Source organism: Paraburkholderia sp. BR14312 (genome assembly GCF_040948675.1).
In the GTDB taxonomy this organism is placed as follows: domain Bacteria; phylum Pseudomonadota; class Gammaproteobacteria; order Burkholderiales; family Burkholderiaceae; genus Paraburkholderia; species Paraburkholderia nodosa_A.
This window is the reverse complement of record NZ_JBFPKI010000012.1, coordinates 1-56450: the sequence shown is the minus strand read 5'-3', so window position 1 is coordinate 56450 and position 56450 is coordinate 1. Positions and strand designations below refer to the sequence as shown.

Below are 56450 nucleotides of genomic sequence, written 5' to 3'. Positions count from 1 at the left end.
CGTGCCATCCTGAAGGATGCGCATGCGAAAACGCACCTCGGGTCGGCCCGGTTTCTGCGCCTGGGCGGGCGCGGGAGCGTCTGCGCGCGGTTGATCGTTGGGGGACTTGGTCATGCGCGCAAGCATACACGATGCGTGCTACGCGCCGTTCCCCTCTGCATGGCTAACGCCCGGCGGGAAAGCAGAAGCCGAAGTCCTCGCAGCCGGGGCAACCGGGCGCAGGGCCTGGCGTGGCGCCCAACGCCAGCGCGAGTTCACGCGCCAGCAGCTTCTTCCAGCGCAAGCCTTCCACGTTGCGCGCCACGACCTCGCGAAAGAAGCGCTCCAGCATGCCTGTCACGTCATCGCGGCCGCGCAGGCCGAGATCGCGCCACAGATGATCGGGACGCAGGCACGCGTGGGCAATGATCGCGGCGAGGCAACGCACGTCGTCGGGGTCGGCTTGCGGCGCGGCAAGCGCAACGAGAAAGTCATGCATTGCGGTGGCGAATGCAGCATGCGACGCATCGGCCATCACGTGCGTGTGCGGCGCATCACTCGTCACCGCACACACGAAGTGCCGCGCACCGAGCGCGTCGAACTGCGCGCGCGTTAGACCGAGCAACGGCAATTCGCCGCGCACCTCGCGCGCCGCAACGAGCCGCGCGAAGAGCCAGGCGTCGGGCGTGCGCGGCGCCTCCGGCGCCCCCGTCAGGGCATCGCAGCGCGCGGCGGCCAGCGCATCGACATCGCGCGGCGGCGCGCCGGAGTCCTGACTACCGTGTGTCATGGCATTCACGCGAGTTTGGAGCGCATCAACCGTCTACGCCGACGATCACGCTCGATGCCTTGAAGAGCGCCGCAGCCTGCTTGCCCGCCGCGAGGCCGAGACGATCGACGCTGTCGTTCGTTACGATGGCCGCGATCTGCGCACCGCCCGGGGCCGCGAGCACGACTTCCGCGTTCACCGCGCCCTTCGTGACCGACGAAACCGTGCCCGCCACCACATTGCGCGTGGACACCTTGCTCGCATCGCCGCCGACCATGAGGATCACCGACGATGCCTTCACAAGCGCGAAGGCCGGCTTGCCAGCGGCGAGACCCAGCGAAGCGGCGCTGCCATGCGTAATGATCGCAACGATCTCGAGGCCGCCGTCGGCGCGCAGCGTGACTTCGTCGTTGACAGCGCCGGCCTTGACCGCGCTGATCTGGCCGGAGAAATGGTTGCGGGCGCTGGTACGCATAAGGACCTCCACAATTGAACAGAACAATGAAACGGCAAAGAACCGGAGCCTCAGTTTAGCCGTGTCACTGTGACGCGCACAGGCATGGATCGCCAAAATAGCGAATGTCGCAAGCACATGAATACAGCAGTCCATCGTAATATATGGGCCTTTATAACGAACGGGGTGTCGAACATGTTTATCCGCAAGCTGGCGGCCTCAGTCGTCGTGATGAGCGGTGTGATGGGCGCGATGGGTGCGAGCGCCAACGCATTCGCCGACGAATCCGATGTCAACGTGCTCTATGCAGGCTCGCTCGTGAACCTCATGGAAAAGAGCGTGGGCCCCGCGTTCGAAAAGGAAACGGGCCTGCATTTCAAGGGCTACGCAGCCGGCTCGAACAAGATCGCCAATGAGATCAAGGGCAAGCTGCGCCGCGGCGATGTGTTCATCAGCGCGAGCCCGAAGGTCAACACGAGCCTCATGGGCGAGGCCAGCGGCAATCACGTCACGTGGTACGTGAATTTCGCCGAATCGCCGCTCCTGATCGGCTATAACCCGAAGAGCCGTTTCGCCGCCGACTTCAAAACGAAGCAGTGGGATCAGGTCCTGCAGGAACCGGGCATCCGCCTCGGCCGCACTGATCCGAAGCTCGACCCGAAGGGCGCGTTCACCGTCGAACTCATGACGAAGGCCGCGCAGGCGTACAACCAGCCTGATCTCGTGCAGAAAACACTTGGCACGCCGGAGAATCCCGAGCAGGTGCTGCCGGAAGAAACGCTCGTTGGCCGTCTGCAATCGGGTCAGCTCGACGCTGGCTTCTTCTACTCGACCGAAACGTCCGACCTGAAGATTCCGGCGATCCACCCCGCGCCCGAACTGAAGATCAAGGCGAACTACACGCTCACGATTCTCAACGACGCCCCCAACAGCGCCGGCGCCGCGCGCTTCGTGAACTTCCTGCTTTCGGCGGAAGGCCGCAAGCTGCTCGCCGAGCACGGCGTGGATGTGACCAGGCCTGCCGTCAACGGTCAGATCCAGGCGATCCCGCCGTCGGTGCAAGCCGTAATCGACGCCGCACAGCAATGACACAAGCCGCGCAACGTGCCGAACAGGTTGCCGTGAAACGCTCCCAGCCGCTCTGGTGGCTCGGCGCGCTGCTCGCGGTCTACCTGTGCGCGCCGTTCGTTGCGAGCATTCCGCAGATCGGGCAGGCGGACTGGGCCGGCGTCGACTGGCACGCCACCTGGTCGGCGGTCGGCGTGTCGGTCGCGAGCGCGAGCGTGGCCGCACTCGTCATCCTGGTGGGCGGCGTGCCGCTCGGCTATTGGCTCGCGCGTTCGCGCGCGCGCGGCATTGCCTTGCTCGGCTTCGTCGTGCAGTTGCCGCTCGCGTTGCCGCCGCTCACGAGCGGTGTGCTGCTGCTGTTTCTCATCGGGCCGTATAGCGGCATTGGCCAGCTCTTCGGCGGCTCGCTCACCGACTCTTTCACGGGCATCGTGCTCGCCGAGACCTTCGTGGCGGCGCCCTTCCTGATCGTCGCGGCACGCTCGGCGTTCAGCGCCGTCGATCCCGTCTACGACGACGTTGCCGCCACGCTCGGCCATCACGCCGCCAGCCGTTTCTTTCGCGTCACGCTGCCCATTGCGTGGCCCGCTATCCGCGCGGGGCTCGCGCTCGCCTGGCTGCGCGCGTTCGGCGAATTCGGCGCGACCGTGATGGTCGCGTATCACCCGTATTCGCTGCCTGTGTATACCTACGTCGTGTTCGGCGGCCAGGGCTTGCCCGCGATGATGCCGCTCCTGCTGCCCACGCTCGGCATTGCGATCATCTGCGCGGTGCTCTCCGTCTATAGCCGCGGCGCACGCCCGACGCCGGCGGTGAGCCTGGACAACGGCGACGAACTCACCAGTATCACGCCGGCCGCCACCGCGGCAGAAAACGCCGGCCTGCGTCTTGCCTTCGCGGCGCGCCGGCATCTCGGCGCGTTCACGCTCGATGTGGCGTGGCAGCCGCAAACGCGCCGGCTCGCGATCATCGGCCCTTCGGGCTCGGGCAAGTCGCTCGCGCTGCGCATCATCGCCGGGCTCGAGCGCAACGACGCGGGCTCTGTCACGCTCGGGGCAACCGACCTCGGCGCGCTGCCGCCCGAGCGCCGCCAGATCGGCTACATGCCGCAGGATTACGGGCTCTTCCCGCACATGACAGTGGCGCAGCAACTCGCGTTTCCTGTCGATGCCGACGCGGCCAGCGCCCGCTACTGGCTCGCGCACCTCGGCCTCGACACGCTCACCGAACGCCTGCCTCGGCAGCTCTCGTTCGGCCAGCGCCAGCGCGTGGCGCTCGCGCGCGCGCTCACGCGGCACACGCAACTGCTGCTGTTCGACGAACCGTTCGCCGCGCTCGACACGCCGCGCCGCCGCCGTCTACAGCAGTCGTTGCGGGCGCTGCAACGCGAAGTAGGCGCAGTGACGGTGATCGTCACGCACGACCCCGACGAGGCGGCGCTGCTCGCCGACGAAGTGCTCGTGATCGAACAGGGCTGCGTGCTGCAGGCGGGCGCCGTGGCCGACGTGTTCCGGCGGCCCGCCACGCTGCGCGTGGCCGAACTGCTCGGCCTGCACAACGTCGGCGAGGGAATCGTGCGTGCCGGTGGCGCGATCGAAACGCCGGCGGGACTGCGCCTGCCCTGCGCCGATCCATCGCTTGCGGTGGGCACGCGCGTGATGTGGCGGGTCTCGCCGCGCGCGCTCGTCGCGACGCAGGAAGGCGCGTGGCAAGGGCGTATTGCCGGCACGTCGCTGCGTCACGGAGACCGCTACGTTACCGTCGAGATCGCCGGAGAAACCTTCGATATCGCCGCAGAAGATGCGCCGGCATCGCATGCCGGCGAGCTGCGCTTCTCGATCGACGCGAACGGCGTGCTCGCCTGGCCGGCGTCGCAGGGCGCCTGATTCACCACTCCTGAAAACGCTCACCTTTCGCGGCGACATACCCAGCAGCGGTGTCGCCGCTGATGACAAAATAGCCCCTGTTAAAGGGGCTTTTTGCATAAGCGGTTAGCGATCCGATGCGCCATTTCGCACCGTTGCTCACGGTTCCCGAAAACGCTCACCTTTCGGCGTCTCGCGCTCGGACACGCAAGGTTTCGACTGCCAACACCTGGTAGTCGGCAATATTCGCATCCCTTAACCTGGGACTACCAGGAAAATCTTGCGCGCCGGAACCAGGTTCTCCTGTCCATCGGGATCACGAAACTTCCGCAGCCGATCACGCGCGACGGTGATTTCGGCACGCTTCGTTCACGAACCGTCGCAATGCCACGCGCGCGGCTCCCGGATCTTCTCACCTATGACCGCGACGCCACGCTCAGATCATGAAGCGGCTGTCTTCCACGAGCACACGCGGCAACGGTTGCAGGTCGGTGCGCGCGAAGCGCACCAGAGAGAAGGCGCGCAGACCTTGCGGGCTCGACGGCAGCCGCGCGAGCGGGAACGTGATCGAGGCGCTGTTGCCCGGGCCGCCGTTCGCGAGCAGCACATTCATCGGACTCAGGCAGATCTCGCGCATTTCGACGTTCGTGTATTGCGCGGGATTCGCGAGCACCCTGCAGATTACCGTGAGCTGGTGTTCGAGCGCTTCGCTCTTGAGGCCGAGTGCGGCAATCTCGCTCTCGTTCTGCGCAATCTGCGCCTCGACCTTCGCCACTTCGGCGACGTTTGGCACGGCGTGCTCGCCGAGCATGCGTTGCGTCCCCGCGCCGTGGCGCGTGAGCAGTTGCAGGCGCGTCCTGAGCAGCGCACGCTCCTGTTCCAGCACGTCGCGGCGCGACTCGTCGGCGCCGATCTGCTCGAGGCCTTCCAGGGCGATCTGCTCGACCACGCGCTGCACGATCTGCTCGCGAAGGTCGCTCTCGGTTTCGCCGCATACACGCACCTGATGGTCGTCGAAGCTCAGCGTCGTCTGCATGACATCGGTGTGCACCTCGTCGCCATGCTGTTCGGCACCGAAGGCATGCCGCTCGTTCAGGGCCATGCCGAGCACCGCGTAAGTCTCGCGCGCAAGTGGATGAGCCTCGAACCAGGCATGCAGTTCAGGCGAGCGGCTCAGCACATGGCCGACCTCGTCGGGCGCAGCGAAAAACGCGTGGATATAGGGGTCGCTCGACCAGGTGGCGGCGTTCGCTTCGCGCGCGGGTGGCATGCGGTCCACCACCTCGCGCACGTACGCGACCGATTGCGCGAGCGCGGGGGCGAGCCGCTCGCGCCACTCGGGCACGAGCTTGAGCGTAGGGCTGAGCACGAGCAGACGCTCGATCAGCGTCTGGATTTGCGGCGATTGCGGCGCCTGCTTCGCGCGGGCGCGCGGCCAAAGCCTTTCCAGGATACCCATCGATAACTCCGTTGCAGACCGCTCGGACGCGGCGGCGGTGAAGCGCAGGGCGCACAACGAGGCCTCTTGTCGCGAATGACTATACCGCGAATCACGACCCGGCCGCGGCGATACTGCCGCAACGCAGCAACGCCTCACGTTGCGTTCATGCTCCCGGAAACACTCACCTTTGAGTTGCGTGACGTGCGCCACATAGACCTGAACCTGGCCTCCGATATGCGCAACGGTGCAACGAAAACCCGTGCGGCGCACACCGCAGTGAACTTGCGCTCCCGCACACGCTCACCTTTGGTTTTCTTTGGAGCGCCCACCTTGCTACGCAGGTTTGTGCAGTGCTTCATCCCGGCCGTTCCCGTATGCACTCACCGTCGAGCATGGCGGCGCGATGACGGCTCCCGAATATCCTCACCATCAGACAGCACGCGCTGTCTTGATCTGCAATCCGAATCAATTGCCTCGCTAACGTGATCCCATCCTCAGCTTTCCTCTGCCTTTCAGGGACCGTCGCGGACGCAACGAATCGCGATGACATGTCAACGAGGCGTTTCAGGCATGCCAATTGCGCAGGGGCGCACGGCGCGTGCACGACGGCCTCGGGAAAAACCCCGCTTGCTGGGTGCGCAAACCGCGAAGCATCAAGCAAGAGCGACCTCGTCACGCGTTTTAGACGGTTCGTTCAATTGACAGTGGCCAATGTCATGATCCAATCTTCTGCGCATAAATACGACACAGGGAGGCAGACAAATCATGGAGAGCATTGTCCGCAGCAGCTTGATGCTGGCCGCGGCCGCGACCCCTTTGCTGGTCGCCTGCGGCGGAGGTACCGCCAGCAATCCGGCACCCATCACCCCGGCGCAATGCTCGGGTTCGTCATGCGCGAACCAGGGTCCGCCCAGCAGCGCACCGACCGCCACGGCGTTGTGTCCCGCCGCGGCGGACATCGCGGCGAACACGTATCTGGGCGGTGCAGGCAGTGGCGAGGTCGTGAGCCTGAACATCGACCCGACGAAGATGACGTACAAGCTCACGTTCCTCGCCTCGCCCATTCCCGTGGCCGCGAGTTCGGTGCAGAACACGCGTGCGGGTCTCACCATCACGGGCGCCGTGCAGCATCCGCCCGCGGGCTCGCTGCCGACCGCCGCGCAGATCACGTGTGCGTTCCAGCTTCAGGCGGGCACGGGCACGATCAACGGCAGCACCTACACGACGGCGTACAACGCCAACAATCCGCCCACGATCTATGTTGGCTTTGGCGTGGCGGGCGGCGGCATTCCGGGCGCGACCGTGAACATCGACGGCGACACCACTGCAAATCTGCTCTTCAGCGGGGTGGCGCCGCGCACGTTCGACTTCTATCCGTTCATCGGCTTTTCGTCGGTCAGCACGAGCCTCGCCGATCTCAAAGGCTCGTATAACGCGCTGCTCTATCACATCCTGCCTTCCAGCAGTTTCGCGCCGGCGGCGAAGGTGACGCAGGAGCAGTACGACGCAAGCGGCAATTGCAGCGTGCCGGCTGGCGCGACCAACACGAGTTGCGCAACCGCTGCCAACGCATGGACGGCGAGCACGAGCGGCAGCTATTTCGACAGTACCGACGCACCGCAGATCGAGACGCCCACACCGTTGCCGTTCCCCTTGAACCTCGGCAACAACGTCATCGTCAGCCGCCAGGGCGGCGCCGGGCACCTCATCCTCGGCAAGCTCAATGGGGCCATCGTGCCCGTGGTCGTACGCACCGGCTACGTGAACGAAACCATCAGCCTGAGCAATCAGATCGCCGTGGACGACGAGTCCGGCATCGCCCTGCTCGCGCCCGCGACGACGCTCACGTCGGGCGCGTTCGACGGCAGCTACATTGGCGCGGACTCGAATTTCGCCTACACGGCAACGCTCATCAACGGCCAGCAAGCCGGCTTCCTCAAGCCCTCGACGATGACGACGCAGAGCCAGTTCACGCTCGATTACACGCAGACGCACCCCGGCCTGATCGGCGTAACCGATACCCAGGGCAAAGCGGGCAATCTGATTGCGGTGGGCGGCCTTTACGGCATCTTCATCAACGGCGAAGAGAACGGCGGCGTCACGGCCAGTTCGGCGAACAGCGCCACGCCCAATCAGCCTTACTTCGGTGTCGGTGCACTGATCCAGCCACAGTAGTTCATCAGGCGGTCGCGGCATCCTGATCGTTGACGACCGCCTTAATTTCGCACTGCGAATGACTGTCAGTCGCTCTCGCCAACAACAAGACTCTGGAGACGCGGTATGAAATGGAAACTTTTTGCGGCGCTCTCGATTGCCGCACCGATGATCGCAGCGCTCAGCGCATGCGGTGGCGGCAACGGCAGCAGCAGTAGCCCTCCGCTCGTGGAAGCAGCGCTTTGCCCCACCTCGCTCGACTACAACACGGTATATACCGGCGGCGGCGGCGACGGCGAACTCGTCAAGCTGCAGCTCGACACGGCCAAAATGACCTGGCAGATCACTTATGTCGAGTCGCCGATCCCGCAGACCACCGGCACCGTGACGCCCACGCGCAAAGGCCAGGTCGCCACCGGCACGCTGACGGCGGAAACCGGGCTCCCCACGGCGAAGCTCAACCAGTGCGCGTTCCGCCTGAATGGCGCGAGTCTCGACCCCAACCGCCCGGCGCGCGTCTTCATCGGCGAAGGCGTGGCCGGCGGCACGATTCCGGGCGCCGAGATCGCGTACAAGGGCTCCGGCGGTATTGGCGTCGTGCCGGACACGACGTTCCCGTACTACCCGTTCATCGGCTTCTCCGCGATCGAAACGAATCTCGCGAATGTCGCCGGCACGTACAGCCAGCTCGGCTATCACCAGGTGCCTTCGCAGAATTTCCAGCCCGCAGCGGTCGACGCAAAGATCACGATCAACGCCAACGGCACCTGGACCGAATGCGACAACACGGGCGTGAACGCCGGCAAATGCCAGCAGCCCGGCACGAATTTCGCGCAGTCGGCCGATGGCAGCGGCGCGTTCGAAACCGATCACTTCCAGGGGCAGGTGAAGCCGACGCTCGTCACCACGGAGCCGGCCGGCAAGGGCTTCATGATCGTCGGCAAGTTGCGCGGCCAGCTCGTGCCCGTGCTCGTCCGCACCGGCGTGGCGTATCCGCAGGTTGGCGTCGATCCGCAAAGCGGCGCCACGGGCCCGGTGGCCGACGACGAATCGGGCATCTCCGTGCTCGCGCCGCAAACGGCTATCGCGCAGGGCTCGCAGAACGGCGAATACATCGGCGTGGACAGCCAGTTCGACTATCGCACGCTCGCGCTGGAAGGCACGCAGGCCACGCTGCTCGATCCGTTCAACGCCTCGCAGGCCGCGCTCGCCACTGCCCTCGATCTGAACTTCACCCAGACCGTACCGGGCACGGTGACGACCACGCATGTGGGCGCCTCCACCGGCTCGACACCCACCGGCAAGATGATCTTCACGGGCGGCGTGTTCGGCTACCTCGACATGACGACGCCGTCGGACCCGTACTTCACGGCTGGTGCGTTCGTTCAGTAAGGATGACGAAGCAACGTATCGAACAATAACCGGCGCGGCAAACCGCGCCATTCACGAGGTGGCCACTCCCGGCCGTCGCGCAACGCGGCGGCGGCCGGGCCACAAAGGCGCGCGCAGCAAAGGCGGACGACGCATGCCGGACATCCCGAAGCATGCATCGAGCCGTCCCGCGCGCGGGTAAGGCGCACCCGTTCCTGGGAGGGACATGATGAAACGCATTGCAGTGGCGGCGCTGACCGCCGGGCTGACGGCGAGTGCGTATGCACAGCACGCCGGCGACAACGTCGTCGCACTCGGCTGGTTTCACGTCACGACGCAGCATTCGAGCACGCCGCTCACCACGGACGTCGCGCCCGTGCCGATCAACACGCCGCTGCGGCTGCCCAGTTCGTTCACTTCGGCGGGCACGGGGCTTTCGGCATCGAATGCGGATACGGTCGGCCTCGTCATCAGCCACTTCTTCACGGACCATATCGCGCTCACCTCGGTGGCGGGCGTGCCGCCCACGTTCAAGCTCTATGGTCACGGCACGATCAAGCCGCCAGGCCCGGCGGGCGCGCTCGGTAGCCAGAATCTCAGCGATCCGGCAACGAACCCCATTGTCGGCAGCGTGCGCCAATGGAGCCCGGCGCTGATCTTCCAGTATTACTTTCGCGACGCCGATGCGAAATTCCGCCCGTTCCTCGGCATCGGCGTGTCGTACAACTGGTTCTCGGACATCCAGCTCAATCCGAACTTCGTGAAGGCCACCCAGGACGATCTCGGCTCCGTGCTCGCAGCGGGCGCCGGCAAGTCGGGGCAAACGCAGATCAGCGCGAAGGCGTCGTCGTCGTGGTCGCCGGTTTTCAATCTCGGGGCCACCTACAACGTCACGAAGCATCTGGGGATCGTTGCGTCGGTCACCTATATTCCGCTGAAAACGACGTCCTCGGTGATCGTCAAGGCAGCGGACGGCAGCGAGCTCGGCGTGAGCCGGGCCGACCTCAAGGCCGATCCGATCATCTCGTTCCTCGCGCTTTCTTACCGCTTCTAAGGGCGCGTCGTGCCGGCGCAACGGCGAGGAGGCGCATGCGCGTAAGGGCGAGAACGCCCGCGTCAAAGCATGCACCCTCCCGTGCGCTCGCGTGGGCCGGGCCGCTCGCGCTAAAATCGCGGCATGCCGAAAACGCCCAAAGCCCCCGTGACCGATTCTGCGCCCGAGCGTGTCACCGACAGCGAATACACCGTCGACGAACTCGCTCGCGTGGCGGGCACGACGGTGCGCAACGTGCGCGCCTATCAGGACCGCGACCTGCTCATGCCGCCCGAGAAGCGCGGGCGTGTCGGCATTTACAACGATTCGCACGTCGCGCGGCTCAAGCTCATCAACCACCTGCTGGCGCGCGGCTACACGCTCGCCAACATTCAGGATCTCATCCTGGCGATCGACGACGGCGGCGACCTGCGCTCGATCCTCGGCCTGGAGAATGCGATCGGCGGTCCCTGGTCGCATACGCGGCCGAAAACGTATTCGCTGCCGCAGCTCATCAAGCTGTTCGGGCCGCAAGCGCCGAGCAGCCTTTCGCGTCTCGCGGACCTCGGGCTGCTCGAACGCCAGGGACTGTCGTTCGTCTCGCGCAATCCGGGCATGCTCGACGCCGCGGCCGCCACCGTGCGCGAGGGCATTCCCGCACGCGAGCTGCTCGACGTGCTCGAAGAAACGCGTCCGCATTTCGACGCCATTGCGCGCGTGCTGGTGGAAATGGTCGTGCGCCATCTGGATCGCTACGATCAGGGCGCGCTGCCGCCCGCCACGGACATGCCCGCGCTCGTCGACGCGATCTGGCGGCTGCGCCCGCTTTCCACGGTGTTCGTCGAGCACGAGATCCTGCGCGCGCTCGAAGCGCAGTCGAGCGACTACCTCGGCGGCCGGGTCGCGACGATCCTCGACAAGACGCTCGGCCGCGAGCGTGCAAGCGAGGCCGCGCCTTCGCCCGCTTCCGCGCCTGCCAGCGCCGCGAAGCAGCGCGCGCCCAAAGCCGCGCCTCGCAAGAGCGCCGCGCGCGCGCCGGCTGCCGCAAAACCGGCTCGCCCCGCGAAGAAAACCGCGCTCAAGAAGCGTTAAACGCGCGCGTCGTCTCTCCTCGTTTCTGCTTCCCCGAGCGCGTGAAAGGCCCCGCCAGGCGGCCTTTCACGCGCTGGCCTCCCCTTGCGCCCCTACTGCTGTTGATGTGTTAGAGCGCTGAATCTAGCCCCTTGCGCATTGGCGTCGATCGCACTATGTTTACATCCATCAATGTCACAGTCATAGATGGATGGACAACAGGGAGACGCTCCGGATGAATGCACCCGCCCGTACCGGCGACGCGATCGGCATCGCCATCATCGGCACTGGTTTTGCCGGTCTGGGCATGGCGATCCGCCTGCTGCAAAGCGGCAACCAGGACTTCGCGGTGTTCGAGAAGGCTGACTCCGTGGGCGGCACCTGGCGCGACAACCATTACCCCGGTTGCGCCTGCGACGTGCAATCGCATGTGTACTCGTTTTCGTTCGCACCCAATCCGCGCTGGACCCGTATGTTCGCGCCGCAGCCCGAGATTCGCGCCTATCTGAATCGCTGCGTCGATCGCTTCCGGCTTTTCCCGTGGCTCAACTTCGGGCACGAACTCACGAACGCGACATGGGACGAAGCCGCGCACTGCTGGCGCCTTGCGTTCGCCAATGGCCGGCGCCTCACCGCGCGCGTGCTGATTTCGGGCATGGGCGGCCTTTCGCGCCCCGCGTTGCCGGCGATTGCGGGACTCGACACCTTCGAAGGCAAGGCCTTCCACTCGCAGCACTGGGACCACGACTATGCGCTCGAAGGCAAGCGCGTCGCCGTGATCGGCACGGGGGCAAGCGCTATTCAGTTCGTGCCGCAGATCGCGCCGCGCGTGGCGCAACTCTCGCTCTTCCAGCGCACGCCGCCGTGGATCATGCCCAAGCCCGACCGCGCCATTTCGGGCTTCGAACAATGGCTGTTCCGCACGCTGCCCATCACGCAGGCGCTCGCTCGCGCGGGCCTTTACTGGATGCTCGAAACGCGCGTGCTCGGCTTCGCGGTGCATCCCGCGCTCATGAAGAACGTGCAGAAGCTGGCGTTGCGCCATATCCGCCACCAGGTGCCCGATCCTGAACTGCGCGCGGCCGTGACGCCCGACTACACGATCGGCTGCAAGCGCGTGCTCATATCGAACGACTACTATCCGGCGCTCTCACGCGAGAACGTGCAGGTGGTGACGAACGCAATCGAGCGCGTGGACCGCACTGGCGTCGTGACCGCCGACGGCGTGCATCACGAAGTCGATTGCCTGATCTACGGCACCGGCTTTCAGGTGGCCGATCCATTCCCGCCGGGCACGATCGTGGGCCGCGGCGGCATCGATATCGTCGAGACCTGGCGCAACGGCGCACATGCCTACCTCGGCACGAGTCTGCCTGGTTATCCGAACTTTTTCATGCTGGTCGGCCCGAACACCGGCCTCGGCCACAACTCGATGGTGTTCATGATCGAATCGCAGATCGAGTATGTGCTTGGCGCGCTCGCCGCCATGAAGCGCGACGGCGCCGATTCGATCGATGTGCGGCCCTATGTGGAAGCGCGCTACAACGAGCGCATCCAGAACAAGCTTGGCCGCGCGATCTGGTCGGTGGGCGGCTGCAAGAGCTGGTACCTCGACCCGCGCAACGGCAGGAACACGACACTGTGGCCCGGTTTCACCTGGCGCTTTCGCCGCGCCACCGCGCACTTCTCCCTCGCCGATTACCAGGTCTATCGCGCGCCGCATGCCGCACAGCACGAAGCGCCGCTCGCCGTGGCCACGCAACCCACCGAGGCCGCCTGAACAGGCGCAATCGTCCCACCCGGAGCCGCCCATGAAACGCTTTGACAACAAGGTCGCCGCCATCACCGGAGCGGGCTCGGGCATGGGCCGCGCGCTCGCGCTCCAGCTTGCCGGTGCCGGCTGCCATCTCGCGCTCGCCGACCGGAACGCCCCGGCGCTCGAGGAGACCGCTCGCATCGTGGGCGCGCTTGCCCCTTCAGTACGCGTGAGCACGCGCGTGCTCGACGTGAGCGAGCGCGACGCCGTATTCGCGTGGGCCGACGAAACAGTTGCCACGCACGGCGGCATCAACCTCGTCTTCAACAACGCGGGCGTCGCGCTGTCGAGCACCATCGAAGGCATGGCGTACAGCGACCTCGAGTGGATCGTGAATATCAACTTCTGGGGCGTCGTGCATGGCACGAAGGCATTTCTGCCGCATCTGAAGGCGAGCGGCGACGGACACATCGTCAATACGTCGAGCGTGTTCGGTCTTTTCGCACAACCAGGCATGAGCGGCTACAACGCGACCAAATATGCCGTGCGCGGCTTTACCGAAGCGCTGCGCCAGGAACTCGACATGATGCGCTGCGGCGTGTCCGCGACCTGCGTGCATCCGGGCGGCATTCGCACGAACATCGCGCAATCGAGCCGCGTGGCGCACAACATGGTCGGCTTTATGGTGGCGAGCGAGCAGCAAGGCAAAGACGACTTCGAGAAGTTCTTCATCACCACTGCCGACGACGCTGCCCGCATCATCCTGAACGGCGTGAGGCGCAACGCGCGGCGCGTACTGATTGGCCGCGACGCGCGCGCAGCCGACTGGCTCGCGCGCACGCTGCCCGCCGCGTACCAGGCGCTGGTCGTGATGAGCGCGCGGCGCGAAGCCGCGAAGGCGCGCCGCCGCGCCGCGCGCGGGTCCGCCGCCACGCAATGAATAACAGCAGGCACACAACAGGGAGCCATAACATGATGCCGATACGGCGCGACATCCGCTTCGCATTACCGCCCGAAAGGGCCTGTGACTGGCACGTCGAGGGCGTGCCGGTCACCCACTTCTTCAACGCGCTTTCGCTGCTCTTTCCCGCGGGCGAGCGCTTCTTCATGGATTCGGTGCGGCACTACCGCGACCGCATCGAGGACCCCGAACTCAAGAAGCAGGTCATGGGCTTCATCGGGCAGGAGGCGATGCACACGCGCGAACATGTCGAATACAACGACTTGCTGCAGGCGGCGGGCTTGCCTGCGCACAAGCTCGACAAGCGGTTGTGGGCCATCCTCAACTTCGCGCGCAAGGTGTTGCCGCCTTCGCTGCAACTCGCGCAAACCGTGGCGCTCGAACACTACACGGCCATGCTCGCCGACCTGCTGCTCGCCGATACGGGCACGCGCATCGAAGGCTCGGTGGCGGGCTACAAGCAGATGTGGCTCTGGCACGCGCTGGAGGAAACCGAGCACAAGTCGGTCTCGTTCGATGTCTGGAATCTCGTGATCGAGCCAGGCGTCAAGCGCTATTTCATGCGAACCGGTACGATGCTCGCCACCACGGTTCTCTTCTGGCTCATCGTGTTCGACTATCATCTGGCGCTTTTGCGCGCGCACCGCCGACGCCAGGGCAAGGTGCGCGGCACATGGAAGCTCGTGAAGTTTCTCTACGGGCCGCGTCACGGCGTGTTTCCCGGCATCGCGCTCGAATGGCTGCGCTTTTTCAAGCCCGGCTTTCATCCGTGGGATCACGACAACCGGCGCCATCTCGCGCGCATCGACGGCCTCGTTGCGCAGATCGACGAGACCAACGCGCAGTACGCCTCGCGCGCCGCCCCGCGCCGCGTGCCGCTGCATCCGGCGACAACGCCGCGCGCGGTGTGAGCCACGTCATGCGCGGCGCACCCGAACCCGTGTTCGTCCAGTCCGACGACGTGCGCCTCGCGGTCTACGTCGGCGGGCCCAACGATGCGCCGCCCGTCGTGCTCGTGCACGGCTACCCGGACTCGGCGCGCATCTGGAGCGCGCTGCGCAGCGAACTGGAGACGCGCTTTCGCGTGATCGCCTACGACGTGCGCGGCATGGGGGCCTCCGAAGCGCCGCGTGCGCAGTCTGGCTACGCGCTCGCGCAACTCGCGCGCGATCTGTTTGCGGTCGCCAATGCCACCTGCGGCGCGCAGCCGTTTCATCTGCTGGCGCACGACTGGGGATCGATCCAGTGCTGGGAGGCCGTGACCGATCCGGCGAACGCTTCGCGCATTGCTTCGTACACCTCGATATCTGGCCCGTGTCTCGACCATGTTTTTCTCAAGCCGCGCGTCCCGGCGCAGTTGCTGAAGTCGTGGTACATCGCGTTCTTTCATCTGCCGTTCGTGCCCGAACTCGCCTGGCGCCTTGGCGGCGCGGCGTTGTGGCCGTGGTGGCTGCGCAAGACCGAGCGCGTGCGCGTCGAGCCTGATCCCCGGCAGTTGCGCAACGCGCTCAACGGGCTGCAACTCTATCGCGCGAATTTTCTTGCGTGTGCGCGGCGCCCGCGCGAGCGCAGCACGCGTATTCCGGTACAGTTCATCGTGCCGCGTTTCGACCGCTATGTGACGCCGGCCATGTCCGAAGGCATCGAGCGCTGGCTTGGACAACATCAGCGCGAAATTATCGCCGCGCCGCATTGGGCCGTGGTGAGCGAGGCGCGGCAGATCGCGGCGCGCTTCACGCGTTTTGCCACTTGCGTTTCGTCACGCGCACAAGGCTTCGAACCCAACCTGCCCCCAGAGGACCGCCAGTGAACCCACTTGCCCTGCCTGCCGCGGTCGTTGCAGCCGGCGCTGCACTCGCCGCGCTCGCCGCATTCACGCGACGCGCCACGCGCCGCATCGAAGCCGCCGTGCCGATGGACGGTCAATTGGTCGACATCGACGGCGACCGGATTCATTACGTCGAGTTCGGCAGTGGGCCGCCCATCGTGTTCATTCACGGCCTGAGCGGACAAATGCGCAACTTCGCGTGGCTGCCCATGCAGGCGCTCGCGCGAGAACATCGCGTGATACTCATCGATCGCCCGGGTTCCGGCTACTCCACACGCGGGCCGCACGCATCGGCGACCATCCGCGCGCAGGCGCGCACGGTCGCGCGCTTCATCGAAGCGCTGGGTCTCGAATCGCCGGTGCTCGTCGGGCATTCGCTCGGCGGCGCGATCGCGCTGGCCGTAGCGCTCGATCATCCGCACGCCGTTTCGCGGCTCGCGCTGATCGCGCCGCTCACGCACGTGCAGACCGAGGTGCCCAAGGCCTTCCGCGCGCTCGTGCTGCGCTCGAACGCCGTGCGCCGCTTCGTGGCGTGCACGTTCGCTACGCCCATCGGCCTCGCGACCAGTTCCGCGGTCCTCAAGCAGGTGTTCGCGCCCGAGGCCGTACCGGGCGATTTCCGCACACGCGGCGGCGGACTCCTGAGCTTGCGGCCCAGCGGCTTCTACAACGCCTCCGCCGATCTCGTCGCGATTGAAGACGCCGATGATCTCGTGCAGATGGAACAACGCTACGCAGAACTGAGCGTTCCCGTTGATGTTCTGTTTGGCCGTGACGACGTCGTGCTCGACTGGACCCGACACGGCGAGGCGCTCAGCCGCCTCACGAGCCAGGTGACGCTCAAGGTGATGAGCGGCGGCCATATGCTGCCCGTCACCGCGCCGTCCACGACCTACGACTGGCTGCTCTCCGCGCTCTCGGGCACAGTGCACGCGAGCCACGAGCGCGCGATCGAGGCGGATGAGTCGCGCACGGACATCGGTTCGCCGGCACCGGGCGTGTTGGGCAATCCGTCTGTGACTTAGCCGGCCTCGCCACACGGCGTGCGCTGCGTGAAGAGGAAATCGCGAAGCCGAAAAATGCGTCGGCCCGCGTGCGAACGCGCGGGCCGCAAGCATTCATCAAGGGAGACAGAAAATGAAAATTCAGAAAGCGCGGACGTTCATCGCGTGTGCGGCGCTTGCGCTCGCCAGTAGCACGGCATTCGCGCAAGGCAACGGCGCGCAAACAAGCGACGCATCGCAAAGCGCAACGTCCGCCGCCGAAGTCGCAAAACTGAGCGTCGATCAACAGGTTCGCTGGCTGCAGCGCGCACAGAAGAACGACACGCTCACGAAGATGGACGATGCGCAGCTCACTGCGCTCTTCGAGGCGTTCGATCCGCTCGTCGTGCCCACGCTCATCAAGCTCGGCCCGGCGGGCTATCCCTCATATGAATTCGTGCTGTCGCGCTGGGAGCGCCTGAACGGCAAGTGGCCCGCGAAGCCCGCGCATATGCTCGTGAAGCTGGAGCACGAGCCGCTGCGCATCTACGCGAAATGGCTGCCCGACGGCGATCATTCGGGCGAGGAGGTGATCTACGACGCCTCGAAGCGCAGCGACGAAATGTACGGACACCTGGGCGGCCTGCTCGGCGTGATGCCGATGTGGACCGCACTCGACGGCACGCTCGCGCGCTCGCAATCCAATCACAAGATCACGGATCTCGGCACCGAATTCATCGTGAGCCAGTTCATGACCGACGCGAAGAAGTACGTCGAAGTGGGCGCGTCCTACAAGCCGCAAGTCGAGGTAAAAACGATAGACGGCGTGCGTGTGGTAGCGCTGACCTACGTTTCGCCGAGCGGCAAGCCGCAGTTCTACGCGAAGAAGCAGACGCTGGGGCTGGACCTGCGGCATCCGTATTTCCGCACCGTCGAAGCCTACGGCGACGACGGACAGATGTTCGAGAAAATCGTCATCGACAGCATCACGCCGAAATCCTTCGACGACGAAGCATTCGATCCGAAGAATCCCGATTACAAGTTCTGAAACCTGGGCTACGAGAACAAAGGTGAGGCTTTTCGGGAGGAGCGCACGACATTCGACTCCTGGAACTCCTCACCTATCGTTGTATCGGTGAACTCACGATGCGGTGAATGACTCACCGCCGCGCGCGCTCAACGATACTTCTGCAACTCGGCATCGGTGATGGGTTGCGCCGGCAGATTCAGCATGCCCGGCAAGTCGTTCAGCTTCGGCAAGCCGCTGACATTGGCCCAGCGTCCACCCGAGCCCTGATAAACAAGCGTAGGCGTACCGTCGAAACCGAGGTCCTGAAAGAGCTTGATGTTGTCGTCGAGCTTGTTCTTGTCGGCGGCGGAAATGTGCGCGAGCGGGGCGATGCCGCCCGATTCGTCCTTTTCCGAGTAGTGCGTTTCCAGTTCTTTGAGCAGCGCAGCGCCGTCTTTCGCCTCCAGCAGTGCGGCTGCCTTGCCCGCCGAATCGGGCTTCAGAAAGCCCATAGGAATCCAATGCACCTGCAGGCCGACCGCTTCATACGGTTGCAGCGCTTTCCACACTAAGTGACAGTAAATACAGTTTGGGTCCATAAAGACATAAAGCGTCGACTTCACGTTCGGCCCATTCGCGCCTTCGACGACCGCACTAGCATTCTGCAAGCTTGCAGCCGCCGTTGCCGGCAACCAGGTGGGCTCAGCGGCCACGGCGGCCGTAGCACCGGCGCTCATTGCCAGCGCGCCTGCAGCGATCAGCATGCGTGTGAACTTCTTCATTCTTTCCCTCTGACTGGATAGCGCGTCACGTCGCGAGTCTGTGAAGCGAAGGCTCGTATCTTAGGTTCGGGCCGTGGCACGTCACTGACGCCAATATGGCAAAGGCGTCAGGTGCGCAGCAAAGGTGAGAGTTTGCGGGAGGACGTTGGACCCTAGAACTTGAACCGCAACTGAAACCCGATGGTAAACGGCAGATCGTCAGACGGTATCGGCGGAATGACGATGAAGTTCACGCCCACGCGCTTGTACGCGACCATCACGATAGGCGCGACCACGGGCCCGATCGTATGGTCGTGGCCGAGGCCCCAGTTGCCATAGTTGTAGCCCGAGATGATGCCGCCCATCGCCGCGAGCCGCACGAAGCCCCAGTGCAGAAACTCCGGCGCCCACACTGCGCCGCCATAATAAGAGGGCCGGCGCAACGAGTTGCGAAAACCGCCTGCCGTAAGGGCCCACGTGTCGCCAGGCCAGCATTCGATGCCGAGGCCCGGATTGAATTGTTCGAAGTCCTTGTCGGGATGGATGTGGTACGAGCCCACCATCGCATCGACCCACAGGCCCGAACTACACCAGTTCGCCGCGTGCGCCGGCTGCGCCGTGCCGAACAGCAGCACCGGCAGGAGCGACAGGGCGGCAGCCGCGCCGCGTTTCGTTTTCCTCGCCAGTTTTGTCGCTGCCGTTGTCGTTATCGTTGCTGCGTCACCTTGCTTCTGCCAAAACCGCATGGGCTCTCCGTCCTTTCTTGCGCCGATCCGCTTGAGGATCGTCAGTTTTCTGATTGCTGGTTCGCGGTGAATGACGAACTGTACCGCAACCCGAAGCGTGCGCAATGGAGTCGAGGCTCGGATCGGGCAACTCGCTCGCCGCCGGCATGGTGCCAGCGTAGCGAGTCGTCCCGATGAAAGCGAAGCGTCAGAGGCCGAGGTCGGAGAGGCCCGGATGATCGTCGGGACGGCGCCCGAGCGGCCAGTGATAGAGACGATCCGCCTCGCGGATCGGCAGGTCGTTGATCGATGCGTGACGGCGCGCCATCAGGCCGTTCGCGTCGAATTCCCAGTTTTCGTTGCCATACGAGCGGAACCAGCTGCCCGAATCGTCGTGCCACTCATAGGCGAATCGCACCGCGATGCGATTGTCCGTGTACGCCCATAGCTCCTTGATCAGGCGATAGTCGAGTTCGCGCGCCCACTTGCGCGTGAGAAGTTCGACGATGGCCCCGCGGCCCGTCACGAACTCGGCGCGATTGCGCCACACGCTTTGCGGCGTGTATGCAAGTGAAACGCGTTGCGGGTCGCGCGTGTTCCAGCCGTCTTCCGCTGCGCGCACTTTCTGTATGGCGCTCTCGCGCGTGAACGGCGGCAGCGGCGGACGTACTTCGGGCGAATCACTCATGGTCTTGCTCCTTGCGTTGGGCGGCGCGCCGTGGCGGTGCGCGCGATGGGGATCGGTTTTGGGATTGGCTTGGGGAATCGGAACCGCTTTTCGGTGCGAGGGCGTCGAGCAACGATCGGCCTGCCGCGCGTGCGTCGAGCGCCGCATCGGCGTCGCCGCTGACGAGCGCGACGCCGATCGCGCCATCGATCAGGATCAGCCATTGCCGCGCGAGACGGGCGGCGATCCGGCGATCGACGCCGACGATTGCGGCCCACGCCTCGCTCTGTTCGCGCACGAAGTCGAGCAGACGCTCCTTGTGTTCGCGCGCGACCACGCGCACGGGGTCGGCAGGCGACGCGATCTCGCCGGCGGCGTTGAGAAACGCGCAACCGTGAAAGCCTTCGGACGTGAACCACTCGCGCAATACGTCGAACATGCCGACAAGACGTGCCTGCGGCGTGCGTCCACGCGCGAGCGTGCCGGCGACGAACCAGCGCATCCAGCGCTCGTCGCGCCGCGAAAGCGCAGCCGCGACGAGCGCGTCCTTCGATTCGAAATACGTGTAGAAGCTTTTGCGCGCCGCCCCCGCCGCGCGAACGATCGCATCGACGCCCGTTGCGTGAATGCCGCCCGCGTAGATCAGCGCCTCAGCGGCTTCGAGCAGGCGCTCGCGCGCATCGGCCTGCGGCGCGTCTGCGTTCGCTTCGGTGTTCGTTACGGCGGGCGGGCTCATGGCTAGTCTCGTTGGGCGCGATTGCGGCGGGATTGCGAAGGTCAGCGGGAGAATGATCGTTCTCCCAGTCCGCAATGTAGAACGATCATTCTCCCAAGTCAAGACACTTTGCTGTCGCGTGCGCTGCGCTGCGCCCTAACGCGATCCCACAGCCCGCGTCCTGAGACCGCGAACACGGCGACCACGACCAGCGTGAGGCCGAGCACGCGCGTGAGCGTAAGCGGCTCGCCGAGCAGCACCGTGGCCAGCGCCACGCTCGACACCGGCGCCACCGCGGTAAAGACTGCGGCCTCGCCGCCCGGCACGCGCGCCGCGCCCGCATACCAGAGCCAGAATCCGGCCACCGTCGGCACGAGCGCGTAATACGCCACGCCGAGCAAGGCGTTCAACTGCACGGTGTGAGCCGCGCCAAACCAGCCGGGCAGCGCGCACAAGCCCGCTACGACGAAGCCGATGCCCGTCATCGCGCTCGCCTGCGCAAGGGGCGGCCACGGTTGCGACAGCCGTTTGTTCAGCAGGACGAACAGGCTTTCGCACACGACGGCGCCAAGGATCATCGCGTCGCCCGTGAGCGAGCGAGCGCCATCGCGATGCTCGCCGGGCGCGAGTGTGATCATCGCCACGCCGAGGCTCGCGATCGTCACCGAAACGAGCGTCCTTGCGCGCAGCCGCTCTCCGAGCACCAGCGCCGCCGTCAACGCGCAGACCGCCGGTAGCGTGCCGAGGATGATGCCGGCATCGCTCGCCGAAGTACGCTGCGTGCCCGCGATCAGCAAGACCGTATACCCGACGCTGCCGATCGCAGCCTGTGAGACGAGCAACAGCGCGTCGCGCAGGCCGGGACGCGGAAACGCCGTACCGGTCAGACGCATGAGCAGCAGAAAGACCGGCAACGCCATCCCGAAGCGCAGCGCGGTGGCCGGCAGCGGATCGAGCCCGGCGCCGATGGCCTTGCTCGCAATGACCGTGCTGCCCACGGTGAGCATGGCCGCCGTCAATTGCGCCTGCGCGACGGATCGGGGGGAGAGGGTCAAGCGCCGCGCGTTTTCGTGCGACGGCAATCGGTTCGACATGGAGCGCTCCTCGTGGTGATACGCCTGTATAGGCTCACGACGACGCGCCGTCTTGGATCGTTGTGCGTCAGCGGATGATGCGCGTGCGACTCATGCCGCGCGCAAGCCGGTAACGCCCCGGCGATACGCCGAACTGCCGCGCGAACGCGCGGTTCAAGTGGCTCTGGTCGCAAAAACCGGCGGCCAGCGCGGTCTGCGCCGGGGCATGGCCCGCCTTGAGCAGGCGCCGCGCGAGCGCCACGCGGCGATGCAGGATGTAGCCGTGCGGCGCGACACCGAACGCACGCAAAAAGCCGCGATGGAGCTGGAAGCGGCTCAGCCCCGCCGCCTGCGCGAGTTCGGCGAGTAAGAACGGTTGGGCCGGGTCGGTGTCGATCATGTCGCGCACGCGCGCGAGCGACGCCGGTGAGCACTGCGCGAGCACGCGCCGGTGGCCGAGCGCCTCGACGAGCCGCGTGATCACCTCGAGCGCGGCGGCGTCGAAGGCCATCTGCGAGAGGTCATGGCCTGGGTCGGTGACATGAGTGAAAGCCGCATCGAACAGCGCGCGCAAACGCGGCTCGCTGATCACCGGCGCGTGGAGCGCAAAAGTGGCGTCCTCACCTTGCGTGATGTCGGCTTGCAGCGCGTCGACCCAGCGCGGCTCGAAATACAACATGCGCCACGTGCGCCCGGCGGCGTCGAGCGGGCGGCCGTCGTGCACCTCGCCCGGATTGACGAGGATGAGGTCGCCCGGCACGGCCTCGACCTGGCCCGCATCGCTGAGCGAGACATGGCCGCCGCGATCGATCACGCCAATGCCGTACTGGTCGTGCGTGTGACGCCCGAACGCGCGCGCCGTGGCGGCCGTCATCGCGTCGACGTCGCGCACGAGCGTGGCGTGAAAACGCACGGCGTGGTTCGTGGCTGGCATAGTCGGCTCTCCGCTCGTTCGGGCTCCAATCGGCGTATGAGACCCGAGTTTCGCGCGGCGCGCAATGTGCGCGTGACCTGGACGAGAAACTGCGCGGGTCGCCGCGATCCGGCCCCGTCGCGTTATGCTTCGCGAACCGGATGGAAGAAACGCACGTCGCCAAACGTCCTTACGGGTGTCGACGAGTCAAAGGGAGATGAGATGAAAGACCGGCCGCTGGTATCGCTTGCGCCCCTCGTTCGCGGCTCGCGCCGCGCCTTCTGCATGGCGCTGTGCGCAGCGAGTCTCGCCGCGTGTACGCCGCTGCGCGTGGTCACGCACAGCGTGAGCCGCACGGAAGCCGACGTGCCGGCGGGACACTACGTGATGGATGCGCATCACTGGAGCGTCGTGTTCGACGTCGATCACTTCCACTACACGCGCTTCGTCATGCGCTTCGACCGCGCGCAGGCGACGCTCGACTGGCAGGCAGGCGGCCTCGAAGCGGCCGCGGTCGACGCAACCATCGACGCCACGAGCCTCGACACCAATGTCAGTGCGCTCGACACCATGGTCAAAGGACCGCAGATGCTCGATGTAGCACGCTATGCGCAGATCCGCTTCACGAGCACGCACTTCGAGCGCACGGGCGAAGGGCGCGGCACGCTCACCGGTAATCTCACGATCCGCGGCGTGACGCAACCGGTGACGCTCGACGTCACCTTGAATGGCTACGCGCCGAATCCGCTCACCAAGCAGCCTACGTTAGGCTTCACCGCATCGGGCCATTTCAAGCGCTCGGCGTTCGGGTTGACGAGCTGGTATCCCGCCGTGGGCGACGAGATCGACGTGCGCATCGAGGCCGAATTCGAACAGCCGGCGCCGGGCGGAGCGCCGTAACAGCCTCTCCAAATCAATGCGCATTCAGGCCGTGGTCCAGTCGAGAATCACCTTGCCGCTCTCGCCCGAGAGCATGGCCGCAAAGCCCTTCTCGTAGTCGTCCACCCCGAAGCGGTGCGTGATGATGGGCGAGAGATCGAGCCCGCTCTGCAGCATCGCGACCATCTTGTACCAGGTCTCGAACATCTCGCGGCCGTAAATGCCCTTGATTTCCAGCCCCTTGAAGATGACCTGATTCCAGTCGATGGCGGTTTGCGCGGGCGGGATGCCGAGCAGCGCCACCTTGCCGCCGTGGTTCATCGACTCGAGCAACGCCGTAAACGCGCTCGGCACGCCCGACATTTCGAGGCCCACGTCGAAGCCTTCGGCCATGTGCAGTTCGTTCATCACGTCGCGCAGCGACTCGCGCGAAACGTTCACGGCGCGCGTTGCGCCCATCCTGCGCGCAAGCTCGAGCCGGTAGTCGTTGACGTCCGTGATGACGACGTTGCGCGCCCCCACGTGCTTCGCGATCGCCACCGCCATGATGCCGATCGGCCCCGCGCCCGTAATCAGCACGTCCTCGCCCACGAGGTTGAACGAAAGCGCCGTGTGCGTGGCATTGCCGAACGGATCGAAGATCGCGGCGAGATCGTCGGAGATCTCGGGCGGAATCTTGAACGCGTTGAAGGCCGGAATCACGAGGTATTCGGCGAACGCGCCTTCGCGGTTCACGCCGACGCCCGTGGTGTTGCGGCACAGGTGACGCCGCCCCGCGCGGCAATTGCGGCAAAAGCCGCAGGTGATATGCCCTTCGCCCGATACGCGATCGCCAATCTGGAAGCCGCGCACCTCCTGGCCCATTTCGACGATCTCGCCCACGTATTCGTGGCCCACGTGCATCGGTACCGGAATGGTCTTCTGCGCCCAGTCGTCCCATTTCCAGATGTGGATGTCCGTGCCACAGATCGCGGTCTTGCGGATCTTGATCATCACGTCGTTGTGGCCGACTTCGGGCTTCTTCACGCGCGTGAGCGTGAGTCCGGGCGCGCGTTCGAGTTTGGCGAGTGCTTTCATTTGATTCGCAATCCTTGTCAAATCACGCCGAGCTGCCTGCCGACCCGCGCAAACGCCTCGACGGCGCGGCCGATCTGTGCGGACGTGTGCGCGGCGCTCATCTGCGTGCGAATGCGCGCGCGGCCCTTGGGCACGACGGGATACGAAAAGCCGATGACGTAGACGCCCTCGTGCAGCAGCGCGTCGGCCATTTTCGAGGCGACCTGGGCGTCGCCCAGCATCACCGGAATGATCGGGTGCTCGCCGGGCACGAGCGTGAAGCCGAGCGCGCTCATTTCGCGACGGAACTGTGCGCCGTTCTCGCGTACCTGGCGGCGCAGTTGTGCGCCTTCGTCGCTCTCAATCAACTCGAGCACCGCAAGCGTGGCGGCCGCGATGCTCGGCGTCAGCGTGTTCGAGAAAAGATAGGGGCGCGAGCGCTGGCGCAGCAAGTCGACGACTTCCTGCTTCGCCGCGATATAGCCACCCGACGCGCCACCCAGCGCCTTGCCGAGTGTGCCGGTGATGATGTCCACGCGCTGCAGGACGCCGCAGTGCTCCGGCGTGCCGCGCCCATGCTCGCCGATGAAGCCGACCGCGTGCGAGTCGTCGACCATCACGAGCGCGTCGTAGCGGTCCGCGAGATCGCAGATGCCCTTGAGGTCGGCGATGATGCCGTCCATCGAAAACACGCCGTCGGTGGCGATGAGCTTGTAGCGCGCGCCGGCTTCGTCCGCTTCTTTCAGCTTTGCTTCGAGATCCGAAAGATCGTTGTTCTTGTAGCGATAGCGGCGCGCCTTTGAAAGGCGCACGCCGTCGATGATGCTTGCGTGATTGAGTTCGTCGCTGATGATGGCGTCTTCTTCGCCGAGCAGCGTTTCGAAGAGACCGCCGTTCGCGTCGAAACAGCTGGAATAGAGAATGCAGTCTTCGGTTTGCAAAAACGTGGCGAGCGCGCTTTCGAGCTGCTTGTGCACGCTTTGCGTGCCGCAGATGAAACGCACCGACGCCATGCCGAAACCATCGCGCTCGAGCCCGTCCTTTGCGGCGGCGATGAGACGCGCGTCGTTGGCGAGGCCGAGGTAGTTGTTTGCGCAGAAGTTGAGCACGTCGCTGCCGTCTGCGAGCCGGATGTCGGCCGACTGCGGCGTGGCGATCACGCGCTCGTTCTTGTAGAAGCCATCGGCGCGAATCTGGTCGAGCGTCGCGCGCAAGTGGTCGAGATACGGGGTACGCATGAATCGTGCTCCTCACATCGCTGCGGCCTGCCGCAGTTTTGCTGCGACAGGCCTGCGGTTTGTCTGCAGTTTGCTATAGTCGCCGTCAGCCGCTGGCGAAAATTTCCTTTATTTCGAACCCGAGTTCGATATGTCGAACGCACTCTAATCGATGAGGCCGTGAATGGCAAGCACCCGCAAACCGCGATCCGCCCCGGCGGGCGCCGTTCCTGACGCCCCTGCGTCGGCCGCAACTCACGTACTACCTGCTTCCGCCATGCCGGCCATCGCGCCGCCGCGCGTGGGCGAGCAGATCCAGCGGCTGCGCACCGAGCGCAAGATGACGCTCGACGACCTCTCGCGCGCCGCGGGCGTCTCAAAATCCATGCTATCGGAAATCGAGCGCGACAAGGCGAACCCGACCATTGCCGTGGCATGGCGGCTCACGAACGCGCTGGGCGTCAAACTCGATTCGCTGTTCGCCGCCCCGAAGGCGCCCGAGGCGATCGCGGTGGCCGGGCCGCACGACATCCCAACGCTGCACGGCCACGACGCGGGTTACCAGTTGCGCGTGTGGGGACCCATTGAGCTGGCCGGCCACTTCGAATGGTATGAGCTAACGCTCAAGCCCGGCGGGGCGCTGGTTTCGGCCGCGCACGAACCCGGCACGCGCGAGCATCTCACTGTGCTGCAGGGAAGCATCGAGGTGGAGGCGGCCGGCGCGACGCAGCGTCTGAAGGCCGCGGACACGGCGCGCTACATTGCCGATCAGGCGCATGCGATCCGCAACGCCGGCAAGGGTGAAGCACGCGCGCTGCTGGTGGTGATTCACGGCTGACGGCCCGCCCCACGGCTGGCGCTGACCGAACGGACGAGGCTGCGCGATCGGTCCGACTACTGTATATTTATACAGTGAAAGTCCGACTGGAGCCGTCGATGTCCCTCCCAACCGAACTACCGCGTGAGCCCGCTCTGGCGGCCTTGCGCTTTCAGGCCGCCGCACGCGACCTCGAACACATCGTTCGCAACATCGCGCAGCGTTATATCGCGCGGCAGGTGCCGCTAACGTGGCGCCTGCTGCATGCCATCGAGGCCGAAGCCCTCGCGGATCTCGGCTTTGCCAGCCGCCACGACGCCTTGATGCTTGGCCTCTTTCAGCGGCCGGGCGACCTCGCCTGGCCAGAAACCGACGAGGCCGTCGACTTCGGACACTCCAACGCGTTGCCGGCGGTATTTGCATTCGCGGTGTCGGCCTACGAACGCGCCGCACAAGGCGCGGAAGAGTCCCGCCGGCAGGCAAGACGCCACGACGCGGTACGGCGTGCGAGGGCTTGGGGTGGCTGATCATCGAGCTATCGCTATAATGTTCGTGTAACGCAACTAACGGAATGATAGAGATGGCGTCTTCGACTTCCTCACGCGACCTCTTCGACCAGCAACGCCAGGACTGGCAGCGCGACCCCGTCGCAGCGTTCGACGCCTGGCTCGCCTCGCAGGACTTGCGCCGTTCGTCCGCCGAGGTCTATCGCGTGCAATGGGGGCGCTTCCTCGAATGGCTCGCGCTCAAGCGCAAGACGATCATGACCGTCGATACGGGCACGATCGCCGAATTCGTCGCTAGCCTCGATATAAAAAAACCGCAGCGGCTTCGCTACCTGCGGCTCATCGAGCGCGTGCTCGATCACGTGCGCGAAATCGAACTCGCCTCCACGAATCCGGCGCGCTTCATCGCCCAGGACGGCGAAGCCGCATGGCGCAACGCGCGCGAAAACGAGCCAACCGGCTTCCTGACGCCCGCCGAGCGCGCCGCGATCATCGGCCAATTGTTCTCGCCGCTCGTCGAGCCATCGGCTGCGAAACGATGGCGCGAGCGCCGCGACCGTGCGCTCGTCGCCATCTTCCTGGGCGGCGGATTGAAAACGGGAGACGCCATCGCGCTCACGCTCGATTGTGTGGCGATCGGCTCGGAGTGGGTCACGATTGAAGCCGCCAATCCGGCGTTTACGCGCGTCACGCGACTGACGCCATTTGCCGTCGACGTGCTCGGCGCCTGGCTCGAAGCGCGCCGCCTGGCCGGACTGCCCGGGCAGCTGGTGTTTCCGGGTTCGCCCTCAGGGCGCCCCATGCACAAGGCCACAGTGCTGCGCGCCATCGACGCATTGATGGACGCGGCGGGCGTGGCGAAAACGCGCGCCGAACGCGCGAGTCCGCAGACCTTGCGTAACACGTTCGCGGCAGACCTGTTCGAGCGCGGCGCGGATATCGATCAGGTAGGACAGTGGCTCGGCTTTCTGCAGCCGATCTCTGCGGGGAGGCTCCATCGTGCATGGAAGACGTGGGCGGAACGCGAGGCGTCGCAGCACGTATCGGCGCAAAACGACGAGGCATGAAACGTCGCGTCGGCCGGCGATTGAACGTTTGAGAGGCGTGTGCGCGCCTCCCGTAAAAGCTCACGTCAAGCCTGTTCGTGTGAATGCTTGCCGGCCATGAAGCGCGCGTACGCCGCAAGCTTCGTCGCGCCCGTGCCCGAGGTGTGCTCGCACTCCGGGCAAGTGAATTCGAAACCATCGTCCACTTCGGACAACTCCGGTTCCCCTTCGTGACAGTTAGGACAACGCGCCGGCAAGGCGACTTGACCGTCGACTACGGTGCCGAGACTCGCCAGTTCGGCTGCGCCCAGCCGGCCCGCGGCAGCCAGTGAACACAGCAACGACGCGACCGAGGTATCGAGTCCCTGCTGCCCGCGTAATGCCGTGACCTGCCGGGTAAGCACGTCCACTTCGTCGGACCGTTCGCGCAGCACGGCGTCGAGCCGGTCGGCGCGGGCCTTCGCCGTCGCCAACTGCTGGATGAAATCGAATTCCTTCTTGCTGGCATCGCGCTGGGCCGCCTGCCACGTCGACGACATGGTGCGCAGCGAATCGAGTTCGACCAGCATGGGCTTCACGCGCCGTTCGGCCTCGGCGAGCGCGTCCTTGATCTGCTGCGCGTAGTGCTCGGTGCTCTTGCGCATTTCCTCGTGCAAGCCGTCGATGCGGTCGCGCAGCCCCGCGTTGGTGGTCTGCTCCGCCTCGATCCGCTTGCGCAGGGCGTCGTTTTCCATCTCCAGACGCTGTACCAGCACTTCCCGATTGCCATGCGCTGCGACGCCCTGCGCGGACGCCGCGGCGAGCTGGCTTTCGAGTTCGCGCACCCGCTCATAGGCCGCTTCCACGCGCGCTTCGCTGCGCTGCAGCATCTCATCGGCGGCTGAACGACGGGCCTCGGCCTCCCGGGTCGCCTGCTCGGCATCGAGGCGGCCGGCTTCGAATTCCGTACGTTCCGCCTGCAGGGCTTCGCCCGCGAGCGCGAGCGCTTCCTCGAAAAGCGCGCCCAGCAGCTCGCCGGCGCGCTCTTCCAGTGCGGGCGGAATTGCCCCGGCGCCGACACGCACTTTGGAGGTCGCGCGAATGCGCTGCCAGAAAAGCTCTATATCCTTGGGGATGTCGCTGGCGCTTCCGGTTTGGGTCAGCTCGCGGACGGCAGCCATCGAGGGCTTGATCTCGAAATCGAAGAACAAGCGTTTGCAGGCGTGTAAGGACAGTTCCTGCCTGCGTGCTCCGTTTTTTCGCAAATCCTCGATTTCTTCGCGGATTGCCTGTCGGTCCTGGTCTCGCATATTCGTCTTCTCGGCAGTGGAGTGGACGAATAATAACAAATTACGTTCTATTTGCTACGTTTTTGAGTCCTGAGCTTGCCAGCGGTAGGGTGATGGCCGTCAAGGGGCCATCTATCTCGTCACGAGAAGAGATCAGCGCGGGTTTTCCGTGAAACAAATCGAACTTTGTTTCATAAGCCCTTGTAAACGCGTGAATTTCTCACCTGATTCTACTGCGATCCGTTGTTTCACGCGAGCCGCCTCGGGGAGGTGGCGCGGTGGTGGGTTAGGAATGTGGATATCTCGAGTAGCTCGCGGGAGGATTCTTGCTTGAGAGATATAAAAGTAAACACCCTTGATACCGGTTAAAAACGTTAACGCCACGGCAAATCCTTGCCTGGCGGGGGTTTCCGGCCGATCAGGTGAAGCTTTACGGGACCTTGGGTGAGCGCCTGCGGGACAGTTCGGTGGCGGGCTTCGGGAACGCCGGTGAGCCACTGCAGGAGAGGACGTGAGCGGGTTCAGGAGCGGGGGGATTCTTGACTTCCCGGCAAGGGTGAGGCGATACGGGAGGCCACGGCCGGGCATATCACGCACGGCCGGGCCCGGCTCCGATGTTACGGGAAATGCAACGGTGAGGGGATTCGGGAGCGGCGATTGGCGCCATTTTTTGGCTAAATCGAGGGGCTGAAATGCGTGCGGTGAGAAGGATCGGGAAAAAATGCAGTTCGAAGGTGAAGTTTTTCGGGAGCCAACGCCCGAAATCGGGCGAAATGGGCACTTTCGGGGCCCAGAGGTGAGCTTTTTCGGGGGCTTGCCATCGAACCGCACGGATCTTCCGGCTGCGCGAAGGACGTTCCCGAAGACTTTACGCGACATAGGGTGAGGATTTTCGGGAGATTGCCGCAGTGCCGCGAAAGTCTCAGGATCCGCCGACGCTCTTTAGCTAAGGTGAGGTTTTTCGGGAGCATTTTTTGGCATATTTCCTGCCGAAGGTGAGCAGTTTCGGGAGAAAGTTGGCGTTCACTGCGCTGCAGACGCCGAGAATACGGGCTCGCGGAGGGTGTTACTCCCGGTTGTCATCCGGTATGGGTGAGAATATTCAGGAGGTTTTTCTCGGCAAACTCGCATATGCCTGAATCTCGTGTCTCGATCTGAGGTGAGGGAATGCGGGAGCCGATATCGCCTTCCCCTGCCTGCCGCACATGTGGATAAGTTACGGAATCCATTGATTTTTTCTTTTCGGCGCAATGAGCGGTGAGGATTTCCGGGAGGCGCCACGAAGGTGCAGCGCAACCGGACCGGATGCAAAAGGTGAGGTTTTTCGGGAGCAATTCCGGCGTAACAGCCGCAGCGTCGGCTTTCGGGAGCGCGCCAATAACTTTGGCCTGCACGACGACAGGTGAGGATTTTCGGGATATCTGGGGCACTCCCTCGTAACGCGCTGATGATTTGGCGCTTCGATCGCCGTGTCGGACAGCTTTTGCCGCCACAAGTGGGACTTTCCGATCGTTTTGTCCGTGCGGCGGGCCATGCTTTGGTGCAGTGCGATCGCACCGTTGTGGATTTTTTAGCCGGCAACCGGTTGGTCGCCAGGATTTCGCGACGTCGACGGACTTTTTTTCACCGTCAGCACGAAAATATTTAAGGTGAGCGAATACGGGAGCCGATGGCGACCTTTGGTACTCAGGCAGAAATGCGGGATCCGGCCGGAGCGTGCATGACGCAAAGCGCCCCACTGGATGGGCGTCTGACCAAAGGTGAGGCGATACGGGAGGGTGCCGCGGTGAGCGGCGCGCGCGAGATGCGCATCACCGGCAATGGTGAGGGAGGCCCTATAGACGCCTATCACCACAGACGGTATCCTTTCGCGAAATTCTCTTCTCGACCCGACGCATGGCCACGAAGCGCGTGAAAAAGACCGATGTGGTAAGCCCCAGCTCGGCGGAATTGCGCAAGGCCGTCGAGGCGATCGCGATCCAGCCGAAGAGCGGCAAGATCACCCTGCTGACCCGCAAGCTGTTCAATGTCCTGTTGGCCGTCGCCCAGCAGGCCGACGAGTCTGGCGATACCTACCGTGCGCTACTGTCCGACATCGTCGCCAACTCGGCGTTCGATTCGAACGATACGGCGCTCGTAAAGGAGCACCTGCGCCGCATGGTGTCGGTGCAGGTCGAATGGAGCCAGGGCACGTCGAGCCAGAAGCCCGGCCGCAAGTGGGGCATCTCCACGCTGATTGCGGACGCGGAAATTCTCGAGGATCCGCAAACTCGTCGCGTCTGGGTGGAGTTCTCGTTCGCGCCGAAGATCAAAAAGAAGCTGCTGGATCCGGTCCAGTACGCCCGCCTGAGCCTGCAGTTCCAGAGTCAGTTGCGCAGCAGCGCGGGGCTGGCGCTCTACGAGATCTGCGTGCGCTATCTGACCAACCCCAGCCATCTGACGATGCGCGAGACCTGGGAGTGGTGGCGCCCAATCCTTTCCGGTACCCCGGACACCGAAGCCGGCGACGAAGCCAAACGCGAGTACAAGTATTTCAAGCGCGATTATCTGCGGCCCGCAATTGCCGAAGTCAACGCGGTGACGAACATCTTCGTCGAGTTGATCGAGCATCGCGAAGGGCGCCGTGTCGCCGAGATCCAGTTTCGCGTGACCGAGCGCAAACAGCCGATGCTCGCGCTCGACGAGCATCCGAATGTATTCGACAGCACGCTCGTCGACCGCATGGTCAAGATCGGAATTCCGCTCAAGGAAGCGCAGTCGCTTTACGCCGACAGCGAGGAAAACCGCATTCGCGCAGCGTTGCAGCTGACCGAACAGCGCATGCGCAGTACGAGCTTGCCGCCGGTGCGCAGCGCCGCGGCGCTGTTCAAGGACGCGTTGAAGAAGGGCTATGCGCCGCCGGTCGAGACCGCGGCAGGCGCCACACCGGCCGTTGGCCGCGGTGCGGCGGCAGCGGTCTCAGCCGACGATCCGAAGGCGCGGCTGCTCGATGAATACGCGGCGTATCGGCGCAAGGAAGCGCGCTCGCTCTATGAAGAGCAGGGCGACATGGAGCGCGAACTGGCGCGTCAGTCGTTTGAGACGGATGAACTGCCGGGACTGGGATCGCATTTGCGCGACGACTGGCGTCGTCGCGGGCTGGAATCGAAACTGGCCGATACGGCGTTCTTCGACTGGCTCGCGCGCAAGACCTGGGGCGAACCGACCGACGGCGATCTGCTCGCGTTCACGCTGAGCCAAACGCGCGCTGCCTGAGCATCAGTTATGGCCGGCCCGTGCAATGCGGGGCGGTGAGGGTGTGACCGTTCGGGCGATTGTGAGGCATGAAACGATCGTGCCTCAATCGTCGACGGTCCGCCAGTGCGTGGCAGCCGTCGACACATTTTCCAAGGTTATTTCGTTTTCAGGATCTGTTCGATCTGCTGAAGAATCGCGTCCCGTCGATCTTTGGTGAGTCCCTTCAGGCGCAACTCGAGCCGGTCGTCGCCATAAGACTTCAAGTCGCCGACGGCGACACCGTCCAGCTTGATCTCCAGCCGTTGTGCGTAGCGTTGCCGCCCAGCCGGTTTCGGGCTTTCCTGCGCGCTCGCCCGGCCTTTCACGATATCCGCTACCTGACGCGTGCTGAGGTCGTCGGCCACGATGCGGTTGATGAGACGCAGCGTGGCATCGGTGCCGCGCGCGCCGTGATAGCGCCCGACCTGATAGGCCATGTTCGAGCCGAAGCGGTCCGGGCGTGCCACCATTTCCTGCATGACCGATTCCGGCAACTTGCCGATCGATAGCGCAACCGCCACCGTCGATTCGTCGAGGCCGAGGTGGTCGGCAAGTTCACGTTGACTCAGAAAATGCTTTTCGTCGATGAATCGCTTCCACACCACCGCGTTATCGAAAACGGTCTGCGAATCGCGCTGGACGTTCAGGTCGTAACCGAGTTTGTAGCTCTGAATGCCGATCGGCAGGTCGACGACGATTGCCTTGACGACTTCCTTGTTCGCTTCTTTCAGTGCCCGCACGCGACGGCCGCCATCGCTCACGTAGTAGCTGCCCGGCGCCGCATAGTCGGGAATGACATGGATCGCCTGCTGTTGCCCTTGCTTCGCAAGATTGACAGCGAGTTCAGCGATCGATGCCTTCAGATAGAAGTGACGCGGATTGAAGGGGCTCGGCTTGATGTCCTTGAGCGGCAACTCGATGATCTGCCCCGGACGGTAGCCTTGAGCGATGCGCCAGGTGCGGTATTCGACCGATTCATTTTCGAGGCCAGGCGCATCGTCGAGAATCGGCTCGACGGCAGGTTCAAGGCCGGTCACAAGCGCAGGCTGACTCGAGCGCCCAGCAACTTCGCGCGTTTTTGGCTTGTCCTGGACGAGGCCGTCGATGGCGTTGAGACGGTCGAGCGCAGTGCGCTTCTCGCTGCTCGTCGTATCCGGACGAGCCTGAAAGCCTTTGGCGAATTGGGAGGGTTTCATTCAGGGTCCTTTATGCGCATAAAGTCAGGGGAGCATGGCCGCGATCTCGTCGGCGCATGCGCGCACTTCCACCGCGGCGAGGCGAGCGCCGCGATCGTTCATTTGCAGAACGGTCTGGCCCAAGGCCATCGCCTGCTTGTACGCCTCACGTGTGGGAATCTGCGTTCTGAGCAGAGGGAAACCAAGCTCTTCGAGGGCGCGCTTCAGCTCGCGGGTGAGCATGCGCTTCTCCTCGGTCTTGTTCAGCAGAAATACCGCGCGCAGATCTTCGTTCATGACCTGAGCCTGCTGGATGAGCTTCACGAGACCAACACTCGACCAGTAGTCGGCCGGAGAAGACGAAGTCGGAATGACGGCGACGGTCGCAGCGAGCAACACCACACCCGAGACCTTTTCCGTGATCGACGGCGGGCAGTCCACGACGATCACGTCGTAGTCGTTGACGAACTTCTTGATCTCCCGATGGATCTGGCCACCGGCTTCGGAAAGATTGACGACCGGGAACGGGATGCCGGTGTCACCATCGGCTGACGCACTGGCCCAATGGACCAGCGTGTTTTGGCCGTCGGCATCCACGACGAGAACCCGCTTCCCCTTTTCGTGAAAGGCCGCGCCGAGATGCATCGCGATCGTGCTTTTGCCGACCCCGCCCTTTTGCTGCGTGACTGCGATTATCTCTGCTGCCAATTGGTATTCTCCTTTTTGCTATTAGCTTAGGATTTTACCTGGAATGTTTTTCAGTTCAATGATTTTTGGCGTAATTTGCAGTCGAATTAGCCATTCGGACAAGGTTTATGCGCATAAAGCTCGCACAGGGGCGTGGGAACGCCGCTAGCGTTTGCGCGCGGCACTGAAATCTGCCTCGGCAATGCCTTCGATGCATGGCGTCGATCTGCTAACGGGCACACCGGACGATGACATCGGCGCAACTCACGGCTTTATGCGCATAAAGTCCGCGCCTCACTCCATCGCTTCCCCGTCGCACACAAAGCGCGACCGGAAAATCTCACCGCGAATCCACATGACGCCCCCATGGCAGCAAACCTCGGCACCAAGAGTCAGGAATGGTCCGCAGAAGCGGCCTACGCGTGCCAGCGCGCCCCCGGTAAAATCGCAGCGAGGCCCCAGTCTCACCGAGGCTCACCCACCACCACTCTTCTCTCGCAATTGCGACGTCATGATCACGATCTACCACAACCCCCGCTGCTCCAAGTCCCGCGCGGCTTATGAACTGGTATCCACTGCAACGGCAAACGAGTCAGTCGAGGTGATTGAATACCTGACACAACCGCTCACCGTCGACCGACTCAAAGCGCTGCACGCGATGCTGGGCTGCCCGCTACTCGACATGATTCGCACCGGCGAAACCGAGTACGCAGAACTCGGCCTCGATGCGCCTGGCGTTACAGATGATCAGCTCTACGAAGCAATTGTGCGGCATCCGATTCTGCTGCAGCGACCCATCGTCGTGCGCAATGGCCGCGCCGTGATCGGGCGCCCGACCGAAAACATTGCCGCACTGTTTGGCTGACATCGCCGGGATGCATGCGTTGGGGTACTCACGCGCCAAAAGCGAGCGAATCGCGAGCGCGAGCGCCCGCGTGCATGGACGAGGTGCAATCCCTGCCATGCACGCATGGAAATTGCATCTTTGCTAACCTGCAGACGAATCCGACGCGAGGCCCGTGTTCATCGGCTCTTCGCGCAAGTTGTCCACAAGCTTATGCCCAAAATCTGTGGATAAATTCGCGTTACCCACGGTTATCCACAACGCCTCGCCGATCCCGATATCGGGCTGACCCGAGCGAGCGTCTGCGCATCGCCGGAAGGCGCATACGTCTATGATGACGTTTCCTTCCATTGCGCTTCGCGCGCGCTTCCGAGGAAACCGAAATGGCCTACAAGATCGCAGTGGTAGTCGGCAGTCTGCGCAAGGATTCATTCAACCGGCAACTCGCACACGCGGTGACTTCGCTCGCACCCGCCGATTTTACTTTCGAGTATCTCGACATCGGCGTGCTGCCGCTCTACAGCCAGGATTACGACGCCGACTATCCCGAGGTGGCGCGCCGCTTCAAGCAACAGATCGAAGCGGTCGACGCCCTGCTGTTCGTCACGCCCGAATACAACCGCTCGATTCCGGGCGGGTTGAAAAACGCACTCGACTGGGGTTCGCGGCCGTGGGGCACGAATTCGTGGCGCGGCAAGCCGGGCGCGGTGCTCGGCACGTCGGTGGGGGCAACGGGCACAGCGCTCTCGCAGCAACATCTGCGTAACGTGCTCGCCTATCTCGACGTCCCGCTGCTCGGTCAGCCCGAGATGTTCATCAAGCACGACCCGAGCCGCGTTAACGAGCAAGGCGAGATCGTCAACGAGGACACCCGCAAGTTCCTGCAGGGCTTCGTCGATACGTACGTGGCCTGGGTCAAGCGCCAGCTCGGCCGCTGACGCCTGAAACGCAACCCACGCGGCATTTGCGCGAGGGGCTTCAGTGCAACGTTCGGCGCTGCCCCGGCATGTCCTTGTGGTGCTCGGGCGTATCTTCCTCGTATTCGAGGAATTCGTCCGGAATTTGCGGCGCGACGCCTGCTGCGGGTCGCGTCGCTTCGGGTGCGCCAGGAACGTCCACATGATGCGCGCCCATCACCGCACCAGCGCCCGGTGCACTGGCCGATGTGAGCACGGTCGCTTCGGCCTCGCTCGTCGGCCGCATCGGTTCGACAGTGGGTTCGACGGTCGGGTCAACGGAGGCTTGTTCGCGCGCGGCTTCGGTCTGCGCGGCACGGCGGCGCATGGCATCGGCGAATTCGGAGAGACCCAGTTCGTCGAGCGCCGAGTGCTCGCGCGCGACCGGACGGTCCGTCGCGGGCCATGCCCACGGCGTGCCGCGTAGCGCGACTTCCGTCGCATGCTCTTCGCGCAGCGTCTCGTACGCGAGGTTGGCGTGCGCCTCGTCGCTCACATGCACGCCGATGCGCACCGCTTCGCCCGGCGGCGGCGTCATGCCCGTCTGGGCCTCGGTGGTGCGACGCGCATCGCCCGTCGACGAGAAAAAACTTCCCACGAGCCGCTCGATGCCGGCCAGCACACCCTCGGTGCGCGCCGGCAGGTCGATGTCGCCCGCCGCGAAGCCGCGCTGCAGCAGCGCGTCCTGCGCGTGGCGTGCTTCCTCGTAGGTTTGGAAAACGCCGGTCACGGTCTGTTTCATGGCAGCCTCCTTCGCCAGATGGCGACGCCTGCTTACATCATGCGCCGATTGTGCTTTGCTCGTGCATCGGTTGGCGCATGCTGCGCGCGACGTCTAACCGCCTGATTCTGCGGGTCGTGCTGGCTGTCGCAAGCCTCGTGCCGCGAAGCGTGTTCCTGCGACTTGTCATGCTCGCGGGCTCGGGAGCGTCGCATCGTGCTCGCGCTTCGCGCGCGCCTGGCGGTCCTCGCGAATCGCCTCGAGCATCTTCTCCAGCAGCGCGATGTCGAAGGGCTTCGATAGCACACGCACATCGGCATTGCGCGTGCGCTCGAGCTCCTCCGCATAGCCCGTCACGAGGATCACGGGCAGGTCCGGCTCGAGCCCCTGCAGCGCCTCGGCCAGATCGATGCCGTTCATCGTCCCCGGCATGTGGATGTCGGAAAGCACGAGGTCGAAGCGCGGCGTGGGCTCGCCCTCGGCAGGCGGCGCTTCGACCCGTTCCAGCGCACTCGCCGCGTCGCTCGCGCAGGTCACGCGGTGGCCCATCATCTGCAGGAGCGCCTCGGTGCCGGCCGCGACTTCGTCGTTGTCCTCCACGAGCAGCACGTTCAGCCCATGCTGCACCTCGGCGCTCTCCTCGCGCGGCTCGCTCGGACGCGGCGCGGGCGGCTCGGCGAGCGAGCGCGGCAGATACAGATGCACCGTCGTGCCCGCGCCGATCGCACTGTCGATCGCGGCGAGTCCGCCGGTGCGCTCGCAGAACGCAAACACCTGCGGCAGTCCGAGGCCGGTGCCCGTGCCCTTCGACTTGGTCGTGTAGAGCGGCTCGAACGCGCGCGCGAGCACGTCCGGCGGCATGCCGGTGCCGGTGTCTTCGAGGGTGACGTGCACGAAGTCGCCGTCGAGCGGGAAGCCTTCGTCGGGCCGGAAGCTGATGTTGCGCGCGCGCACCGTGAAGCGGCCGCCGTTGGGCATCGCGTCGCGCGCGTTCACCGCGAGATTGATGAGCGCGAGCTCGAATTCGGCCACATCGACGAGCACGGGCCACACGTCGTCGTCGACTTCGACGATGAGCGACACCTTCGCGCCCAGCGACGCGCGCAGCAGTTCGCGGGCCGCCGGCAGCCAGCGCCCGACGTGGATCGTCTCGTTGCGCAGCGGCTGCTTGCGCGCCACGCCGAGCAGTTGGCGCGTGAGCGACTGGCCGCTCTTGAGCGCGCGCTCGACCGCCGAGAGTTCGCGCTCGAAACCCGCCGCGCCGCGCCGCCGCGCGATCTGCACGTTGGCCGAGACGATCATCAGCAGGTTGTTGAAGTCGTGCGCGACGCTGCCCACGAGGTTGCCGAGCGCTTCCATCTTGCGCGACTGCCGGTAGGCGGATTCGATCGAGCGGCGCATCGAGGCTTCGGCCTGCCAGCGCTCCCACGCCTCCTCTTCGGCGGCGAGACGCCGCAGCGACAGCCAGATCACGCACCAGAGGGCAATCGACGGGACGAACATCGAGATGATGAGCACGCTCAGGTGCCGGTACCACGCCGCCCAGATCGCGGGCGTGCGATACGCGCAGGTCACATAGACGGGGTACGCGCCCACGCGCCGGAACGCGAGGATCACGTTGCTGCCGAGCAGCGCGGAATGCATGCGCACGACACCGGACTCCGTGCCGCGCTGGAGCGCGGCGCCCAGCGGCGAGTGCGGCGTGATCGTGGGCCCGTCCACGCGCGGGGGCGGATCGAAGGCGAGGATCGTGCCGTCGCTGCGCACGAGGCCGAGCGACATCGGCGAGCCGGAGCCGAGCAGGTCGCGGTAGAACGAGCTGAAATAGCCGGGGCGCAAGGCGACCGAGACGAGACCCGCGAATCCGCCGGCTTCGTCGAGGCGCGCCACGCCCATGTTGAACACGGTCTCGCCGCTCACCTGGCCCTGCATCACGCGCGAGACGTGGTCGAGCACGCGGCCGTCGCGGATGCCGGCGAAGTCGTCGCGCGAGGCGATCGACATGGTCGGCGGCGGCGAATAGCGGCTGCTCGCGAGCAGGTCGCCGTTAGTGCCGAAAATCGACACCGCAGCCACTTGCGGATAACCGCCGCCGATGGCATCGAGTTTCTCGTGGATCTGCGGCTCGCTGGCGCGGATGCCGTCGTCGTTCAGATCGCGCACGAGGTCGACTACGCGAGCATCGAGCGCCTCGTTCATGTCGAACACCTTGAGCGCGTGCTCTTCGGCCACGCGCACGGTGCGCAGCGTGGTGTCGGTGGCGTCGGCTTCGCGCGCGCGCAAGTCGTTGTACGCCATGGCGGCGACGTAGAGGCACGGCAGCACGATCGCCGCGACGAGCAGCGCGAGCAGCGTGCGCCGGCGTACCGTGAAGTCGTGGCCCGGCGCGGCCGGAAACGGCGCGTCGTCGGCAGGGGGTGGCTGGGGTATGCGTTCGTCTGGCCGCTCGGGCCGGTCAGCAATCATCGTACGGAAAAGCAGGGAAAAGGCGGCGGGGCAGTCGACATGATAAACGACCGCGATGACGCCCCGACGGCCAGCGCATACCCCGTGCGCCGCAAGCATCGTCGGTCAGGCAGGCCGCCAGGGGTTTTCTCTCGCTGAATGCCGAATTCGCGAAAATCGGCGAAGCGCAAACGTACCACAAAGGGATAATCAACGTTCTTTATTTAAGGGATGGATAATTTATTTCCATAAATTAGCCAGAATGAGTCGATTTTGTTCGTCGAATGATTAACGGCGAGTTGCATTTGATTCAATTTGATTCGAGAATCCCGGACACGATAAATAACGCATTCGCATGAACGCCACGCTCGCCATTACGGCGCATGGCCATGCTATGGGGTGGCTGCAGGCATGCAGACGAGGGCCTTCACACCGGCGCACGGGTTGCCGGTAGCCATTGGGCAACGGCGCAGCCATGCGCGTTGCGTCGTCGCACCAGCGCGCGGGTCCGTTTATGCGTTACGAATTATTCGGCCCGTTCGCAATTTTCTTTGAAGTCTCCCTAAAGTAATTGCCCGCGCCGCCGTTAATCCGTCGAAACGCACTCCGTCCAACGCACACTCATTCAGCATATCCATGTCCTTGCCCATCGTGATCGCCGATGACTCGCTGTTAGCCCGCAAGGTGCTCACGAAGGCGCTGCCCGAGGACTGGGACGTGGCGATTTCGTACGCGTCGAACGGACACGAAGCGCTTGCCCATTACCGCGCCGGTCGTGCGGCTGTGATGTTCCTCGACCTCACGATGCCCGACCTGACGGGCTTCCAGGTCCTCGAAGCGTTGCAGCACGAAGACCTGAACACGTTCGTGATCGTCGTTTCCGCGGACGTCCAGCCTCGTGCCCGCGAGCGCGTGCAGGCACTCGGCGCGGCGGCGTTCGTCGCAAAGCCGGTAACCCAGGAGGCGCTGCTGCCCATCCTGAAGGAGTACGGGTTGTATGCCTGATCGAGTGTTCACGGAACTCCAGCGCGACGCGCTGCAGGAGATCGCCAATCTCGGCATGGGGCAGGCCGCGACGCGTCTGTCGGCGCTGCTCAACGCCTTCATCGAGTTGTCGGTGCCGCGCGTGCGCGTGGTCGCCGTCTCCGAGGCCGCGGCGGCGCTGCGCGAGATGACCGGTATCGACGGCCCGGTTGCGGCCGTGCGCCAGGGCTTTCGCTCGGAAATCAAGGGCGAGGCGCTGGTGATCTGCCGAAGCGGCGAGATCGCCGAACTTGGCAGCCTGGTCGGCGGACCTTACGCGACGATCGGCGACGATGCCCTCACCGAGGAAGAGCTGATGTTCGACGTCGCCAACGCGCTCACGGGCGCGTGCGTGTCGTCGATGCTCGACCAGCTCGGGCGCATGCCAGTGTTTTCGCAGCCGGGGCTGCTCGGCGAGGCGATCATGCTCGACGAGGTGTTCCAGCCGGGCCTGCTCGCGTGGGACGTCGCGCTGCTCGTCGAAGTCAATTTCGCGCTGGAAGACCAGCGCTTCCGCGCCCACCTCGTCATGCTGATGGCCGAGGAGTCGATCCATGTCGTGAGCCGGGCCATCGACGCGTTGTTACATAGCCTATGAACGAGCCAGCCGGGTTGCCAACACTAGCGGACCTCGTTGTCGAACGGGTGGGCTTCGGCATATTCGTGGTCGATCGCGACATGAACGTGCTGAGCTGGAACCGCTTCATGCAGGATCACAGCGGCGTGACCGCCGAGGACGTGATCGGCCGCTCCATCTTCGAACGCTTCCCGGACCTGCCGCGCGCGTGGCTCACGCGCAAGGTGGAAAGCGTGTTCCAGCTGGGGAGCTTTGCGTTCAGCTCGTGGGAGCAGCGCCCGTATCTGTTCCAGTTCGACCATGACCGGCCGATCACGGGCGGTGTGGACTACATGCAGCAAGACTGCACCTTCATGCCGCTCATGCGCGGGCGCGACGTAGTAGCCGTGTGCGTGACCATCTCCGATGTCACCCACGTGAGCGTCATGCAGCGCGAGCGCGAGGACGCCGTGGCGAAGCTGCGCGAATACGCCGACCGCGACGGTCTCACCGGCATCGCGAACCGGCGCTTTTTCGAAACGCGCCTCGCCGACGAATTCCTGCGCTGGCAGCGTTACGGCGGCGAGCTGTCGATGCTGCTGTTCGACCTCGACCACTTCAAGCGCATCAACGACGAATTCGGCCATGTGGCCGGCGACACGGTGCTGCGCTCGATGGCGCAGCGCGTGTCGGGCGTGGTGCGCAAGCAGGATGTGTTCGGCCGCTTCGGCGGCGAGGAATTCGCGCTGCTCCTGCCGTGCACGCCGCTCGACGACGCGCTCTACGTCGCGGAGAAGATCCGCCGCACGATCGCCGACGAGCCGATCGAGGTGCAAGGCGTGATCGTGCCCGTGACGGCCAGCGTCGGCGCCGCGACGGCGCGCACGGGTGCGCCCGACTACGAAGGCATGATCAACGAGGCGGACGCCGCCCTCTACACGGCGAAGCGCCAGGGGCGCAACCGCTCGGTCGCGCTCGCCTGATCCGAGTCGGGCGCAAACGGCTCCCGCCTCAATCCGGCTCATCGCCCCATGCTCCGGGGCTGCGCGGCCATGCCTCCACTGCGGTCCCCAGGCGCTGACGGCCCTGCGCGGGTCGCCCAAAGGTTGATATACTTTTGCCCGTTTCCGGCCTTGCACGCCTCCCGGCAAGCAATTTAAGGGTCGGGTGCCTCGCGCGTGTCCGCGCGCGCGGGCGACCCGCGGCAATGCGGGCCCGAATAGAGTCGAACGCCCGGTGAGGGCGCCCCCAGCGGAGATCGTCTTGGCTGTTTCCAATCTCGTCGTGGACGATACACAACAAACCGACGCTGCCGCCGCTTCGTCGGGCAGCTCGTTTTATCTGGCGATGCGGATCCTGCCCCCCGCGCAGCGCGACGCCATGTATCAGGTCTACGCCTTCTGCCGCGCTGTCGACGACATCGCCGACAGCGACCTGCCGCGCGCCGAGCGCGCTGCGGGGCTCGACCAATGGCGCGCCGACGTCGACGCGTGCTATGCGGGCACGCCGCGCGCTTCGCTCGCGGCGCTCACGCGCCATATCCATACGTTCGGGCTGCAGCGCGCAGATTTTCACGCGATGATCGACGGCATGGCCATGGACGCCGCCGAGGACATCTGCGCCCCCGACGAGGACACGCTCGACCTGTATTGCGACCGCGTGGCGAGCGCCGCAGGCCGGCTGTCGGTGAGAATTTTCGGGATGCAGGAGGAGCCGGGCCGCTTGCTGTCGCACCATCTGGGGCGCGCGCTGCAGCTCACCAACATCCTGCGCGACATCGACGAAGACGCGGACATCAACCGCTGCTATCTGCCGCGCGAACTGCTCGCGCGCGAAGGGATCGCGGCGGGCAATCCGCACACGATCGCCGCCGACCCGTCGCTGCCGCGTGTGTGCGAGACGCTCGTGCAGCGCGCCCGCGCGCACTTCGCGCAGGCCGACGCGATCATGGACGCCGCGCCGCGCGCGCAGGTGAAAGCGCCGCGCATCATGTCGGGCGTCTACCGCGTGCTGCTCGAGCGCACCGTGGATCGCGGCTTCGACCTGCCGCGCACGAAAGTCAGCAAGCCGCGCGCACGGCTCATGTGGATCGTCGCGCGTTACGCGCTGTTCTGATGCCTCGGCTAGTCCACGTCATCGGCGCTGGGCTTGCGGGCCTCGCGACGGCCGTGCGGCTTCAGCGGCGCGGCGTGCAGGTGGCGCTCTACGAGGCCGCCAGCCAGGCAGGTGGACGCTGCCGCTCGTACTACGACCGCACGCTTTCGGCGACGCTCGACACGGGCAATCATCTGGTGCTGGCGGGACATGCGCGCACGCTGGAGTACGTGCGCACGATCGGCGCCGGCGACGCGCTCTCCGGCCCCACCGAGCCGGGCTTCGCGTTCATGGATATCGCCGCGGGCTCGCGCTGGACGGTGCGCTTCTCGCGTTCGCGCATGCCGTTCTGGATCGGCGACTCGCGCTCGCGAGTACCGGGTACGCGCGCCGCGGACTATCTGGGGCTGCTGCCGCTCCTGTTCGCCAAGCCGGGCCGCACGATGGCGCAGACCATGCGCTGCGAAGGCGTGCTGTGGGACCGGCTGCTGCACCCGTTCTTTCTCACGGCGCTCAATGTCGAGCCGCGCGTGGGCAGCGCGGAGCTGGCGGGCGCGATGCTGCGCGAGTCGCTCGCGGCGGGTGGCGAGTCGTTCCGGCCACTGGCGGCGCGCGGGGGCCTTTCCAGCGCATTCGTCGATCCGGCCTTGCGCATGCTTCAGCACGGCGGCGCGGCGATCCGCCTCGACTCGCCGCTCAGGGAGATTGAGTACGACGACGCGGCGGGCCGCGTCTCCGCACTCGATTTTCCAGACGGGCGCATCACGCTCGCAGCCGACGAGGCGGTGGTGCTGGCCGTGCCCGGCGCGGCCGCCGCGGCGCTCGTGCCGGCGCTGCAGGCGCCGCAGCGCCACAATGCGATCGTCACCGTGCACTACGCGGTGCCGGCGCCGCCGGGCCTCGTGACGCCGATGGCGCTCGTCAACGGCACGGCCCACTGGCTGTGCACGGCCGAGGGGCGCCTGTCGGCGACGATCCACGACGCGCACGGCGTGCTCGACCTCGACCCCGAGGAGATCGCGCGCCGCGTGTGGACCGACGTGGCCGAGGCGGCCTCGCTGCCGCTCGAGCCGATGCCTGCCTGGCGCGTGTGCGCCGACGCGCGCGCGACCTTCGCCGCGGTGCCCGACGAGGAATGGCGCCGGCCCGCGACGCGCACGCGCTGGAACAATCTGATGCTTGCAGGCGACTGGACGGCTACCGGTCTGCCCGCGACGATCGAAGGAGCGATCCGCTCGGGCCGCAAGGCCGCCGAGCTGCTCCTGACCGAAAATTTGGAACGTAGATGAACGATTTATCCCAGGACACGCTCGGCGTCGCCACGCCGGGCGTGGCGATGCCCACCCCCACGTTTGCCGAAGAGACGGCCGCACCGCTCGCCATGCTCGACGCCGCCGTCGTGCGCGCGACCGATGCGATCCTCGCCGACCAGCGCGCCGATGGCCATTGGGTCTACGAACTCGAAGCGGACGCCACGATCCCGGCCGAATACGTGCTGCTCGTGCATTACCTGGGCGAAACCGCGAACCTCGAACTCGAACAGAAGATCGCGCGCTACTTGCGCCGCATCCAGCTGCCGGACGGCGGCTGGCCGCTCTTCACCGACGGCGCGATGGACGTGAGCGCAAGCGTGAAGGCTTACTTCGCACTCAAGATGATCGGCGACGCCGAAGACGCCGAACACATGGTGCGGGCGCGCGAGGCGATTCTCGCGGCGGGCGGCGCGGAGCAGGTCAACGTGTTCACGCGCATCCTGCTCGCGCTGTTTGGCGTGGTGACGTGGTACGCAGTCCCGATGATGCCCGTCGAGATCACGTTGCTGCCGCAGTGGTTCCCGTTCCATCTGTCGAAGGTGTCGTACTGGGCGCGCACGGTGATCGTGCCGCTGCTCGTGCTGGGCGCGAAGCGCCCGGTGGCGCGCAACCCGCGTGGCGTGCGCATCGACGAGCTGTTCCGCGGCGCGCCGGTGAGCGTGGGCCTGAACGCCCGCTCCCCGCATCAGAGCAAGGGCTGGTTCGGTTTCTTCCGCGCCGTGGACGGCGTGCTGCGCGTGACCGATCCGCTCTTTCCGACCTACCTGCGCCAGCGCGCGATCGACGCCGCGGTGGCGTTCGTCGACGAGCGCCTGAACGGCGAGGACGGTCTGGGCGCGATCTTCCCGGCCATGGCCAACGCCGTGATGATGTACGACGTGCTGGGCTATCCCGCCGATTATCCGCACCGCGCGATCGCACGCCAGTCGCTCGAAAAGCTGGTGACGGTCCACACGGAGGAAGCGTACGTCCAGCCCTGCCTGTCCCCGGTGTGGGATACGTCGCTGGCGGCGCACGCCCTGCTGGAGACCGGCGACGCCCGCGCGGAGGAAGCCGCGCGCCGCGGCCTCGAATGGCTGCGTCCGCTGCAGATTCTCGACGTGCGCGGCGACTGGATCTCGCGCCGCGAGGCGGTGCGTCCGGGCGGCTGGGCGTTCCAGTACGCGAACCCGCACTACCCCGATGTCGACGACACGGCCGTGGTCGTGGCCGCGATGGACCGCGTGGACAAGCTCGACAACACGAATGCCTACGACGCCCCGATCGCCCGCGCGCGCGAATGGGTGGTCGGCATGCAAAGCAGCAACGGCGGCTGGGGCGCGTTCGAGCCGGAGAACACGCAGTACTACCTGAACAACATCCCGTTCTCGGACCACGGCGCACTGCTCGATCCGCCGACCGCCGACGTCTCGGGCCGCTGCCTCTCGATGCTCGCGCAGCTCGGCGAGCTGCCGGCCGCGAGCGAGCACGCGCGCCGCGCGTACAACTATCTGCTCGAAGAGCAGGAAGCCGATGGCAGCTGGTACGGTCGCTGGGGCATGAACTACATCTACGGCACGTGGACGGCGCTGTGCGCGCTCAACGCGGCCGGTCTCAGTCACGACGACCCGCGCATGAAGCGCGCGGTGCAATGGCTCGTGCAGATCCAGAACGACGACGGCGGCTGGGGCGAAGACGGCACGAGCTACAAGCTCGAATACCGCGGCTATGAGCGCGCCACCAGCACGGCTTCGCAAACGGCCTGGGCGCTGCTCGGCCTGATGGCGGCGGGCGCGGTCGATCATCCGGCGGTGGCACGCGGCATCGAGTATCTGCAGACAACGCAGCAGGAACACGGCCTCTGGGACGAAACGCGCTTCACGGCCACGGGCTTTCCGCGCGTGTTCTATCTGCGCTACCACGGCTATCGCAAGTTCTTCCCGTTGTGGGCGCTCGCGCGCTACCGCAACCTCAAGCGCGCGGGCGTGACGCGCGTCACGGTCGGTCTGTGAGCGCGGCGGCCGGTATCAAGGCGCGCGCCCTGCCAGTGATCGCAGTAACGGGCATGGCCTTCGAGGCGAGCATTGCCGCGGGCAAAGGCCAGGATGGCGTACGCGCCGTCTATGCCGCGCGCGCCGATCTGCTGCAGAGCGCGCTTGCGGCGGCGCTCGAGGACGGCGCGGCGGCCATCGTCAGCTTCGGCACGGCGGGCGGTCTTGCACCCGATCTCGAGCCTGGCACGCTGGTGATCGCGCAAGCGATCGAAGGGCCGTTCGGGCGCGTCGCGACCGACGCCGCCTGGAGCGCACGCATGGCCGACGCGCTGATGGCCTCGCCGCTCGCCGCGAAAACCCGGCGCGGCGTGGAGGCAGCCGTTGCCGCGCCGCTCACCGGTGCGGCGGACAAGGCCGCGCTGTTCAGCGCGTGCGGAGCGCTCGCCGTCGATATGGAATCGCACCTGGCCGCCGCCGCCGCGGCTGCGCATGGCGTGCCGTTCGCAGTGTGCCGCGCGATCGTCGATCCGGCGTGGCGCAGCCTGCCGAAAGCGGCCATGGCCGGCTTGCGCGATGACGGCACGACGGCGGTGCTCCCGGTCCTGCGCGAACTGGCGCGCGACCCGGCCCAACTGGGCGGCCTGCTGCGCGTGGCGGCGGACGCGAAAGCGGCACGCCAGTCGCTGAGCGCCGCGCGGCAGGTGTTGACTGCCACCGGCGCTTTTTTCCCGAAATGATCCTGCCGGGTTATTGAAATACTAGGGTAAACCCCTATCTCTGGTAACATCTCAGTGTTAACCCCAGGTTCGTTCCTGCGAGCTGGGGACAAATCACATATCGGGGAGTGGCCAGCCATGAATTTTCATACTCGCAAGTGGGTCAAGCCTGAAGACCTGAATCCGAACGGCACGCTGTTCGGCGGCAGCCTGCTGCGCTGGATCGACGAAGAAGCGGCGATCTACGCGATCTGCCAGCTCGACAATCAACGCGTGGTGACCAAGTTCATGTCGGAGATCAACTTCGTGAGCTCGGCGCGTCAGGGCGACATCATCGAGCTCGGCATCACGGCCACGGATTTCGGCCGGACGTCGATCACGCTGCGCGCCGAAGTGCGCAACAAGATCACGCGCAAGAGCATCCTGACGATCGAAAAGATGGTGTTCGTGAACCTCGGCGCCGACGGCGTGCCGGCCCCGCACGGCCGCGAGCGTATCCGTTACGCCGACGAAGCCTACGAGCGCTATCGCCAGACCGTGCAGACGACGGCGGATGCCACGGCGCTGGCGGCGGCGAACGAGGCCGAACGCCAGGCCGAGAGCGAGGACGCTTCGGTGCATTGAGCGGTGCTCGCGACGCGATAAAAAACCCGGCAACCTCGAAAGGTTGCCGGGTTTTTTGCATTGATACGCCGCCCGCCCGCATACGGGCGGCCCTATGTTGCGTTCAGGGCGCCGATGCGGGCTTCACAGGCGCTGCCGTCGCACCCGAAGCCGCGACAGGCGCCGATGCGCTCGCCGGTGCGGAAGCGGCTGCCGCGGCTACACCCGCCGTGCCGGCCGCCGCAGCAGCACCCGGACCCGCGCCAGCCGCGGCCGCACCGGTCGTAGCAGCCCCGGTAGCGCCCGTCGCGCTCCCCTCGCCAGGATCCTCGTAATTCGGCAGACCATTGTTCGAAGCGCCGGGGGCCGCCGTGCCACCTGCGCCACCTGCGCCGCCGGCACCGCCGGCACCGCCCGACTCGCCCGGGTCTTCGTAATGGGGTGCCCCGTTCTCGTTCGGTGCGGCCTCGCCGCCCGGCTCGCCGTAATCGGGCAGCGGCGCATTGTTGCCCCGCGAGCCGCGGATCAGCGATTCGCGCTGCTGGCGGTAGGCGTCGCGCACGAACGAATACGGGTCGAGTGCCGCCTGCTTGAGCAGGTCGGTTGCGCCGAGCAGGTCCGCACGCGCGCTGATGAACTGCGCGAGATACATCGGGTTGCGCACCGCCGGCTCGAAGTAGTTGATGACGTTGAACTTCACGTCCACGGCCATGCCGATGCCGTCGCGCACCGAACTGGGCCCGAACAGCGGCAGCACGAGATACGGGCCGGCCGGCATGCCGTAGTGGCCCATCGTGAGGCCGAAGTCCTGATGGTGCTTGGGCAGCCCCGCCAACGTCGCGAAGTCGATCAGGCCGCCCAGACCGAAGGTCGTGTTCATCGCGATGCGCATCAGATCCTGGACGGCGTCGGTGATCTTCAGCTGCAGCACGTTGTTTGCGAAGTTGTCGACGTCCCCGATGTTCGAGAAGAAGTTCGTGATCGCCTGACGCAGCGGCTGCGGCGTCACCTTCTGGTAGCCCTTGGCAACCGGCTGCGCGACGTGGGTATCGAGTTTGTCGTTGAACGTGAAAATTGCGCGATTCGCGGGCTCGAACGGATCGCCCGGTTTGCGGTCGGGGCCCGTGGCGCAACCCGACGTCACGAGGAGCGCCAGGCTCGCCGCCGCCATGGTGAGCGCGGCTTGATTCTTCTTCATTGGTCGATCCCCTGAGTTTCCGATCTCGCGCGTTTTGCGCGCGGCTTGCCCATCAGCACCGGCTGGAAGACCACGGCGCCTATCAGCGTACAGAACAAGGACAGTGCGAGCAGCTTGCCCATGCTCGACGTGCCCGGATGATGCGATAGCCACAGGCTCCCGAACGCCGTGGCGGTGGTCGCGGCGGAAAAAAGCACCGCGTGCGTGAGGCTCGAATGCAGGAGGCCGGTCTGCCCCGCGCGCCAGGCCATCACGAAGTAGATTTTGAACGCGACGCCGACGCCGAGCATCAGGGGAAGCGCGATGATGTTGGCGAAATTTAGCTGAATTCCGAAGACGACGCACAATTCGAGCGTAACGAGCGCCGATACCAGTAGAGGAATGATCGTGCGCAGCACGTCGCCGAAATTGCGCAACGTGATCCAGAGCAGCGCCGTGATGAGCAGCACCGACCACCCCGCTGCCTGGAAGAACGCGAGGATGATCACGTTCGCCGAGTGCAGGATCGAGATCGGGCCGCCGATCGCGTTCGGCTCCGCCGCCTTCACCGCGTGTGCGAAGCGCGCGAGCATCACATCGTCGTTGGGATCGACGCCCGGCGGCACGCGCGGCGCGACGTCCACGATCGCCTGGCCGGTCGGCGCCACCCAGTCGCGCGCCATCTCGGGCGGCAGGTTTTCCCGCGTGATCTCCGAGGGCTGCAACAGGCGCGCGAGCTGCGCGAAGGCGAGCCTGAGCGTGAGGCTGAAGGCGGTTTCCGCGCGGTCGCGCGTGGCCGGGCTCGCGTTCGCGAGTTTGTTGAGCGAGTCGGACAGATGGTTCGCCTCGGCCGCGCCCGGCCCCGGGTGGTCGCTCGCGGCGAGCGAAAGCTGGTTGGCCGCGCGCTTGAGCGTCTGTACGCGCACTTCGTCGGTTACGGGCGAGGACGGCTGCTGCGTGAGCGCGGGCAGAAGCTGCTGCGCGGCGCTCGAGATCAGCATGAGCTTTTGCTGCTGATCGTCGGGAATCAGCGAACTGAGCGTGGTGGCGCGAGCGACTTCGGGCAGCTTCGAGAGCCGCGCGGCGATCTTGTCGGCTTCTTCGAGCGACGGCGCGAGCACGCTCACATCGTTGATCGAGATGACGGGCGAGTTCTTGAGCGCCAGCAGCGTCGCCATCGACTCGGTATGCGGATCCTTAAGATGCAACGGATTGAAGTCGAAGCGCAGATGCAGCAGCAACGGCGTCGCGCCCACCACGATAATGAGCGTGGTGATCAGCACGGGCTTGCGATGCTCGGCGAGCCATTTGTCGACGGGCGCGAGGAACGCGAAGCCCGGCGAGGCGCGCTCGCCCCTGGGATTGAACACGCGGATGAGCGCCGGCAGCACCGTCATGTTGCACACGTATGCCACGAACATGCCCACGCCCGCGATCTGCCCGAGTTCCGAGAGGCCCTTGTAGGCGGTCGGCAGGAAGGAAAAGAAACTTTCGGCCACGGCGATCGCCGCGAGCGTGAGCGGAACGCCGATGGTCCGCGCGGTCTTGAGGAGCGCGGCGTCGAGCCGCTCGTCCTGGAAGCGCTCCTCGCGATACTTCACGCCGAACTGCACGCCGAAGTCGACGCCTAGCCCCACGAACAGCACCATGAAGGCGACCGAGAGCATGTTGAACGAGCCGATCATCATGAGGCCGAGCGCGGCCGTGATGACCAGACCGACCACGAGTGTGATGAGCGTTGCGCCGATCAGCTTGCCCGAGCGCAGCGCGAGCCACAGGATGGCGAGCACGACGATGATCGTGATCACGCCGTTGAGCGCGGCGCCGTCCTGCACCGAGGCGAATTCGTCGTCGGCGAGCGGCTGTTCGCCCGTGAGGCGCACGCGCGCGCCGAATTCGCTGTCGAGATGAAGCGAGGCGGCGGTCGCGCGGATCGCTTCCGACGCGTTTGCGCCTGCCTTGAGCGCGCCGAAGTTAAGCACCGGCTGCACGGTGATGAAGGCGAACGCCGGCTTCGTCGCCGCGTCCTTGTCGACGAGCGCGCGCCACGAGAACGCCGCGGGCTTGCCGGCGAGCACCTCGTCGACGACGGTGGCGGCGCTGCCGAGCAGATTCGCCATTTGCGGCAACTTGATCTGGCCGATCGTGAGCGGCAGTTGCAGCGTGGTCGTGAGCGTGCCGGCCAGACCCGCGAGACTCGGATCCTTCGCGAGCTGGTTCACGAGCGGGCGCGCCTGCACGAGCTGGCCCGTGGTCGAGAGCACCGTGGCCGTGGACGGGAACAGCAGGCCGTTGTGCTGGAAGAACGGGCCGCCCGCGGGCTGCGAGACGGCGCTGAATTCGCGCGAGTCGGCCTTGAGCGCTTGCGCGAGCTTGTCGGCTGCGGCGTCGGCGAGTTCGGGCGCGTCGGCTTCGACGACCACGAGCAGCGAGCTCGCGCGCTGCGGGAACGCCTTGTCCTTGGCTTCGCTCAACGCGGCCCATTCGGCCGTGTTCTCGACGAGACCGCTGACGTCGGTATTGATCTTGAAATGCCTCGCGACGTATACGCCGGAGAGCACGGCAAGCACGATTGCAAATGTGATCACCCACGCCGCGCGGCGCACCGACCAGGCGACGAGGCTAATGATGAATGGCTTCAGCATACAGGCGAGGGGGCCCTGTCAATTAGGTTCTTTGACGCGAAACGCACAAGTATACCGGCCCCGCCCGTCCCGGCGCGGGTCTTGCACACCTGGGCTCGAGGCGGCGCCCCGGCAGCGCATCTGCCAAAGCCGTTATACTGGCTCAGCCGGCGGCGCGAAGGTTACGTGATTGCACTTGCACTTAACCGCACGCACTGAGTCGCACTGTACCGGCGCCTGAATTTCACTGTTCCAGAAGAGCGTATGAAACGTTACCTGACCGCATTTTTCGTCGCCGCCTGTTTCACGGGCGTCTCGGGCGCCGCGTTCGCGCAGACCACGCCGGACGCCATCGTCAAGGCCGCCGTGGAAGGCACCGTGAAGGCGATGCAGGCCGACCCGCAGGCACGCGGTGGCGACATGAACAAGATCACCCAGGTGGTCGAGACCCATTTCGTTCCCGCCACCGACTTCAAACGCACCACGCGGATCGCCGTTGGCAAACCCTGGGCGACGGCCACGCCCGAACAGCAGCAGAAGCTGTATGAGCAATTTCAACTCCTGCTCGTGAAGACGTATGCCTCGTCGCTCTCGCAACTTCGTGATACCCAGGTGACCTTCAAGTTCGCACCGTCGAACACGGGTGCCGGCGCGAAAGACACCGTGGTGCAGTCGCACGTGATCAGCAACGGCGGCGACGACGCCATCGACTACCGTCTCACTCAAACACCCAACGGCTGGAAGATTTACGACATCAACATGATGGGCGCCTGGCTGATCCAGGTCTACCAGACGCAATTTGCCGACCAGATCGCCAAGGGCGGCATCGACGGCCTCATCAAGTTCCTCGTCGACCACAACGCGCGCAGCTGATCGTCGATCGGTGGTTGTACACGCATTGCGCATTGACGGGCACTCCGGGTAAGCCGGAGCGCCCGTTTCACTTTCTGCGGTGCTCCACCGCGAACTTGATCAACTCCGCCTGCCCTTCGATCTCCAGCTTGCGCTTGAGGTTGAGCCGGTGCGTTTCCACCGTGCGCACCGAAAGTCCCTCGCGCTGCGCGATCTGCTTGCTCGAGAGTCCTTGCGCGAGCGCGTCGAGAATGTCCCGCTCGCGTGGCGTGAGACGCTCGACGGGTGTGCTGCGCGCCGACGCCTGGATCATGCGCGCACTCAGGCCCGCGCTGAAATACGTACGCCCGGCCAGCACCGCCTCGATCGCGCGGATGATCTCGGTGGCCGGCGAATCCTTGAGCACGTAGCCGCTTGCGCCCGCGCGCACCGCCTCGGTCACGTATTCGACGTTGTCGTGCATCGACAGCATCAACACGCGGATGGCCGGAAAGCGCTCGTGGAAAATGCCCGCGAGCGCAATGCCGTTCACGCCGGCCATGCCCACGTCCATCAGGACGAGATCGGGTTCGAGCGACGCGGCGAGCGCGATGGCCTCATCGGCGTTGCCGGCTTCGCCCGCCACCTCGAATCCCGGCACGGCCTCGAGCCGTGCGCGCAGGCCGTCGCGCACGAGAGGATGGTCGTCCACGAGGACGAGCCGCGCGGGTTTGGCGCCCGGGCTGGTCGAATGGTTCACGTTTGCATTCGTCATCGTCATTTCGGTGTTCCTGATACAGCGGCTTTGGATGCTGCATTGGACGCTGCATTGGACGCAATAGGCACCCACGCGGTGACGAGCGTATGGCCGGGCTGCGAGGTGATGTCGAGGCGCCCGCCGAGCGACTCGAGGCGCTCGCGCATGTTGCGCAGGCCCAGACCCGCGCGCGGGTCGGCCAGCGCGTGCGCCACGTCGAAGCCGCGGCCGTTGTCGGCAATGCCGAGTGTCACGCCGCTCGCGGCGACCTCCAGCGTGAGCGCGGCGCGCGCCGCTTGCGCATGCCGCACGATGTTGGTGAGCGCTTCCTGAGCAATGCGAAAGAGCACGGTGTTGACGGCGTCCGGCAGCGCGGGAACTTGCGCCTTTTTGCTCGCCGGTTTCGGCGCGGTTTGCGTGAAGGCGATCTCGATGCCCGTTTGCTCGGCCATCTCGCGCGTGAGTTGCTCCAGTGCGGCGGCGAGGCCCAGGTCGTCGAGCATTGAGGGGCGCAGGGCGTGCGAGATGCTGCGCACTTCACGCAGCGTGTCGGACAGTCGTGAGAGGCCGGTGGCGAGCGACGCTTCGGCGGCGGGCACGCGCGTTTCCCCGCGCTCGAAGCGAGCCAGCGCCGACTCCAGCAGCAGCTTCACCGAAACGAGCATCTGGCTGATGCCATCGTGCAGTTCGCGCGAAAGCCGCGCCCGCTCCTGCTCCTGAGACTCGACCACCTGTTGCGCAAGGCGCTTGAGTTTGGCGTCGGTGCTGCGGTGCTCGCTCACGTTGAGCACGAGCGCACCGAGCGCGATCACGAGCACGCCCGCGAGTGCGATCGCGCCGAGCCACTGAATGGTGTGCTCGATATTCGCGGAGGCGCGCTCGTCGATGTGCGCGAGCGTCGAATCGACGTCGTCGAGATAGATGCCCGTGCCGATCATCCAGCCCCAGCGCGGCAGCGGCACGACATAGCCGAGCTTGGGCGCGAGCCTGCCCGTGGACGGCCGGTGCCACATATAGCGCACATAGCCGCCGCCGCGCTGGGCCGCGGCAATCAGTTGCTGGATCGTGAGCGCGCCCTGCGGATCGCGCAGATTCCAGAGATCCTGCCCGACGAGCGCGGGCTCGCGCGGATGCATGAGCGAGCGCCCGTGCATGTCGTAGACGAAGAAATAGCCATCAGGGCCGAAGTCCATCTTCTGCAGCACGGCTAGCGCGGCCAGCTGGCGGTCGGCTTCGCTATCGGGTGCGGGCAACGCGTCGCTGGCGCTTGCCTCGGGCGCATAGAGCGGCGCGATGGCGCTCGTGGCCAGCTCCACGTAGTGGCGCAGCTCGATTTCCTTGCTCGACATATACGCGCTCTGCATCGTCGCGTGCTGCGTTTGCGCGAGCTGCGTGGCCTGCTGGCGCACGCCGATCCCGATGCCGGCAATCGCTGCGAGGAACGGCACGACGGCGAGCAGGAAGATTTTCGTCTTCAGGCGGCGGTCGGCAAAGAAAAATGGGGCGGGCATGACGGTGTTCGGAAGCTGAGTCTGCAAGCATAACCGGGCGCGCGCGGCGCAGGCGCCAAATTCACGCGCCGCGCGAGAGAGTGTCCTTGCGCGACACCCTGCGCGGCGGCCCGCGATTATCGTTGCGCGCGCAACGAATTGCTGCCTTCCCTACGTAGTTCTACGTAGCGCGCTTACGTAGTTGTCCGGTTGTGGCTGACGGTCTGAAAGCGAATACTACCGCCCACGACATGGCGTAATGCGTCATGCATGCGCCGCCATCGCCACGATGCTGTGGACGGCGCGCAAGGGTCCGGTTCCGATGCCGGACACAAAGCTAAAAACATAACGGAGACACCGCATGAGTCGGACATCCAGTTTTGTCGTCTGGACGCTGGTCGCGCTGCTTGGCGCGTTCGCGTTCGGTACCATCGCGCTCGCGCACGGCGAGCGAATCAGCGCACTGTGGATCGTGATCTGCGCCGTGTGCGTCTATCTGATCGCGTATCGCTTCTATAGCCGCTTCATCGCCACGCAGGTCCTGCAGCTCGACGGCCTGCGCATGACGCCGGCCGTGCGCCACAACGACGGGCTCGACTACGTGCCCACCAACAAGTTCGTACTGTTCGGCCATCACTTCGCGGCGATCGCGGGCGCGGGTCCGCTCGTGGGCCCGGTGCTGGCCGCGCAGATGGGCTACATGCCCGGCATGCTGTGGATTCTCGCGGGCGTGGTGTTCGCGGGCGCCGTGCAGGACTTCGTGGTGCTGTTCCTCTCCACGCGCCGCGACGGCCGCTCGCTCGGCGACCTCGTGAAGATGGAACTCGGTCCGGTGCCCGGTGTGATCGCGCTGTTCGGCACCTTCCTCATCATGATCATCATTCTCGCGGTGCTCGCGCTGATCGTCGTGAAGGCGCTCACGAACTCGCCGTGGGGCACGTTCACGGTGGCCGCGACGATTCCCATCGCGATCTTCATGGGCCTGTACGTGCGTTACATCCGTCCGGGCAAGATCGGCGAGATCTCGATCATCGGTTTCGTCCTGCTGATGGCTTCCATCGCCTTCGGCCAGCACGTGCACGATTCGCCCACGCTCGCCGCCTGGTTCACGTTCACGGGCACGCAGCTCACCTGGATCCTGATCGGCTATGGCTTCGTCGCTTCGGTGCTGCCGGTGTGGCTGCTGCTCGCGCCGCGCGACTACCTTTCGACGTTCCTCAAGATCGGCACGATTCTCGCGCTTGCGATCGGCATTCTGATCGTCGCGCCGGAACTGAAGATGCCGGCCTTCACGAAGTTCATCGACGGCACGGGCCCGGTCTGGTCGGGCAACCTGTTCCCGTTCCTCTTCATCACGATCGCGTGCGGCTCGGTGTCGGGCTTCCATGCGCTGATCTCGTCGGGCACGACGCCCAAGCTGCTCGATAACGAAACCAACGCGCGCTTCATTGGTTACGGCGCGATGCTGATGGAATCGTTCGTCGCCATCATGGCGCTCGTGGCCGCTTCGGTGATCGAGCCGGGTGTGTACTTCGCGATGAACGCGCCGCTCGCCGTGCTCGGCACGACGCCGGACGCGGTCGCGCAAACCGTGGGCCACTGGGGCTTCATGCTCACGCCGGAGATGCTCACGCACACCGCGCAGGCCGTGGGCGAAACGACCATCGTCGCGCGCGGATTCGAATCGTCGGGAATCGGCCTGCGGGCTTGCCCCGTGGGCAACACGGCATTTTCAACAATCGCACCGTAAGGTGTGCGAATCAAAGAATCTTTCATGATCTTGCATCGAATCTGTCTCTTATAC

At 65.3% G+C, this 56450-nt stretch carries 51 protein-coding genes and 1 pseudogene (1 of these 52 running past the window's edge); 29 read left to right on the top strand and 23 right to left on the bottom strand.

What is annotated here, in order from left to right:
• The 3 genes from AB3X98_RS29935 to AB3X98_RS29925 form a co-directional block, all read right to left on the bottom strand.
• Positions 1-24, bottom strand: partial view of a winged helix-turn-helix domain-containing protein gene (locus AB3X98_RS29935; RefSeq protein ID WP_069261862.1) — the 5' end (the start) only. It extends 300 nt beyond the left edge of the window; the window shows 24 of its 324 coding nt (coding positions 1-24); the start codon lies at positions 22-24; its stop codon lies off the left edge, out of view.
• Between the two features lie 139 nt (positions 25-163).
• Positions 164-769, bottom strand: a complete 606-nt coding sequence (locus tag AB3X98_RS29930) for a nitrogen fixation protein NifQ (protein WP_368606538.1) — start codon at positions 767-769, stop codon at positions 164-166.
• 25 nt (positions 770-794) lie between these two features.
• Positions 795-1223: a molybdopterin-binding protein gene (locus tag AB3X98_RS29925; protein WP_368606537.1), complete on the bottom strand. Its 429-nt coding sequence runs from the start codon at positions 1221-1223 to the stop codon at positions 795-797.
• A gap of 222 nt (positions 1224-1445) precedes the next feature.
• On the opposite strand from AB3X98_RS29925, the gene AB3X98_RS29920 reads away from it, so the two are divergent.
• Together AB3X98_RS29920 and AB3X98_RS29915 are read left to right on the top strand one after the other, a co-directional pair.
• On the top strand, positions 1446-2291 hold the full coding sequence (locus AB3X98_RS29920) for an extracellular solute-binding protein (protein WP_256094471.1): 846 nt from the start codon (positions 1446-1448) through the stop codon (positions 2289-2291).
• A gap of 32 nt (positions 2292-2323) precedes the next feature.
• Entirely contained in the window at positions 2324-4156 is a 1833-nt protein-coding gene (locus AB3X98_RS29915; RefSeq protein WP_368606536.1) for an ATP-binding cassette domain-containing protein, read from the top strand.
• Positions 4157-4571: 415 nt separating this feature from the next.
• Here AB3X98_RS29915 and AB3X98_RS29910 read toward each other — a convergent pair whose 3' ends face one another.
• Positions 4572-5594 (bottom strand): hypothetical protein, encoded by a 1023-nt coding sequence (locus AB3X98_RS29910; RefSeq protein WP_368606535.1) that lies wholly within the window; start codon positions 5592-5594, stop codon positions 4572-4574.
• Between the two features lie 747 nt (positions 5595-6341).
• Here AB3X98_RS29910 and AB3X98_RS29905 point away from each other — a divergent pair.
• The 10 genes from AB3X98_RS29905 (at position 6342) to AB3X98_RS29860 (ending at position 17781) form a co-directional block, all read left to right on the top strand.
• Complete coding sequence (locus AB3X98_RS29905; RefSeq protein WP_069261532.1) at positions 6342-7751, top strand: DUF2957 domain-containing protein; 1410 nt, start codon at positions 6342-6344, stop codon at positions 7749-7751.
• 105 nt (positions 7752-7856) lie between these two features.
• Complete coding sequence (locus tag AB3X98_RS29900) at positions 7857-9122, top strand: DUF2957 domain-containing protein (protein WP_342946856.1); 1266 nt, start codon at positions 7857-7859, stop codon at positions 9120-9122.
• 208 nt (positions 9123-9330) lie between these two features.
• Complete coding sequence (locus tag AB3X98_RS29895) at positions 9331-10155, top strand: OmpW family protein (RefSeq protein WP_141710540.1); 825 nt, start codon at positions 9331-9333, stop codon at positions 10153-10155.
• A 123-nt stretch (positions 10156-10278) separates the two neighbouring features.
• Positions 10279-11226: a MerR family transcriptional regulator gene (locus AB3X98_RS29890; protein WP_368606534.1), complete on the top strand. Its 948-nt coding sequence runs from the start codon at positions 10279-10281 to the stop codon at positions 11224-11226.
• A gap of 214 nt (positions 11227-11440) precedes the next feature.
• Positions 11441-12985, top strand: a complete 1545-nt coding sequence (locus AB3X98_RS29885) for a flavin-containing monooxygenase (protein WP_368606533.1) — start codon at positions 11441-11443, stop codon at positions 12983-12985.
• A 31-nt stretch (positions 12986-13016) separates the two neighbouring features.
• Positions 13017-13901: an SDR family NAD(P)-dependent oxidoreductase gene (locus tag AB3X98_RS29880; RefSeq protein WP_368606532.1), complete on the top strand. Its 885-nt coding sequence runs from the start codon at positions 13017-13019 to the stop codon at positions 13899-13901.
• A 32-nt stretch (positions 13902-13933) separates the two neighbouring features.
• The gene (locus tag AB3X98_RS29875; protein ID WP_368606531.1) at positions 13934-14833 is read left to right on the top strand and encodes a metal-dependent hydrolase; all 900 of its coding nucleotides are present in this window, start codon (positions 13934-13936) and stop codon (positions 14831-14833) included.
• Positions 14834-14841: 8 nt separating this feature from the next.
• Complete coding sequence (locus AB3X98_RS29870; protein WP_368606543.1) at positions 14842-15732, top strand: alpha/beta fold hydrolase; 891 nt, start codon at positions 14842-14844, stop codon at positions 15730-15732.
• On the top strand, positions 15729-16775 hold the full coding sequence (locus AB3X98_RS29865; protein ID WP_368606530.1) for an alpha/beta fold hydrolase: 1047 nt from the start codon (positions 15729-15731) through the stop codon (positions 16773-16775). Before AB3X98_RS29870 ends, AB3X98_RS29865 begins: the two co-directional genes overlap by 4 nt.
• A 112-nt stretch (positions 16776-16887) precedes the next feature.
• Positions 16888-17781, top strand: a complete 894-nt coding sequence (locus AB3X98_RS29860) for a DUF1571 domain-containing protein (protein WP_069261539.1) — start codon at positions 16888-16890, stop codon at positions 17779-17781.
• Positions 17782-17909: 128 nt separating this feature from the next.
• On the opposite strand, the gene AB3X98_RS29855 is transcribed toward AB3X98_RS29860, so the two are convergent.
• The 6 genes from AB3X98_RS29855 to AB3X98_RS29830 all read right to left on the bottom strand — a co-directional run bounded on the left by AB3X98_RS29855 (position 17910) and on the right by AB3X98_RS29830 (position 22617).
• Complete coding sequence (locus tag AB3X98_RS29855; protein ID WP_368606529.1) at positions 17910-18524, bottom strand: thioredoxin fold domain-containing protein; 615 nt, start codon at positions 18522-18524, stop codon at positions 17910-17912.
• A gap of 152 nt (positions 18525-18676) precedes the next feature.
• Positions 18677-19249: a hypothetical protein gene (locus tag AB3X98_RS29850; protein ID WP_368606528.1), complete on the bottom strand. Its 573-nt coding sequence runs from the start codon at positions 19247-19249 to the stop codon at positions 18677-18679.
• Between the two features lie 187 nt (positions 19250-19436).
• The gene (locus AB3X98_RS29845) at positions 19437-19916 is read right to left on the bottom strand and encodes a nuclear transport factor 2 family protein (RefSeq protein ID WP_069261541.1); all 480 of its coding nucleotides are present in this window, start codon (positions 19914-19916) and stop codon (positions 19437-19439) included.
• Positions 19909-20631, bottom strand: a complete 723-nt coding sequence (locus AB3X98_RS29840) for a TetR/AcrR family transcriptional regulator (RefSeq protein WP_368606527.1) — start codon at positions 20629-20631, stop codon at positions 19909-19911. The genes AB3X98_RS29845 and AB3X98_RS29840 overlap by 8 nt, the downstream gene beginning before the upstream one ends.
• A gap of 98 nt (positions 20632-20729) precedes the next feature.
• A complete protein-coding gene (locus AB3X98_RS29835; protein WP_368606526.1) occupies positions 20730-21704 on the bottom strand; it encodes a DMT family transporter in 975 nt (324 codons plus the stop codon).
• 67 nt (positions 21705-21771) lie between these two features.
• A complete protein-coding gene (locus AB3X98_RS29830; RefSeq protein WP_368606525.1) occupies positions 21772-22617 on the bottom strand; it encodes an AraC family transcriptional regulator in 846 nt (281 codons plus the stop codon).
• 264 nt (positions 22618-22881) lie between these two features.
• Between AB3X98_RS29830 and AB3X98_RS29825 the strand changes: the two genes are divergently transcribed.
• Entirely contained in the window at positions 22882-23496 is a 615-nt protein-coding gene (locus tag AB3X98_RS29825; protein ID WP_368606542.1) for a YceI family protein, read from the top strand.
• A gap of 24 nt (positions 23497-23520) precedes the next feature.
• Here the strand turns inward: AB3X98_RS29825 and tdh are convergent, their stop codons facing one another.
• Together tdh and AB3X98_RS29815 are read right to left on the bottom strand one after the other, a co-directional pair.
• Positions 23521-24552: an L-threonine 3-dehydrogenase gene (gene tdh, locus AB3X98_RS29820; RefSeq protein WP_368606524.1), complete on the bottom strand. Its 1032-nt coding sequence runs from the start codon at positions 24550-24552 to the stop codon at positions 23521-23523.
• 17 nt (positions 24553-24569) lie between these two features.
• Positions 24570-25769: a glycine C-acetyltransferase gene (locus AB3X98_RS29815; protein WP_069261546.1), complete on the bottom strand. Its 1200-nt coding sequence runs from the start codon at positions 25767-25769 to the stop codon at positions 24570-24572.
• A gap of 256 nt (positions 25770-26025) precedes the next feature.
• Here AB3X98_RS29815 and AB3X98_RS29810 point away from each other — a divergent pair, with 256 nt between their 5' ends.
• From AB3X98_RS29810 to AB3X98_RS29800, 3 genes are all read left to right on the top strand, one after another.
• Positions 26026-26586, top strand: a complete 561-nt coding sequence (locus tag AB3X98_RS29810; protein ID WP_368606541.1) for a helix-turn-helix domain-containing protein — start codon at positions 26026-26028, stop codon at positions 26584-26586.
• Positions 26587-26684: 98 nt separating this feature from the next.
• Entirely contained in the window at positions 26685-27092 is a 408-nt protein-coding gene (locus tag AB3X98_RS29805; RefSeq protein WP_069261548.1) for a DUF2471 family protein, read from the top strand.
• A gap of 53 nt (positions 27093-27145) precedes the next feature.
• Positions 27146-28138, top strand: a complete 993-nt coding sequence (locus AB3X98_RS29800; protein WP_368606523.1) for a tyrosine-type recombinase/integrase — start codon at positions 27146-27148, stop codon at positions 28136-28138.
• A 65-nt stretch (positions 28139-28203) separates the two neighbouring features.
• On the opposite strand, the gene AB3X98_RS29795 is transcribed toward AB3X98_RS29800, so the two are convergent.
• From AB3X98_RS29795 to AB3X98_RS29785, 3 genes are all read right to left on the bottom strand, one after another.
• Positions 28204-29406: a DNA-binding protein gene (locus AB3X98_RS29795; protein WP_069261549.1), complete on the bottom strand. Its 1203-nt coding sequence runs from the start codon at positions 29404-29406 to the stop codon at positions 28204-28206.
• Positions 29407-30464: 1058 nt separating this feature from the next.
• On the bottom strand, positions 30465-30878 hold the full coding sequence (locus AB3X98_RS29790; RefSeq protein WP_368610361.1) for a hypothetical protein: 414 nt from the start codon (positions 30876-30878) through the stop codon (positions 30465-30467).
• A 77-nt stretch (positions 30879-30955) separates the two neighbouring features.
• On the bottom strand, positions 30956-31240 hold the full coding sequence (locus tag AB3X98_RS29785; protein WP_368606521.1) for a hypothetical protein: 285 nt from the start codon (positions 31238-31240) through the stop codon (positions 30956-30958).
• Positions 31241-31281: 41 nt separating this feature from the next.
• Between AB3X98_RS29785 and AB3X98_RS29780 the strand changes: the two genes are divergently transcribed.
• The gene (locus tag AB3X98_RS29780) at positions 31282-32640 is read left to right on the top strand and encodes a replication initiation protein (RefSeq protein ID WP_069261550.1); all 1359 of its coding nucleotides are present in this window, start codon (positions 31282-31284) and stop codon (positions 32638-32640) included.
• A gap of 137 nt (positions 32641-32777) precedes the next feature.
• Here the strand turns inward: AB3X98_RS29780 and AB3X98_RS29775 are convergent, their stop codons facing one another.
• Both AB3X98_RS29775 and parA read right to left on the bottom strand, forming a co-directional pair.
• Positions 32778-33857 carry a ParB/RepB/Spo0J family partition protein gene (locus AB3X98_RS29775; protein WP_069261551.1) on the bottom strand — a complete coding sequence of 360 codons (1080 nt, stop codon included), beginning with the start codon at positions 33855-33857 and terminating at the stop codon, positions 32778-32780.
• 24 nt (positions 33858-33881) lie between these two features.
• Complete coding sequence (parA, locus tag AB3X98_RS29770; RefSeq protein ID WP_042271984.1) at positions 33882-34544, bottom strand: ParA family partition ATPase; 663 nt, start codon at positions 34542-34544, stop codon at positions 33882-33884.
• A gap of 490 nt (positions 34545-35034) precedes the next feature.
• Between parA and arsC the strand changes: the two genes are divergently transcribed.
• Positions 35035-35388 carry an arsenate reductase (glutaredoxin) gene (gene arsC / locus AB3X98_RS29765; protein WP_368606520.1) on the top strand — a complete coding sequence of 118 codons (354 nt, stop codon included), beginning with the start codon at positions 35035-35037 and terminating at the stop codon, positions 35386-35388.
• Positions 35389-35750: 362 nt separating this feature from the next.
• Positions 35751-36305, top strand: coding sequence for an NADPH-dependent FMN reductase (locus tag AB3X98_RS29760; RefSeq protein WP_368606519.1), 555 nt, complete (start codon positions 35751-35753; stop codon positions 36303-36305).
• Between the two features lie 40 nt (positions 36306-36345).
• Here AB3X98_RS29760 and AB3X98_RS29755 read toward each other — a convergent pair whose 3' ends face one another.
• Positions 36346-37065 (bottom strand): hypothetical protein, encoded by a 720-nt coding sequence (locus AB3X98_RS29755; protein ID WP_342946841.1) that lies wholly within the window; start codon positions 37063-37065, stop codon positions 36346-36348.
• Between the two features lie 165 nt (positions 37066-37230).
• Positions 37231-39510, bottom strand: coding sequence for an ATP-binding protein (locus AB3X98_RS29750; protein ID WP_342946840.1), 2280 nt, complete (start codon positions 39508-39510; stop codon positions 37231-37233).
• 615 nt (positions 39511-40125) lie between these two features.
• Here AB3X98_RS29750 and AB3X98_RS29745 point away from each other — a divergent pair.
• The 8 genes from AB3X98_RS29745 to AB3X98_RS29710 all read left to right on the top strand — a co-directional run bounded on the left by AB3X98_RS29745 (position 40126) and on the right by AB3X98_RS29710 (position 47788).
• A complete protein-coding gene (locus AB3X98_RS29745; RefSeq protein ID WP_028202798.1) occupies positions 40126-40494 on the top strand; it encodes a response regulator in 369 nt (122 codons plus the stop codon).
• Complete coding sequence (locus AB3X98_RS29740) at positions 40487-41110, top strand: chemotaxis protein CheC (RefSeq protein WP_069261555.1); 624 nt, start codon at positions 40487-40489, stop codon at positions 41108-41110. The genes AB3X98_RS29745 and AB3X98_RS29740 overlap by 8 nt, the downstream gene beginning before the upstream one ends.
• On the top strand, positions 41107-42051 hold the full coding sequence (locus AB3X98_RS29735) for a diguanylate cyclase (RefSeq protein ID WP_069261556.1): 945 nt from the start codon (positions 41107-41109) through the stop codon (positions 42049-42051). Before AB3X98_RS29740 ends, AB3X98_RS29735 begins: the two co-directional genes overlap by 4 nt.
• 280 nt (positions 42052-42331) lie before the next feature.
• Positions 42332-43183 carry a presqualene diphosphate synthase HpnD gene (gene hpnD / locus AB3X98_RS29730; protein WP_342946839.1) on the top strand — a complete coding sequence of 284 codons (852 nt, stop codon included), beginning with the start codon at positions 42332-42334 and terminating at the stop codon, positions 43181-43183.
• Entirely contained in the window at positions 43183-44451 is a 1269-nt protein-coding gene (gene hpnE / locus AB3X98_RS29725; protein ID WP_069261558.1) for a hydroxysqualene dehydroxylase HpnE, read from the top strand. Before hpnD ends, hpnE begins: the two co-directional genes overlap by 1 nt.
• A gap of 47 nt (positions 44452-44498) precedes the next feature.
• Complete coding sequence (gene shc / locus AB3X98_RS29720; RefSeq protein WP_368607123.1) at positions 44499-46466, top strand: squalene--hopene cyclase; 1968 nt, start codon at positions 44499-44501, stop codon at positions 46464-46466.
• A 53-nt stretch (positions 46467-46519) separates the two neighbouring features.
• Positions 46520-47185, top strand: coding sequence for a phosphorylase (locus tag AB3X98_RS29715; RefSeq protein ID WP_368607124.1), 666 nt, complete (start codon positions 46520-46522; stop codon positions 47183-47185).
• Positions 47186-47302: 117 nt separating this feature from the next.
• Positions 47303-47788 (top strand): acyl-CoA thioesterase, encoded by a 486-nt coding sequence (locus AB3X98_RS29710; RefSeq protein WP_069261559.1) that lies wholly within the window; start codon positions 47303-47305, stop codon positions 47786-47788.
• A gap of 103 nt (positions 47789-47891) precedes the next feature.
• Here AB3X98_RS29710 and AB3X98_RS29705 read toward each other — a convergent pair whose 3' ends face one another.
• Positions 47892-48965: a VacJ family lipoprotein gene (locus AB3X98_RS29705; RefSeq protein ID WP_368607119.1), complete on the bottom strand. Its 1074-nt coding sequence runs from the start codon at positions 48963-48965 to the stop codon at positions 47892-47894.
• Complete coding sequence (locus tag AB3X98_RS29700) at positions 48962-51589, bottom strand: MMPL family transporter (RefSeq protein WP_342946836.1); 2628 nt, start codon at positions 51587-51589, stop codon at positions 48962-48964. The genes AB3X98_RS29705 and AB3X98_RS29700 overlap by 4 nt, the downstream gene beginning before the upstream one ends.
• A gap of 243 nt (positions 51590-51832) precedes the next feature.
• On the opposite strand from AB3X98_RS29700, the gene AB3X98_RS29695 reads away from it, so the two are divergent.
• On the top strand, positions 51833-52441 hold the full coding sequence (locus AB3X98_RS29695) for a phospholipid-binding protein MlaC (protein WP_368607120.1): 609 nt from the start codon (positions 51833-51835) through the stop codon (positions 52439-52441).
• A 67-nt stretch (positions 52442-52508) separates the two neighbouring features.
• Here AB3X98_RS29695 and AB3X98_RS29690 read toward each other — a convergent pair whose 3' ends face one another.
• Complete coding sequence (locus AB3X98_RS29690) at positions 52509-53174, bottom strand: response regulator transcription factor (RefSeq protein WP_069261870.1); 666 nt, start codon at positions 53172-53174, stop codon at positions 52509-52511.
• Between the two features lie 2 nt (positions 53175-53176).
• The gene (locus AB3X98_RS29685; RefSeq protein WP_368607121.1) at positions 53177-54667 is read right to left on the bottom strand and encodes a cache domain-containing protein; all 1491 of its coding nucleotides are present in this window, start codon (positions 54665-54667) and stop codon (positions 53177-53179) included.
• A gap of 340 nt (positions 54668-55007) precedes the next feature.
• On the opposite strand from AB3X98_RS29685, the pseudogene AB3X98_RS29680 reads away from it, so the two are divergent.
• Positions 55008-56321 (top strand): annotated as a pseudogene (locus AB3X98_RS29680) (carbon starvation CstA family protein); the annotation flags it as partial.
• Positions 56322-56450: the final 129 nt, after the last annotated feature.

Coding starts and splice junctions, on each gene's coding strand:
- AB3X98_RS29930 (WP_368606538.1), bottom strand. CDS start 769: ATGACACACGGTAGTCAGGACTCCGGCGCGCCGCCGCGCGATGTCGAT.
- AB3X98_RS29925 (WP_368606537.1), bottom strand. CDS start 1,223: ATGCGTACCAGCGCCCGCAACCATTTCTCCGGCCAGATCAGCGCGGTC.
- AB3X98_RS29920 (WP_256094471.1), top strand. CDS start 1,446: ATGGGCGCGATGGGTGCGAGCGCCAACGCATTCGCCGACGAATCCGAT.
- AB3X98_RS29910 (WP_368606535.1), bottom strand. CDS start 5,594: ATGGGTATCCTGGAAAGGCTTTGGCCGCGCGCCCGCGCGAAGCAGGCG.
- AB3X98_RS29905 (WP_069261532.1), top strand. CDS start 6,342: ATGGAGAGCATTGTCCGCAGCAGCTTGATGCTGGCCGCGGCCGCGACC.
- AB3X98_RS29900 (WP_342946856.1), top strand. CDS start 7,857: ATGAAATGGAAACTTTTTGCGGCGCTCTCGATTGCCGCACCGATGATC.
- AB3X98_RS29895 (WP_141710540.1), top strand. CDS start 9,331: ATGAAACGCATTGCAGTGGCGGCGCTGACCGCCGGGCTGACGGCGAGT.
- AB3X98_RS29890 (WP_368606534.1), top strand. CDS start 10,279: ATGCCGAAAACGCCCAAAGCCCCCGTGACCGATTCTGCGCCCGAGCGT.
- AB3X98_RS29885 (WP_368606533.1), top strand. CDS start 11,441: ATGAATGCACCCGCCCGTACCGGCGACGCGATCGGCATCGCCATCATC.
- AB3X98_RS29880 (WP_368606532.1), top strand. CDS start 13,017: ATGAAACGCTTTGACAACAAGGTCGCCGCCATCACCGGAGCGGGCTCG.
- AB3X98_RS29875 (WP_368606531.1), top strand. CDS start 13,934: ATGATGCCGATACGGCGCGACATCCGCTTCGCATTACCGCCCGAAAGG.
- AB3X98_RS29870 (WP_368606543.1), top strand. CDS start 14,842: ATGCGCGGCGCACCCGAACCCGTGTTCGTCCAGTCCGACGACGTGCGC.
- AB3X98_RS29860 (WP_069261539.1), top strand. CDS start 16,888: ATGAAAATTCAGAAAGCGCGGACGTTCATCGCGTGTGCGGCGCTTGCG.
- AB3X98_RS29855 (WP_368606529.1), bottom strand. CDS start 18,524: ATGAAGAAGTTCACACGCATGCTGATCGCTGCAGGCGCGCTGGCAATG.
- AB3X98_RS29850 (WP_368606528.1), bottom strand. CDS start 19,249: ATGCGGTTTTGGCAGAAGCAAGGTGACGCAGCAACGATAACGACAACG.
- AB3X98_RS29845 (WP_069261541.1), bottom strand. CDS start 19,916: ATGAGTGATTCGCCCGAAGTACGTCCGCCGCTGCCGCCGTTCACGCGC.
- AB3X98_RS29840 (WP_368606527.1), bottom strand. CDS start 20,631: ATGAGCCCGCCCGCCGTAACGAACACCGAAGCGAACGCAGACGCGCCG.
- AB3X98_RS29835 (WP_368606526.1), bottom strand. CDS start 21,704: ATGTCGAACCGATTGCCGTCGCACGAAAACGCGCGGCGCTTGACCCTC.
- AB3X98_RS29830 (WP_368606525.1), bottom strand. CDS start 22,617: ATGCCAGCCACGAACCACGCCGTGCGTTTTCACGCCACGCTCGTGCGC.
- AB3X98_RS29825 (WP_368606542.1), top strand. CDS start 22,882: ATGGCGCTGTGCGCAGCGAGTCTCGCCGCGTGTACGCCGCTGCGCGTG.
- tdh (WP_368606524.1), bottom strand. CDS start 24,552: ATGAAAGCACTCGCCAAACTCGAACGCGCGCCCGGACTCACGCTCACG.
- AB3X98_RS29815 (WP_069261546.1), bottom strand. CDS start 25,769: ATGCGTACCCCGTATCTCGACCACTTGCGCGCGACGCTCGACCAGATT.
- AB3X98_RS29810 (WP_368606541.1), top strand. CDS start 26,026: ATGCCGGCCATCGCGCCGCCGCGCGTGGGCGAGCAGATCCAGCGGCTG.
- AB3X98_RS29805 (WP_069261548.1), top strand. CDS start 26,685: ATGTCCCTCCCAACCGAACTACCGCGTGAGCCCGCTCTGGCGGCCTTG.
- AB3X98_RS29800 (WP_368606523.1), top strand. CDS start 27,146: ATGGCGTCTTCGACTTCCTCACGCGACCTCTTCGACCAGCAACGCCAG.
- AB3X98_RS29795 (WP_069261549.1), bottom strand. CDS start 29,406: ATGCGAGACCAGGACCGACAGGCAATCCGCGAAGAAATCGAGGATTTG.
- AB3X98_RS29780 (WP_069261550.1), top strand. CDS start 31,282: ATGGCCACGAAGCGCGTGAAAAAGACCGATGTGGTAAGCCCCAGCTCG.
- AB3X98_RS29775 (WP_069261551.1), bottom strand. CDS start 33,857: ATGAAACCCTCCCAATTCGCCAAAGGCTTTCAGGCTCGTCCGGATACG.
- arsC (WP_368606520.1), top strand. CDS start 35,035: ATGATCACGATCTACCACAACCCCCGCTGCTCCAAGTCCCGCGCGGCT.
- AB3X98_RS29760 (WP_368606519.1), top strand. CDS start 35,751: ATGGCCTACAAGATCGCAGTGGTAGTCGGCAGTCTGCGCAAGGATTCA.
- AB3X98_RS29755 (WP_342946841.1), bottom strand. CDS start 37,065: ATGAAACAGACCGTGACCGGCGTTTTCCAAACCTACGAGGAAGCACGC.
- AB3X98_RS29750 (WP_342946840.1), bottom strand. CDS start 39,510: ATGATTGCTGACCGGCCCGAGCGGCCAGACGAACGCATACCCCAGCCA.
- AB3X98_RS29745 (WP_028202798.1), top strand. CDS start 40,126: ATGTCCTTGCCCATCGTGATCGCCGATGACTCGCTGTTAGCCCGCAAG.
- AB3X98_RS29740 (WP_069261555.1), top strand. CDS start 40,487: ATGCCTGATCGAGTGTTCACGGAACTCCAGCGCGACGCGCTGCAGGAG.
- AB3X98_RS29735 (WP_069261556.1), top strand. CDS start 41,107: ATGAACGAGCCAGCCGGGTTGCCAACACTAGCGGACCTCGTTGTCGAA.
- hpnE (WP_069261558.1), top strand. CDS start 43,183: ATGCCTCGGCTAGTCCACGTCATCGGCGCTGGGCTTGCGGGCCTCGCG.
- shc (WP_368607123.1), top strand. CDS start 44,499: ATGCCCACCCCCACGTTTGCCGAAGAGACGGCCGCACCGCTCGCCATG.
- AB3X98_RS29715 (WP_368607124.1), top strand. CDS start 46,520: ATGGCCTTCGAGGCGAGCATTGCCGCGGGCAAAGGCCAGGATGGCGTA.
- AB3X98_RS29710 (WP_069261559.1), top strand. CDS start 47,303: ATGAATTTTCATACTCGCAAGTGGGTCAAGCCTGAAGACCTGAATCCG.
- AB3X98_RS29705 (WP_368607119.1), bottom strand. CDS start 48,965: ATGAAGAAGAATCAAGCCGCGCTCACCATGGCGGCGGCGAGCCTGGCG.
- AB3X98_RS29700 (WP_342946836.1), bottom strand. CDS start 51,589: ATGCTGAAGCCATTCATCATTAGCCTCGTCGCCTGGTCGGTGCGCCGC.
- AB3X98_RS29695 (WP_368607120.1), top strand. CDS start 51,833: ATGAAACGTTACCTGACCGCATTTTTCGTCGCCGCCTGTTTCACGGGC.
- AB3X98_RS29690 (WP_069261870.1), bottom strand. CDS start 53,174: ATGACGAATGCAAACGTGAACCATTCGACCAGCCCGGGCGCCAAACCC.
- AB3X98_RS29685 (WP_368607121.1), bottom strand. CDS start 54,667: ATGCCCGCCCCATTTTTCTTTGCCGACCGCCGCCTGAAGACGAAAATC.